Origin of the sequence: Pseudomonas peradeniyensis (genome assembly GCF_014268935.2) — a bacterium.
GTDB classification, from domain to species: domain Bacteria; phylum Pseudomonadota; class Gammaproteobacteria; order Pseudomonadales; family Pseudomonadaceae; genus Aquipseudomonas; species Aquipseudomonas peradeniyensis.
Genome location: NZ_JABWRJ020000002.1, coordinates 1 through 55,046 on the forward strand (window position 1 = coordinate 1; position 55,046 = coordinate 55,046).

Here is a 55,046-nt window from a genome sequence, read left to right on the forward strand (position 1 = left end):
GCGCAGCAGCCCCAGGATTCAGAAGCCTGCACCGGCCCGGGAGCGCTCCCGGGCTTAGTGCGTTCAACCAGGGACCTTTATGTCACGTCGCATTTCCCCCGTCATACCCGGCTTCGGGCTGACGCTGGGCTACACCTTGGTGTACCTCAGCCTGATCGTGCTGATACCACTGGCCGCCATGTTCGTGCATGCCGCGCAGCTCACCTGGGAGCAGTTCTGGAACATCATCAGCGCACCACGGGTGCTGGCCGCGCTGAAACTGAGTTTCGGCACCGCCCTGTTCGCCGCCATCATCAACGGTGTGATCGGCACCCTGCTGGCCTGGGTGCTGGTGCGCTACACCTTCCCCGGGCGCAAGGTCATCGACGCGATGATCGACCTGCCGTTCGCCCTGCCCACCGCCGTCGCCGGTATCGCCCTGACCGCCCTGTACGCCCCGGCGGGCTGGGTCGGCCAGTTCGCCACCGACCTCGGTTTCAAGATCGCCTACACCCCCCTGGGCATCACCCTGGCGCTGACCTTCGTCACCCTGCCGTTCGTGGTGCGCACGGTGCAGCCGGTGCTGGCCGACATCCCGCGTGAAGTCGAGGAGGCCGCCGCCTGCCTGGGTGCCAAACCGCTGCAGGTGTTCCGCCACGTGCTGGCGCCGGCGCTGCTGCCGGCGTGGCTGACCGGCTTCGCCCTGGCCTTCGCCCGGGGCGTGGGCGAGTACGGTTCGGTGATCTTCATCGCCGGCAACATGCCGATGAAGACCGAGATCCTGCCGCTGCTGATCATGGTCAAGCTCGACCAGTACGACTACACCGGCGCCACCGCCATCGGCGTGCTGATGCTGGTGGTTTCCTTCATCCTGCTGCTGCTGATCAACCTGCTGCAGCGGCGCATCGAAACCCCTTGAAGGAGGCCGGCAATGTCTAGTCAAACCATGAGCGCAACCGCCGCCAACGCCGCCCGACGCAGCAGCGCCACCTCGCGCCGGGTGCTGATCACCCTGGCCTGGATCGTCTTCGCGCTGTTCCTGGCGCTGCCGCTGGTGATCGTGGTGTCGCAGGCACTGAAGAACGGTTTCGGCACGTTCTTCGAAGCGATTTTCGAGCCCGACGCGCTGTCCGCGCTCAAGCTGACCCTGCTGGCGGTGGCCATCTCGGTGCCGCTGAACCTGGTGTTCGGGGTGTCCGCCGCCTGGTGCGTGAGCAAGTACAGCTTCCGCGGCAAGAGTATCCTGGTCACCCTGATCGACCTGCCGTTTTCGGTGTCGCCGGTAATCGCCGGTCTGGTCTACGTGCTGATGTTCGGTGCGCAGGGCCTGTTCGGGCCGTGGCTGCAGGACCACGATATCCAGATCGTCTTCGCCCTGCCGGGCATCGTCCTGGCGACCATCTTCGTCACCGTGCCGTTCGTCGCCCGTGAACTGATCCCGTTGATGCAGGAGCAGGGCACGCAAGAAGAGGAGGCTGCGCGCCTGCTCGGCGCCAACGGCTGGCAGATGTTCTGGCACGTGACCCTGCCGAACATCAAGTGGGGCCTGATCTACGGCGTGGTGCTGTGCACTGCCCGGGCCATGGGCGAGTTCGGCGCGGTGTCGGTGGTGTCCGGCCATATCCGCGGCGTCACCAACACCTTGCCGCTGCACGTGGAGATCCTCTACAACGAGTACAACCACGTCGCGGCCTTCAGCGTGGCCAGCCTGCTGCTGATCCTGGCGCTCTTCATCCTGCTGCTCAAGCAGTGGAGCGAGAACCGTATTAACCGCCTGCGCTACAGCGCCGCGGAGGAATGATTCATGTCGATCGAAGTTCGTAACGTCAGCAAGCGCTTCAACAGTTTCCAGGCCCTGGACAACATCAACCTGGATATCCACAGCGGCGAGCTGGTGGCCCTGCTCGGTCCTTCCGGCTGCGGCAAGACCACCCTGCTGCGCATCATCGCCGGCCTCGAGACCCCGGACAACGGCAGCATCGTGTTCCATGGCGAGGACGTGTCCGGCCACGACGTGCGCGATCGCAACGTTGGTTTCGTGTTCCAGCACTACGCGCTGTTCCGCCACATGAGCGTGTTCGACAACGTCGCCTTCGGCCTGCGCATGAAGCCCAAGGGGGAGCGCCCGAGCGAGAGCAAGATCGCCGAGAAGGTCCATGAATTGCTGAACATGGTGCAACTCGACTGGCTGTCCGACCGCTACCCCGAGCAGTTGTCCGGCGGCCAGCGCCAGCGTATCGCCCTGGCCCGTGCCCTGGCGGTTGAGCCCAAGGTGCTGCTGCTCGACGAGCCGTTCGGGGCGCTGGATGCCAAGGTACGCAAGGAACTGCGCCGTTGGCTGGCGCGCCTGCACGAGGACATCAACCTGACCTCGGTGTTCGTCACCCACGACCAGGAAGAGGCCATGGAAGTCGCCGACCGCATCGTGGTGATGAACAAGGGCGTGATCGAGCAGATCGGCTCGCCCGGCGAGGTGTACGAGAAGCCGGCCAACGACTTCGTCTACCACTTCCTTGGCGACTCCAACCGCCTGGCGCTGAGCGAAGGGCACCACGTGCTGTTCCGTCCGCACGAAGTGTCGCTGTCGCGCCACGAGACCGAGGGGCATCATGCCGCCGAAGTGCGCGACATCCGCCCGCTGGGTGCGACCACGCGAGTGACGCTGAAGGTGGAAGGGCAGAGCGAGCTGATCGAGGCCGAAGTGGTCAAGGATCACGACAGCCTCACCGGGCTGGCGCGTGGGGAGACGTTGTTCTTCCGGCCGAAGGTGTGGCAGAAGGTGGCGGATATCTGAGCCGGCGCTTGTGATGGAAAACCCGGGCATGGTCCCGGGTTTTTTATTGCCTGGACGGACGCAATCGCGGGGCAAGCCCGCTCCCACGTAGGGTCCAGCGTGGGAGCGGGCTTGCCCCGCGATTGCAGTGTCCGCCAGCATGCCATTCGAGCATTTTTCATATGCCCTCAAGGCATCCAAAAAGCACTGGTCGGCTGCAGGCCTTTGCTACCGGGCCCTGCAAGGAACTGGGCAAAACAGTTAGATTAAAAAGATCTAGCTTTAACTTTAAACATTACTTTATGAGCTAAGTATCTGGGCCCGATGATTCAGCCACACACCTGAATCAGAACCCCAGGAGTTTTAGCAATGGGCAATGTCCAGACGGCCGTCAGGGCCTACGACCAGCCATGGCGCCCGGCATCGGGTGACCTGGTCGAGCTCGGACGCACGCTGCGCCTGCCGCTGGGCCAGTTGCGCCTGCAACGCACGCCGGTCAGTGGCCTGAAGCGCCGCGACAAACTGGCGCTCGGCCTGCTGGTGCTGGTGCTGCACGGCGCGGCGGCGTACTGGGTCAGCCACCAGCCGACCCCCGAGCTGCCGGTCATCCCGCCGAAGATTCCGCCCATGACCATCGAGTTCGCCGCGCCCGCACCACCGGTGGTCGAGCCGCCGCCGCCGGCCCCTGTGGTCCAGCCGCCACCACCGCCACCGGTGGTCGACGAACTGGCCGCCAAGCCCGCGCCCAAGCCGGTCCCGAAACCCAAGCCAGTGCCCAAGCCCGTGGCCAAGCCGCAGCCCAAGCCAGTCGAGGCGCCACCGCCAACACCGGTCGCCGCGCCAGCCCCTCCGGCGCCGGCACCTGCGCCACCTGCGCCCGCGCCGGTCACCCCGGCCTCGGCCAACGCCGCGTACCTGAAGAACCCGGCGCCGGAGTATCCGCAGATGGCCCAGCGCCGCGGCTGGGAAGGCACCGTGCTGCTGCGCGTGGAGGTGCTGCCCAGTGGCAAGCCGGGGCAGATCCAGATCCAGAAGAGCAGTGGCCGCGACGCCCTGGACGCCGCCGCGCTGGCAGCTGTGAAGCGCTGGAGCTTCGTCCCGGCCAAGCAGGGCGACGTGGCCCAGGTGGGCTGGGTCAGCGTACCGATCGATTTCAAGCTTCGTTAACTTGCGACCGCATACAGGAAGGACTTCATCATGAGCTTGTTGGCATCTCCCCTCGAATCCGTTGAAAGCGCGGTCATCTGGCTGCTGGTCGGCTTCTCCGTCGCCACCTGGGCGCTGGCCCTGGTCAAGGTCGTGCAGTTCGTGCGCCTGAAGAACCAGGACAAGCGCTTCCACCAGCAGTTCTGGGCCGCGTCCAGCCTCGACTCTGCCGCCGAGCCCGCCCACGATCTGCCAGGCCCGGCCGCCCGTGTCGCCCAGGCGGGCTTTGCGGCGATCGCGGTCGGCGAGCCTGGCCAGGCCAGTGACCTCAGTCAGGCGATCAACCACCAGGACCGCCTGGAGCGCGCCCTGCGCCAGCAGATCGTCCGCGAGCGCCGTTCGCTGGAGACTGGCCTGGCGGTGGTTGCCAGTATCGGCAGCACCTCGCCGTTCATCGGCCTGTTCGGCACCGTGTGGGGCATCATGGAGGCGCTCAAGGGTATCAGCGCGGCGGGCTCGGCCAGCCTGGAAACCGTGGCCGGCCCGATCGGCGCGGCGCTGGTCGCCACCGGCGTGGGTATCGCCGTCGCGGTGCCGGCGGTGCTGGTCTACAACTACTTCCTCCGTCGTCTGAAGCTGACTGCGGCGGACCTCGACGACTTCGCCCACGACTTCTACAGCCTGGCGCAGAAGAGTGCCTTCCGCGTGCTGGTGCACCCGGCGGTGCAGCGCCAGCACACCGGCTTCACCCAACCTGTGAAGGAGGCCTCCTGACATGGCCTTCTCGACCCAGGACAGCGATGAAGTGTTGAGTGAAATCAACGTCACGCCATTGGTGGACGTCATGCTGGTGCTGTTGGTGGTGTTCATCGTCACCGCGCCGTTGCTGACCAATGCCATCCCCATCAACCTGCCCAAGACCGAGGCCGTGGCCCCGGTGGAGCAGAAGGACCCGCTGGTGGTGAGCATCGACGGCAGCGGCAAGCTGTTCATCAACAAGGACGAGATCCAGCCCGACCTGCTGGAGACCAACCTCAAGGCTGCCAAGGACAAGGACGCCGAGCTGCGTGTGCAGCTGCAGGCCGACGATGGTGTGAACTACGGCGAGGTCGCCCGCGCGATGGCGGCGATCGAGCGTGCCGGGATCAGCAAGCTGGCGGTGATCACCGCCCGCTGACCGGCGATACCCTCTTCAGGCAAGTGCTTAGGGGCCATTTTCCTTGGCAGGGGATGGCCCTTTTTTTATTGGAGACGCGGATGTGACGTCTTTCGCGATCCCTGTAGGAGCGGCCTTAGTACTGTGCAAGACAGTTGCTTTAAAAGAATTTTGGGTTATTAATAAATAGCTTATTATTCCTTTACGAATATAGCCCCCTCCCTATACTTGCACCCAAGCACGCAAAATTCCGGAGGCGTCCCCATGCGCAATGAGTCGATTCGTTACCTGATTGTGCCGGGCTGGCAAGGATCGCCAGACAACCATTGGCAGAGCCACTGGCAGCGCAGCCTGCCTAACAGCGCCCGGGTCGAGCAGCATGACTGGCTGACCCCGCAGCGGCGCGACTGGGTCCAGGCGCTGGAGCAGGCGATTGCCGCCGAACGCTCGCCGGTGATTCTCATCGCCCACAGCCTGGGCTGCATCACGGTCGCCCACTGGGTCGCCCAGGCCAGCCCCGAGCTGCTGCGCCGGGTACGTGGTGCATTGCTGGTGGCGCCGGCGGATGTCGAGCGTCCGACCTGCGTGCCAGCCTTGCGCAATTTCGCGCCGATTCCACTTCAGGCTTTGCCGTTCCCCAGCCAGGTGGTCAGCTCCGACAACGACCCGGCGGTGAGCGTGCCGCGCGCGCTGTACCTGGCCCAGGCCTGGGGCGCCGAGGCCGGGCTGCTGGCCGACGCCGGGCATATCAACGTCAAATCCGGCCATGAGCGTTGGGAACAGGGCTTCGCCTACCTCTACCGCCTGCAGGCCCGTGTCGATCAGCGCGCGCTGCGCCGCGCCTGATCCGCCGGTTTCATCGAACGAGTCGAATCCCCGGCCGCCTGCGGCCGGGGCGGGAGTATTCCATGACGTTTCACACTGCTTTCGGCCAGCCGTTGCTGACCTTCCCCGAACTGGACAAGAGCCCGCTGAGCATTCGCGCCAAGGCGCTGGTGTTCGTCGATCCGCGTTCCCAGGCGTTGCGCCAGGCCCTGGAGCGGTTGGCGCCACAACCGCTGCCGGTGCTGATCCGTGGCGAAACCGGCACCGGCAAGGAACTGCTGGCCCGGCAGATCCACCGCGCCAGTGATCGCGGCGGGTTGTTCGTATCGGTCAATTGCGCGGCCATCAGCCCGACCTACGCCGATGCCGAGCTGTTCGGCTACAGCGCCGGCACCCAGGGTGGCACCGCCAGCAGTCGAGCCGGCTGGTTCGGCTCGGCCAACGGCGGCACGCTGTACCTGGACGAGATCGCCGACCTGCCCCTGGCGATCCAGGGCAAGCTGCTGGCGGCCCTGGAAAACCGCGAGGTGACCCGGGTCGGCGCCGCCCAGCCGCAGGCGGTCGATGTGCGGCTGGTGGCCGCTTCCAGTATCGACCTGGCCCAGGCCGTGCGCGCCGGGCGCTTCAACGAGCGGCTCTACCATTACCTGCACGAGGGCGAGCTCGAGCTGCCGGCATTGCGTGATCGGGTCGGCGATATCCTGCCGCTGGCCGAGTACTTCGTCGGTATCTACAGCGTGCGCCTGGATCGGCCATTGCCGTTGATCAGCGAGGCGGCCCAGCAGGCGCTGGAGGCCCATGCCTGGCCGGGCAATACCCGTGAGCTGGAGAACGTCATTCACTTCGCCCTGCTGGTCAGTGATGGTGAGGAGATCCTTCCCGCGCATCTCGACCTTCCGGATACCACACCCTTGGCCAGCCTGGCCCGTCAGCTCGCGCAACTGGGTGCCAGTCGGGAGCCGCAAACCCTGGGCGACCTGCGCGGGCTGCTGGGCGCAGCCTTGGCGCAATTGGGCGAATCCGCGCCGTAGAGCTGTGCCTGGCCGCTCATAAGCAAAGGTTGTGATGGCGATTTGTTTTTGGAATAAGCAGCTAATCAAAAGATATTGTTACGGAATAAAAAATCTCGGTATTGTCCGTTTCACGCCCACCCGAACGGATGGGCACCCGACTCGCCATCTGCGATGGCCCAGCTTTAGAACAAGGATCACCATGAAAAAGACCCTGCTGACCACCGCCCTGGCCGCCGCCCTTTCGTTCGCTGGCCTGGCCAATGCCGCCGAGAAACTGGTGGTCGCCGCCACGCCCGTGCCGCATGCCGAAATCCTCGAACTGATCAAGCCGACCCTGGCCAAGGAAGGCGTGGACCTGCAGATCAAGGTCTTCACCGACTATGTCCAGCCCAACGTGCAGGTCGACCAGAAACGCCTGGATGCCAACTACTTCCAGACCCTGCCGTACCTGAAGAACTTCAACGAAGGCAAGGGCACCCACCTGGAAACCGTGATCGGCGTGCATGTCGAGCCGTTCGGTGGCTACTCGAAGAAGGTCAAGAGCCTGGCCGAGCTGAAGGATGGCGCCACCGTCGCCATCCCCAACGAAGGCAGCAACAGTGGCCGCGCCCTGCTTCTGCTGCAGAAGGCTGGCCTGATCACTCTGAAAGACCCGAAGAACGCCCTGGCCACGCCGAAAGACATCGCCGAGAACCCGAAGAAGCTCAAGTTCCGCGAGCTGGAATCGGCCATGCTGCCGCGTGTGCTGGATCAGGTCGACCTGGACATGATCAACACCAACTACGCCCTGGAAGCCGGCCTGAACCCGGCCAAGGACGCCCTGGTGATCGAAGGCAGCGACTCGCCGTACGTTAACTTCCTGGTCGCCCGTCCGGACAACAAGGACAGCGAGGCCATCCAGAAGCTGGCCAAGGCGCTGACCAGCCCGGAAGTGAAGGCGTTCATCGAGAAGAAATACAGCGGTGCGGTACTGCCGGCGTTCTGATACGCGGCCTGGTACGAAAAACGCCGACGCATTTTGCGTCGGCGTTTTTGTTTGGGCTGGCTTGAAGAGGGCTCGGCAGGTCCGGCCCTATCGCGGGGCAAGCCCGCTCCCACGCAGCCCGCTCCCGCAAAGTGGGGGACGCTTGTGGGAGCGGGCTTGCCCCGCGATGGCGTCTTCAGCGCTGACTGGCCAGCGCCCGGCGCAGGGCCAGGAGCCACAGCAGTTGTTCATTCGAAGCAGGCAAGCAGGGGCTGTTCATCGTTGTCTTCCTTGTTGAATGTGATGGGCCGTGCAAGTCACAGTTTGAGACCACTTGGAGGGGGAAAGTCTCGGAAAGATCCGCATGTCATGAAGGAAATTTCCGAGCGTCACGGGGTGGTGATATAGATATGCAATAAAGATATTTATAAAAATATTTTTATGCCTTTAGAGTCTAGGGATCGTGCTTACCGGCACAGCGCCACCATTCGTGAAACGACGCCGAGCCACCCTCGTGCCGACCCTGGACCTTCCCCATGCCGTACCTTCGTGACCCCGTGTCGAGGCCCCTTCCATGAGCTTCGACACCGCTTTCATGCTTAGCACACTGCCGGCCTTCTTCAAGGCCGTTGGCGTGACCCTGCAAGTCGGGGTGATCGCCATCGTCACTTCGTTGCTGGTGGCGTTGCTCAACGCGACGATCCTGGTGTTGCGCACGCCGTACCTGTGGCGCCTGGTCAAGGGCTACGTGGAGCTTGCCCGCAACACACCACTGCTGATCCAGCTGTTCTTCGTCTACTTCGCCTTGCCGAGCCTGGGGCTGAAGGTCTCCGGCTTCGCCGCCGCGATCATTACCCTGACGTTCATGGGCGGTGCCTACCTCACCGAGGTGCTGCGCGCCGGGGTCGAGGCCGTGCCGCGGGCGCAACTGGAGTCCGGGCGCTCCATCGGGCTCTCCGAAGGGCAGTTGCTGCGCCACGTGATCCTGCCCCAGGCCGGCATCCTCAGCCTGCCGGCGCTGTTCGCCAACTTCGTCTTCCTGCTCAAGGAGACCACCGTGGTGTCGGCGGTGGCGGTGCCGGAGATCCTCTACACCACCAAGAACTACATCGCCCTGTACTACAAGACCTACGAAATGCTCGCCGTGCTGACCCTGCTCTGCGTGCTGATCTTCCTGCCGCTGTCGCTGCTGCTGCGCTACCTGGAACGGAGGCTGCAACATGGCCAGTTCGGGCATTGAGCTGCTGCTGGTTTCGCTGCCGCAACTGGCCACGGGCGCCGGGCAGACCTTGGCGATCTCGGCCCTGGGCATCCTGTTCGCCACTTTGGGCGGCGTGCTCTACGGCGTGCTGGCGACCCTCGGCAGCCGTTGGCTGAACATCCTGCTGCAGGTGTACCTGGAGCTGTTCCGGGCAATTCCCGTGCTGGTCTGGCTGTACCTGGTGTTCTTCGGCTTGCCGATCTTCTTCGGCCTGAGCATCCCCAGCTTCTGGTGCGCGGTGCTGGTGCTGGGCCTGTGGGGCGCGAGCGAGGTCGGCGAGGTGGTGCGCGGCGCCTTGCAGTCGCTGCCACGCGGGCAGCGCGAGGCGGGGTTGTCGATCGGCCTGGGCGGCTGGCAGCTGTATGGCTACGTGCTGCTGCCCCAGGCGCTCAAGCGCATGACCCCGCCGACCATCAACATCTACACGCGGATCATCAAGACCAGCTCGCTGGCGGTGCTGATCGGCGTGGTCGAAGTGATCAAGGCGGGGCAGCAGATCATCGAGCGCACCTACGAGTCGGTGCTGATCTACGGCGCGCTGTTCCTGTTCTTCTTTCTTGTCTGCTATCCGCTGTCGGCCGCCTCCCGCGTGCTGGAGCGACGCTGGGCCCACGCATGAATCCATTGATCGAATTCCAAGGCTTCAACAAGTTCTTCGGCCAGCACCAGGTGCTGGCGGACATCGACCTCAAGGTCCAGGCCGGCGAGGTGGTGGTGATCCTCGGCCCCAGCGGCTGCGGCAAGAGTACCCTGCTGCGCTGCCTCAACGGCCTGGAGGAGGCCCAGGGCGGCAGCCTGCGCCTCGACGGCCAGGAGCTGCTCGGCCCCGACACCGACTGGCGTCAGGTGCGCCAGCGGGTCGGCATGGTGTTCCAGAGCTACCACCTGTTCGGCCATATGAGCGTGATCGACAACCTGCTGCTGGGCCCGCTGAAGGTGCAGAAGCGCGAACGGCGCGAAGCCCAGGCCCAGGCCGAGGCGCTGCTGGCCCGGGTCGGGCTGCTGGACAAGCGCGACGCCTTCCCCCGCCAGCTCTCCGGTGGCCAGCAGCAACGTATCGCCATCGTCCGTTCGCTGTGCATGAACCCTCAGGTGATGCTGTTCGACGAGGTCACCGCCGCCCTCGACCCGGAGATGGTCAAGGAGGTGTTGCAGGTGATCCAGGGCCTGGCCCGCGAAGGCATGACCCTGCTCATCGTCACCCACGAAATGGCCTTCGCCCGCGCGGTGGCCGACCGCATCGTGTTCATGGAGGCCGGCAGGATCCTTGAACAGAACCACCCCGAGCGCTTCTTCACTCAACCGCAGAGCGCACGCGCGCAGCAGTTCCTGGAGAAATTCTCGTTCGTCGAAAGCCTGCCCAAGACACTGCACAAGGAACTGTCATGAAGACTGCCCCGTTCGCCAAACTGCTCGCTCCACTGCTTGGCCTGGCCCTGCTGGCCGGCTGCAACAAGTCCGAAGACCCGGGCAAGCCCGCCGCGGCCTCGCCGGCCACCAGCTACCTGGAAACCATCAAGGCCCGCGACAAGCTGATCGTCGGCGTTTTCACCGACAAGCCACCGTTCGGCTTCGTCGATGAAGGCGGCCGCTACGTGGGCTTCGACACCGACATCGGCCGCCGCTTCGCCAAGGACCTGCTGGGCGATGAGAGCAAGGTCGAGTTCGTCGCCGTCGAGCCTGCCAGCCGCATTCCGTTCCTGCAGAGCGACAAGGTCGATCTGATCCTCGCCAACATGACCGTCACCCCCGAGCGCAAGGAAGCGGTGGACTTCACCAACCCCAACCTGCGCGTGGCGGTACAGGCCATCGTTGCTGATGGCAGCCCGGTGCAGAAGCTCGACGACCTGGCCGACAAGACCATTATCGTCACCACCGGCACCACCGCCGATATCTGGCTGACCAAGAATCACCCGGACTGGAAGCTGCTGAAATTCGAGAAGAATACCGAGTCGCTGGCCGCCCTGGCCAATGGCCGTGGCGATGCCTATGCCCAGGACAACCTGATCCTGTTCAGCTGGGCCAAGCAGAACCCGGGCTATCGCGTGCTGCCGCAGCTGCTGGGCGACGAGGCGCCGATCGCCCCGGCGGTGAAGAAGGGCAACACCGAGTTGCGCGACTGGGTGAACAGCGAGCTGGCCAAGCTGGGCGAGGAGAAGTTCCTGCTCAAGCTGTATGACCAGTACGTACGTAAGGAACTGAGCGACGACACCAAGCCTGAAAGCGTCATCGTCGAAGGCGGCAAGTGGCAAGGTTGATTGTCTGAACGGGGCCGCTGTGCGGCCCATCGCCGGCAAGCCGGCTCCCACATGGAGTATGCAGGTTCCTGTGGGAGCCGGCTTGCCGGCGATGGGCTGCAAAGCAGCCCCAGTTTCTATCTGGGCACCAGCCGCAGCGTGCTCTGCGCCGGAATCACCCCCATCCGCGCCTTGTGATAGCGCCCCTCGATATAGTCCTCGGCCTGATCGCCGTAATGCCGGTCGAACGGCACGCCACTCTGCCCGACCGGGTTGATGGTCAGCGCGGCGCCTGCGTCTGCAAAGTCGATCAACCGGCGCGTGGAAGGGCCGTAGGTGACCGGCCAGGGCGCCGGGCCGATCTTCGCCGACAGGTTGTTCGGCACCTCGTGGGTGCCGGGCGCGGCGAACGGGCCGACATTGAACAGCAGGTTGAGCGGCTTCTTCACCCCCAGCGGATGGTTGTGGGTGAGGGTGTGGGCCTTGCCCCATTGCCAGCTGGCCGAATCCTTGCCGAACGTCTCGCGCAGGTGCTTGAGGCTGCGTTGCCAGGCCAGGCGCACGATGGCGCCACGGTCGGTGCGTTCGCTGGCGCCGCGCTGGCTCCACCACGGCGATGTCGGGTCCGCGGCCAGGCGGGGCAGGGCGGCGTCGATGGCGCGGGTGCTGATCAACACCGGGAACCAGGTATCGCCCAGCTCGTCGTGCAGGGCGGCGAATGCCAGTTCGTAGAGGAACTGGTTGAACAGCGTGGCACTGGTGGAGTCCAGCGGATAATCGCCGCGCCAGGCGGCCAGTTGCTCGACCAGCTCCTTCTCCTCGTCGCCCTGGGCGATATTGCGCAAGGTGCCGAGCAGCGGCGCCAGGGTGCGCGGGCCGTAGTCGGTGCTGGTGTCCAATTGCAGGGCCTGGCTGTTCTGGGTGTCCCACTTGATGTCTGGGTCGCTCAGCTGGCGATCGAGCTGACGACCGCGATCGGCCAGGTTGTAGTAGCCGGGCACGGGGATTGCGCCGGGCGGCTGGTAGTTGGCCGAGACGATGTAGCCGCTGGCCGGGTTCTCCTGCTGCGGATTGGCGCTGAACGGGTAGAAGCCCGGCTTGGCGGCCTGGCCGCTGGCGCCATCGAGAATGAACGCCGGGTTGACGCCGTCCGGGCGGATCGGCAGGCGTGCCGCCGCCCACCAGCCGATATCGCCCCGGGCATTGGCCCATACCAGGTTCAGCCCCGGCGCCTGGACCTTGGCGGCTGCCTCGCGCATCTTGCCCAGGGTGTCGGCGCGGTTGATCTGGTAGAAGCCTTCGAGGATCGGGTTGTCGGTTTCCAGGAACGCCCACCACATGGCGATGGGCGTCGGGCCGGCGGTATCGCCGAGCACGCTGTTGACGATCGGGCCATGGGGCGAGCGGCGCAGGGTGATGCTGGCAGGTTCCGCGCCCTTGACCGCGATCTTCTGCTCGGTCTTTTCCAGTGGCTGCCATTTGCCGTCGACCATCACCTGCTCGGGGTCCTGCGGATTGGTCCGCTCCGCGACCAGGTCGACGTCGTCGTTCTGGAACATGGTCAGGCTCCAGCCGAAGTCGCGGTTGTGGCCGAGCAGGGCGAACGGGTTGAGCGCCTGGAAGTAGCCATACAGGTTGAAACTCGGCGCCGACAGTTCCGCCTCGTACCAGATCGCCGGCACGGCGAAGCTGATATGCGGGTCGCCCGCCAGCAGTGGCCGGCCACTGCGGGTGCGGCTGCCGGCCACGGCCCAGGCGTTGCTGCCCTCGAACTGCGGGATGCCGGCGTCGCCCAGGGCGTCGTGGCTCAGCCGTGCCAGCTGCTCCAGGCTGCGCCAGTCGGCGGCGGCCAGGGGCGTGGCCACGGCGCCGTCGGGATGCCAGTCAAGGTCGAAGATCGTCAGGTAGTCGGGGCCGAGCTGGTCGCGGATGTAGGTCAGCGCGGGGTCGGTACGAAACGCCGCGGCGAAGCTGTAGGCGAGGTAGCCGGCGATGCTCAGGGTGTCCTCGGCGGTGAAGGGGCGTGGCGGGATGCCGAGCAGGTCGAACTCCATCGGTTTGGGATGGCTGGCCTGCCACTGGTTGATGCCGTCCAGGTAAGCCTGCAGCGCCTGCCAGGCCGGCGATTGGCGGTCCTGGCGCTGCGCCATCAGGGCCGCCTGGTCGCGAATGCGCAGGCTGCGGAACAGGGTGTCGGTGGGCAGCAGCTTCTCGCCCAGCACCTCGGCCAGCTCGCCACGGGCCAGGCGGCGCATGATCTCCATCTGGAACAGGCGGTCCTGGGCGTGCACATAGCCCAGGGCGCGGTAGAGGTCCTGCTCGTTCTGCGCCTGCAGGTGCGGCACGCCGCGGGCGTCGAAACGCACGCTGACCGGCGCCTGCAATCCGCCGACGGCCACCTCGCCGTCACGTTGCGGCTGCTTGTCCCGCACGTACCAGTAACCGGCGCCTGCGGCGGCCACGGCGATCACCACCGCCAGCAAGGTCAGGCTGCGCTTCATCGAGACTCCTTGTACGTTCGAGCGAGAAATATGGTCCGATCATCGGCGTATGCGCGAACTGAGCATAGCCCTGGAAGGCACTTTCATGTCCCTCGGCGAAAAACAGCGCGCGGGCGTTTCATTCGGTCCAGGGGCAATAGCAGCCGACTGCCAAGGTGTTGGATGCCTGTACCCGGCGTCCTTCGTTCAGCGCCGTGAGGAGTGGCTCGATGAAGCTGTTGCTGGAGTTGCACACCGCGCCTTCGCTGTAGGGGCCGAAGTAGGCGAGGTTACCGTCGTGGTCCCAGATCGCCACGGCGGGGGTGGCCGGCAGCTGCTCGCTGCCGGGCAGGCTGGCCAGGGGCTTGAGCGCGGCGAGATTGGCCGGCAGCTGGCCGTGGCTGCCGGGGCGCTGCAGGACATGGAAGCTGACGCCCTGCGGCGCGAAGTGCTCGACCAGTTCACCCAGGTGCTGCTGGTTGCCGACGTTGCAGGGGCAGGCCGGGTCCCAGAAGTGCACCACGCGGATCGGGCCCGGGCCTGCCAGCTCGGGGGGCAGGCGCAGCTGGCGGCCGTCGAAGAAGGTGGTCTGGTTGTCGAAGGTGCGCAGGTAGCGGGACTGGAAGCTGTCGTAGGCCCACCAGAGGGCGGTGGCGCAGAGCAGCAGTGCAAGTAATGTGAGAAATCGCTTCGCCATGGGGGCCTTGGCACGAGGTCGCATTGTTGGTCGGAGGAGGGGCCAAGCTTGCCATGACGCGGCCCAGAGCTGAATATCGCAGATCAATACTTGCTTCACTGTGGATCTACTGATGCCCGCCAGCTTCAATCCCGACCAGCTGCGTACCAGCCTGTCGCCCCTCGTTGATCGTCAGCCGTTGTCCGCCCAGGGCCAGGCCTACCAGCGCTTCTATGGCCTGGATCTGCCCGCGCACAGTTGGCTGGGTGGCTTCCGGGTGGCGGGCTTCGATCTGGTCGGCCAGCTCTGGCTGCCGGAGCAACCGGTGGCGACAGTGTTCCTGCTGCACGGCTATTACGATCACATGGGCCTGTACCGGCATGTGATCGCGTGGGCATTGGGCCAGGGCTACGCGGTGATCGGCTGCGACCTGCCCGGGCATGGCCTGTCCAGCGGCGAGCGGGCCAGCATCGATGACTTCGGCATCTACCAGCAGGTGCTCGATGCGCTGTTCGAGCAGGCCCGCCTGCTGGAACTGCCGCGCCCCTGGCATCTATGTGGACAGAGCACCGGCGGGGCGATCGTGGTCGATCACCTGCTGCACCAGGGCGAACGCAGCCCGGCCGACGGCCAGGTGATCCTGCTCGCGCCCCTGGTGCGCCCGCGTGCCTGGCACTGGTCGAAACTGAGCTATCGGGTGCTGCGCCACTTCGTCAACGGCATCGAGCGGCGCTTCAGCGAGAACACCAACGACCCGGCCTTCCTGCCCTTCCTCGAGGCCGATCCGCTGCAGCCACGGCGCCTGCCGACCGCCTGGGTCGGGGCGCTGATGAAGTGGGTCCGGCGTATCGAAGCCGCGCCGCGCAGCACACGCCGGCCCCTGATCGTGCAGGGCGAGGCGGACGGCACGGTGGACTGGCCCTACAACCTCAAGGTGCTCAAGGCCAAGTTCGCCGAGCCGCAGATCCTCATGCTGCCCGAGGCGCGGCATCACCTGGCCAACGAGCTGCCCGGCATTCGCCAGCGCTACTTCGACTTCATTGGCCAGCGCCTGGGCTGATCACTTCAGCTCGGCGGCGTTCTGGCCCACGGCCAGGGCGGCGCGTACCGCGGCCACCGCCGCCTTGTAGTAGGCCTGACCGTCGGCGGATTCGGCGAAGGTGGCGAATTCCTCCAGCTCGGCGTCCGACAGGTCGCGATAGACGTACAGCAGGGTGTTGTTCAGGTCTTCGCCGACCTGGTTCATCAGGCGTTGGCGCTGGCCATCGAGCAGGTTCTGCGCCTGGCCGCCACCGAACAGGCCGGGCAGCATCGAACTCAGGCTATCGGCCGCCACGCCGGCGATCGCCAGGCTGACCTCGGCCCCGGCTTCGCGGGCCGGCAGGGATTGTGCCAGGTGGCCGACGATCAGCAGGCGGTTGTCGCTGGCCTGGACCTTCGGCAAGCCCTTGGCGTTCTTCGCCAGCTGGTCCTTGCGCGTGGCCAGCAGCTCGGCGGCCACCACCTTGCGCCCCAGTGGCGACTGGAAGAACGCCAGGGCCGGCGAGGGACTCGCCAGGTTGGCGCGCAACTGCGCCTGGGCCCGGCGGTCCATGGCCTGGGCCTGGAAGCGCTGGTTGCTGTTGTTGACCAGCGCCTGGTAGACGGCAGGCGGCAGGCTGTTGCGGTAGCGCTGCTGGGCGGCGCTCACGGCATCGATGAAATGGGCGCGCTGGTCGGGCCAGCCGGCGGCCTTGTACAGCTGATCGAGGCTGTCTGCCCAGACAGGCATGGTGCAGATCATCAGCAGAAGCAGGGAAAACAGACGGCGCATTCAGGACTCCTGTCGGCAGGCCGCTATTGTCCTAGGCGTGGCGGGGCTTTGTCGAGTCGCCAGCGGTGCTTCCTGACCAAGTGGCGCTGTGCGAGCGATTAGCGAATGGCTATGATGCGCCATGCACACTCCTTTCGAACATCCGCTGCTGTCGACGATCGTCGACGACCTGGCCACCCGTGGCTGGTCGCAGCAACCTCTCTTCCTGCCCGACGCGCTGTCGCGCGCGCTGGCGGCCGAATGCCGTCGCCGTCACGCCGAGGGCGAATTCAACCCGGCCAGCGTCGGTCGTGGCGCCGCGCAGGAGATCCGCGAGGCGATCCGTGGTGATCAGATCCAATGGCTCGACCCCGGCGAGTCGAAGGTCTGCGACCGCTACCTGGGCGCGATGGACAGCCTGCGCCAGGCCATCAACCAGGGCTTGTTCCTGGGGCTTGAGGACTTCGAGTGCCATTTTGCCCTGTATCCGCCGGGGGCTTTCTACAAGCGCCATCTCGACCGCTTCCGTGACGACGACCGGCGCATGGTGTCGGCCGTGCTCTACCTCAATGAAGGCTGGCAGCCGGAGGATGGCGGGCAACTGCGGATGTTCCTGCGAGACGGTGTCGAGCACGACGTGCAGCCGGTCGCGGGCAGCCTGGTGGTGTTCCTGTCGGGTGAAGTGCCGCACGAAGTGCTTCCGGCCGGGCGTGAGCGCCTGTCGTTGACCGGCTGGTTCCGGCGCCGTGGCAATGATCCGTTCTGAGCGGCCGAAGGTGCTGGTCAGCGCCTGCCTGCTGGGCCAGCCGGTGCGCTATGACGGGCGTGCCAGTGGCCACCCCGACGTGTTGCAGCGCTGGCAGGCCGAAGGCCGGGTGGTGCCGCTGTGCCCGGAGGTGGCCGGTGGCTTGCCGACGCCGCGCCCGCCTGCGGAAATTCCGGGCGGGCAGGGCGGCCAGGTCCTGGATGGGCAGGCGCGGGTAGTGACGGTGTCCGGCGACGATGTCAGCGAGGCGTTTCTGGCCGGGGCCCGACTGGCGCTGGAGCTGGTGCGCCGGCACGGCATCCGTGTGGCGGTGCTCAAGTCCGGCAGCCCGTCGTGTGGCAACCTGCAGACCTATGACGGCAGCTTCAGCGGTGTGAAGGTGGCGGGGGAAGGGGTGACCACAGCCTTGCTGCGTCGAGAAGGGGTGCAGGTGTTCAGCGAGCTGGAGTTGGACGACGCGCAGCGAGCGTTGGCCAAGATCTGATCGTAGGACAAGCCCGCTCCCACGCAATGGTGACCATGACGGCAGAGTGGGAGCGGGCTTGCCCCGCGATGCGGTGTTACTGTCCGGCGGTCGCCTGCTTGGTGCCCTTGAACCATTTGCTTTCCAGGTCGGCCAGACGGCCATCGTTCTCGATCCGTTGCAGGGCATTGTTCACAGCCGTCTCGAAGGCTGGATTGCCCTTCTGGTATGGGATCACCAGTTTCTGGCTGGCCAGGGTACGAATGGCGTCGAGCTTGTCGCTCAGTTCGATGTCCTGCTTGTTGAAGGTCATGTCGTACTTGCCGCTCTCCACCCCGGGCAGCACCTCTTCGGCGGCGGTCTCGACGAACTCGGCCCGCACATCCAGCTCCTTGGCCAGGGCCTGCCCCAACTCGATCTCGAAGCCAGTCAGGTGTTCGTTCTCCTTGAACGCATAGGGCGGCGCGTCGCCAAGCACGGCGATGCGCAGTTCGCCACGGTCATTGATTTCGTCGATCAGTTCGGCCTGGGCCAGTGGGCTGAACAGAACCGCCAGCAGAATGCCAATGGTCAAACGCATGAGTGCCCCTTTCTTGTTTGGCAGATGAAGTGCATTCGCCGTGGCTTTCTCGTCTGCCCCGGTCGAACGCAGCCTAAGACCTCCAGGTCGCGGCAAGGTTTTCTTCTGCCTTGAAATATTTCTGTCCCTGTTTTTTGAACCTCTGCCGGTCGCGTTGGACTATGGTGAAGTACCGCCGTACTTCGTTTAAGTGATAGCGGTCAATTGAAGTGAATCACAGGAGAAGTGAATGAAAAGCCTATTTTCGCGTGCTGCCGTCGCCGGTCTGCTGATGGGGGCGTCTATGTTCGCCAGCGCCGCGGATGCCCTGAAGAGCGAGCAGCCACCGGAAGGCGCCAAGGTCTTCATCGTTTCGCCCGCCGACGGGGCCACGGTCGACAAGACCTTCACCGTCAAGTTCGGCATCGAAGGCATGGACCTCAAACCCGCGGGTGACCAGACCCCGCACACCGGCCATCACCACCTGCTGGTGGACGTGGACAAGGCGCCCCTGGCCGACCAGCCGCTGCCCACCAGCCTGATGCCGGAAAACAACGCGCCGCTGCCGGCAGGGCCGCAGGTGTTGCACTTCGGCAAGGCGCAGACCGAGGCGACCATCACCCTCACGCCAGGCAAACACACCCTGCAGCTGGTGCTGGGCGACAAGTACCACGTGCCGTTCAAGCCAAGCGTCGAGTCGCAGAAGATCACCGTCAACGTGAAGTGATCCGCCACGCCATCGCCGGCCGGCTCGCTTGCCGGCGATGAGCTTATTGCAGGCTGGGCAACCGTTTCAGAACTGTGAGCCAACCACTTCCTGCGCCACGCCCAGAAAAGCTGCCGGCAGTCGCGCCTGGCGTCGTTCCTTCAGGCAGTACAGGTACTCGTGCATCACCGGCGCCTCCTCCAGCGCCAGCACCCGTAGCTCCGGGTTATGCGGCACCTCGTGGCGGGCAATGATGCTGCTGATGCCGATATTGCGCAGCACCGCCTCGCGGATCGACTCGCGGCTGCCGATCTCCAGCAAGGCCCCGGCCTTCACATTGGCTTCTTGCATCATTTGCTCGGTCAGCTTGCGCGTGGTCGAGCCCTGCTCGCGCATCAGCAGGCAATGCCCGGCCACCACGTCGATGGACACCACCTGACGCTGGGCCAGCGGATGATTGCGGTGCACCGCCACCACCAGCGGGTCGGTGCCCAGCACCCGGCGCACCAGGCGCGTATCCTCGAGCAGTTGCGAGGACGCGGCGATATCCACCCGGTAATCCTCGAGCATCTCCAGCACCTGCTGCGAGTTGCCGATTTCCACTGCCACTTCCACCTGGGGCAGGCGCTCGCGGAAGATCTTCACCAGGTCGAGGATGTAGTAGGGCGCCGTGGCGGCGATGCGCAGGCTGCCCTGGGCCTGGCCGCTGTTGCGCAGCTCGAACTCGATGTCGGCCTCCTGCTGCAACAGTGCCTTGACCATCGGCAGCAGGCGCACGCCTTCCTCGCTCAGCACCAGGCGCCGGCCACCGCGGTAGAACAGCTCGACGTTGTACTGGCCCTCGAGATTGCGGATCTGCGTGGTCACCGTCGGCTGGCTGAGCCCGAGCTTCTTCGCCGCCAGGGTGATGCTGCCCAGGCGGGCCACCATGTAGAAGGCTTTGAGCTCGGCGCTCAGCATTGTGGATAACCTCTGTTCTGCGCTGCGGGCGCCTATTTGCGCAGCAGGCGCAAGCCGTTGAACACCACCAGCAGGCTTACGCCCATGTCGGCGAACACCGCCATCCACATGGTGGCCATGCCGGCAAAGGTGATTGCCAGGAAGATCGCCTTGATCCCCAGGGCCAGCACGATGTTCTGGGTGAGGATCGCCGCGCTTTGGCGCGACAGCCTGACGAACGCCGGGATTTTGCGCAAGTCGTCGTCCATCAGCGCCACGTCGGCGGTCTCGATGGCCGTGTCGGTGCCGGCGGCGGCCATGGCGAAGCCGATCTCGGCACGGGCCAGGGCCGGTGCGTCATTGATGCCGTCACCGACCATGCCGACCCGATGGCCCTCGCCGTACAGGCGCTCGATGCTGGCCAGCTTGTCCGCCGGCAGCAGGTTGCCCTCGGCGCGATCGATCCCCACCTGGGCGGCGATGGCCTGGGCGGTGTGGGGATTGTCGCCGGTCAGCATGACAGTCTTGATGCCCAGCTCGTGCAGTTCGGCGATGGCTTGGCGGCTGCTGTCCTTGACCGTGTCGGCCACGGCGAACAGCGCCAGCGGTCCGGAGCGGTCGAGCAACAGCACCACGGTCTTGCCCTGGCGCTCCAGCACATCGAGCTGCGCTTCCAGCTCCGGGGAGCACAGGCCGAGTTCTTCCACCAGGCGATGGTTGCCCAGGTGGTAGGTCTGGCCCTCGATATCACCGCGCACACCGCGACCGGCCAGGGCGGCGAATTCGCTGACCTCGCTCAAGGCCAGGTCCTTTTCCCTGGCGAACAGGGCGATGGCACCGGACACCGGGTGGTCGGAGCGAGCGGCCAGACTGGCGGCCAGGGCCTGGGCCCGGCCTTCGAACAGCGGGTCGAGGACCTTGCTGTCGGTCTGCACCGGCTTGCCGTGGGTGATGGTGCCGGTCTTGTCCAGGGCGAGGAAGTCCAGCTTGCGCCCGCCTTCGAGGTACACGCCGCCCTTGATCAGGATGCCCTTGCGCGCCGCCGCGGCCAGGCCGCTGACGATGGTCACCGGGGTCGAGATCACCAGTGCGCACGGGCAGGCCACCACCAGCAGCACCAGGGCACGGTAGATCCAGTCGAACCAGGCGCCGGCCATGAACAGCGGCGGGATCACCGCCACGGCCAGGGCCACGGCGAACACGACTGGGGTGTAGATGCGCGAGAACTGGTCGACGAAGCGCTGGGTCGGCGCACGGGCGCCCTGGGCCTCCTCGACGGCCTTGATGATCCGCGCCAGGGTCGACTGGCCGGCGGCGGCGGTGACGCGGTACTCCAGGGCGCCGGCCTGGTTGATGGTGCCGGCGAACAGCTTGTCGCCCACGGCCTTCTCGACCGGCAGGCTCTCGCCGGTGATCGGCGCCTGGTCGACGCTGGACTGGCCACTGATCACCTCGCCATCCAGGCCGATGCGCTCGCCAGGGCGTACCCGCACCAGAGCACCAATCGACACCTCGCGCACATCAAGTTCGCGCCACTGGCCGTCAGCCTGTTGCACGGTGGCCAGGTCCGGCGCCAGTTGCATCAGGCCGCCGATGGCATTGCGCGCGCGATCCAGCGAGCGTGCCTCGATCAGCTCGGCGATGGTGAACAGCACCATGACCATGGCCGCCTCCGGCCATTGGCCGATCAGCACAGCGCCGGTCACGGCAATGCTCATCAGGGCATTGATGTTGAGGTTGCGGTTCTTCAGGGCGATCCAGCCCTTCTTGTAGGTGCCCAGGCCACAGCCGAGAATCGCCGCCAGGGCCAGCGCGGCGACCACCCACTCCGGCGCCTTGCCGGAGAAGTGCACGATTTCTGCGGCGATCGCGGCAATACCCGACAAGGCCAGCGGCCACCAGCGGGTCTTGCTCGGCTGGGACGCATTGGTGCTGCCGTCGTCCTCGGCGGCCAGCGGTTCGGCCTTCATCCCCAGGCTGTCGATGGCCCGCTCGATCTCGGCGGTGCCGGTCAGTGTATGGCGCACGCCAAGCACACGGTTGATCAGGTTGAATTCCAACTGCTCGATGCCGGCCAGCTTGCCCAGCTTGTCCTGGATCAGCGTCTGTTCGGTGGGGCAGTCCATGGCCTCGATGCGAAAGCGGCTGAGCTGCGCCTGGGCGCTGGCCTTCTCGGTCAGCTGCACCAGGGCCGGGGTAGCCTTGCTGGCACAGCAGCTGTGGGCGTGTGGCTCATGGCCATGCGCGTGGTCATGCTTGTGGTCGGGGCTGACAGGCTGGTTCATGGAATCATCCTTAACTGAGCACTGGCCTCTGCGGATATCCACAGAGTGGGTTGTTGCCAAGTGAACACCCTGTAGCCACTATAGGGTCAAGCCCTCTGCTGGAGATTTGCCATGAAGATCGGAGAACTGGCCAAGGCCACCGACTGCGCCGTGGAGACCATCCGCTACTACGAACGCGAGCAACTGCTGCCCGAGCCCGCCCGCAGCGACGGCAACTATCGGCTCTACACCCAGGCCCATGTCGAGCGGCTGACCTTCATCCGCAACTGCCGCACCCTGGACATGACCCTCGATGAAATCCGCAGCCTGTTGAGCCTGCGCGACAGCCCCGATGGCTCGTGCGGCAGCGTCAATGCGCTGATCGACGAGCATATCGAGCATGTGCAGGCGAGGATCGACGGGCTGGTGGCGCTACAGGCGCAACTGGTGGAGTTGCGCCAGCAATGCAATGCGCAGGGGGCGGAGTGCGCGATATTGCAGCAGTTGGAGACCAATGGGGCGGTGACGGTGCCGGAGACCGAGCATTCCCATGTGGGGCGCAGTCACGGGCATTGATGCCAAAAGCATCGCGGGGCAAGCCCGCTCCCACGTGACTCAATGCATACGTGGGAGCGGGCTTGCCCCGCGATTGCGTCAGCTCAGACAGATGAAGATCTGTCAGACCGCCATCGGCGCCGTCATCGGCGCATGGTGCTCATAGCCTTCCAGCCAGAAGTCGCTCGGCTCGATCTTCTCCAGCCACTCCGGCTCATACTTGCCGGTCTTGGCAAACTCCGGCACGCGGTCGCTGATCACCAGCTTCGGCGCTGCCAGCGGTTCGCGCTTCATCTGCTCGCCCAGCATGTCCAGGTGGTTCTCGTATACATGGGCATCGCCGATGAAGTAGGTGAACCAGCGCGGGGTGTAGCCGGTCAGGCGGCCGAACAGCGACAGCAGCGCCGCGCCCTCGGTGAGGTTGAACGGCGTGCCCAGGCCCAGGTCGTTGGAGCGGATGTAGAGGGTCAGGGAGATTTCCTTCGTCTCGACATTCGGGTGGAACTGGTACAGCAGGTGGCACGGCGGCAGGGCCATCTCATCCAGTTGGGCGCAGTTCCAGCCGTGGAACAGGATGCGCCGGCTGCCCGGGTCGTTGGCGATGGTGTCCAGGCACTGGCGCACCTGGTCGATGGCCTTGTACAGGATGACGAACGCCTGGCCGTCTTCCTCGTCCTGGGCGATACGGCGGAAACCGGCCTTTTCAGCCGTCTCGATGGCCGCCGGGTTGCTCAGCGGGATGCGCTTGTAGCCCGGCCACTGGCGCCATTGCACGCCGTAGATCTCGCCGAGGTCGTCATGACCCTGGCGGAACGGGTTGGCCAGCCACTGGGCGTTCTCGTTGGCGTTCTGGTCCCAGACCTTGCAGCCCAGCTCGCGGAACTCGCCGGCGTTCCTCACGCCGCGCAAAAAGCCCACCATCTCGCCGATCGCCGACTTGAACGCCAGCTTGCGCGTGGTGATGGCCGGGAAGCCTTTCTGCAGGTCGAACTTGAGCATGGCGCCCGGCAGGCTGATGGTGCGGATGCCGGTGCGGTTTTCCTGCAGCGTGCCGTTTTCGATGACGTCACGGACCAGATCTAGATACTGTTTCATGGCTTACCTGTAGCAAGAACGGCAGGGGGATCGCCCCTGCCGTGAAAATCAGACGGTGGCCTTGGCCGACGGTTTACGGTTGTAGGCCCACCAGATCAGGAAGATGCCGCCGACGACCATCGGCACGCAGAGCAACTGACCCATGGTCAACCAGCCGAAGGCGATGTAGCCCAGCTGGGCGTCGGGTACCCGCACGAATTCCACGATGAAGCGGAAGATGCCGTAGAACAGCGCGAACATGCCGGAAACGGCCATGGTCGGACGCGGTTTGCGCGAGTACAGCCAAAGGATGACGAATAATGCCACACCTTCGAGGGCGAACTGATACAGCTGCGACGGGTGACGCGGCAGCTGGGCCGGGTCGCTGAACGGCGGGAACACCATCGCCCACGGCACGTCGGTGGCCTTGCCCCACAGCTCGGCGTTGATGAAGTTGCCGATACGCCCGGCGCCCAGGCCGATCGGCACCAGCGGCGCGACGAAGTCCATCAGCTCGAAGAACGACTTGTTGTTGCGCTTGCCGAACCACAGCGCGGCCAGCATCACGCCGATGAAACCGCCGTGGAACGACATGCCGCCTTTCCACACCTCGAAGATCAAGGTCGGGTTGGCCAGGTACTGGTGCAGGTCGTAGAACAGCACATAGCCCAGGCGCCCGCCGACGATCACCCCCATCGACAGCCAGAACACCAGGTCGGAGAGTTTCTCGCGGCTCCAGGTCGGGTCAAAGCGGTTCAACCGGCGCGAGGCCAGCAGCCAGGCGCCGCCGATGCCGATCAGGTACATCAGGCCGTACCAGTGGATTTTCAGTGGACCGAGGGCCACGGCCACCGGGTCGATCTGCGGGTAAGGCAGCATTGTCTTTCCTCTAGGTTCAGATAAGGAAGCTGAGTCCGACGCAGAACAGCAGCGCGGCGAACAGACGCTTGAGCACGCGCGGCGACAGCTTGTGCGCCAGTCGCGCGCCGTAGCGGGCGAAGAACATGCTGGTGGCAGCGATGCCGACCAGCGCCGGAAGGTAGACGTAGCCCAGGCTGTGGGCCGGCAGGTGTTCCTCGTGCCAGCCCAGCCAGATGAAGCCCAGGGCACTGGCCAAGGCGATCGGCAGGCCGCAGGCCGACGAAGTCGCTACTGCCTGCTGCATGGGCAGGCTGCGCCAGGTGAGGAACGGCACGGTCAGCGAGCCGCCGCCGATGCCGAAGATGGCCGAGGCCCAGCCGATCACCCCGCCGGCGGCGGTCAATCCGGGCTTGCCGGGGATGCCGCGGCTGGCCTTGGGCTTGAGGTCCAGGGCCATCTGCGCGGCGATCACCAGGGCGAACACGCCGATGATCTTCTGCAGCATCGGGCCCTGGATCAGCGAGGCAGTCTTGGCCCCGACCAGCGCGCCGAGCAGGATGCCCACGGTCATCCAGGCGAAGATCGGCCACTGCACCGCGCCCTTGCGCTGGTGCTCGCGCACGGCATTGATCGAGGTGAAGACGATGGTCGCCAGCGACGTGCCGACCGCCAGGTGGGTCAGCACCGAAGGGTCGAAGCCCTGCAGGGTGAAGCTGAACACCAGCACCGGCACGATGATGATGCCGCCACCGACGCCGAACAGCCCGGCCAGCACGCCGGCGCAGGCGCCCAACAGCAGATAGAGAGCGAATTCCATTCGTGGCCCCAGTGGAAAACAATCCGGCATGGTAACGGAAGCCAAGCCCGGCGCTCTAGTGAACTCTGTGTCAGATGATGGCTAGCGGTCGGCGGCGCGGGTAGAGTGGCCGAAAACACAGGGGACAACCTATGTGCCTGATCGTATTCGCCTGGCGGCCGGGGACAGCCCGGCCGCTGATCGTCGCGGCCAACCGCGACGAGTTCTATGCCCGGCCGACCCAGGCCCTGGCCGCCTGGGAGGATGCCCCGGGGGTACATGCCGGGCGTGACCTGGAGGCAGGCGGAACCTGGCTGGGGGTAGGGCCGAACGGGCGCTTCGCGGCGCTGACCAATATTCGCGATCCGCGCCAGCCGCTCGGGCCGCGCTCACGGGGCGAGCTGGTGGCGGCGTACCTGCAGGGCGAGCTGGGGGTCGAGGCCTATCTGGACCAGGTGGCCAGCCGCAGCGGGCAGTACTCGGGGTTCAACCTGCTGGTGGGCGATGGCGGGGGACTGGGCTACCTGCATGCCCGCGAGGCCGCGCCGCGCTTGCTGGCGCCTGGGGTCTACGGGCTGTCGAATGCCGGGCTAAATACGCCGTGGCCGAAGTTGGTCAAGGCGCGCAGCGGGCTTGAGGCGTTGCTCGAGGCCGCCGATCCGCAACGGCTGTTGGCCCTGCTGGGCGATGCACAGCCCGCGCCGGACGGCGAGCTGCCGGAAACCGGCGTGGGGTTGGCCACCGAAAGATTGCTGTCGAGCGTGTTCATCGCCAGCCAGAACTATGGGACGCGGGCGAGCACGGTGCTGATCGTCGATGACCAGGGGCGGCGGCGGATGGTCGAGCGCAGTTTCGGGCCGTTTGGTGGGCACCTGGGCGAGGTCAGCCTGGAGGTGTGAGGCCGGTACCGACGATCAGAGGGTCTTGTTCGGCCCGATCATCCGCGCCAGGCCAAGGTTCTTCAGTGCCAGCTGCAACGAGCTGTGGATAACCTGCGGGTTGTCATGGCTCATGGCGTCGGCCAGCAGTTCCTTGGCTTTGCCCAGGTTGACCTGGCGCAGCATCCACTTCACCTTCGGCAGGTTAGTGGCGTTCATCGACAGGCTGTCGAAGCCCATGGCCATCAGCAGGATCGCCGCGGCCGGGTCACCGGCCATCTCGCCGCAGATGCTCACCGGCTTGCCTTCCTCATGGGCGACGCTGACCACGGTCTGCAACGCCTGCAGCACCGCCGGGTGCAGGTAGTCGTACAGGTCGGCGACCCGCGGGTTGTTGCGATCGACCGCCAGCAGGTATTGGGTCAGGTCGTTGGAACCGACCGAGAGGAAGTCGACCTGGCGCGCCAGTTCGCGGGTCTGGTACACGGCGGCGGGAATCTCCACCATCACCCCCACCGGTGGCATCGGCACGTCGGTGCCTTCGTCGCGCACCTCGCCCCAGGCACGGTGGATCAGGTGCTGGGCTTCTTCCAACTCGTGGATGCCGGAAATCATCGGCAGCAGGATGCGCAGGTTGTTCAGGCCCTCGCTGGCCTTGAGCATGGCGCGGGTCTGCACCAGGAAGATTTCCGGGTGATCGAGGGTGACGCGGATGCCACGCCAGCCGAGGAAGGGGTTTTCTTCCTTGATCGGGAAGTACGACAGCGACTTGTCGCCGCCGATGTCGAGGCTGCGCATGGTCACCGGCAGCGGGTGGAACGCCTGCAGCTGTTCGCGGTAGATCGCCAGCTGTTCCTTCTCGCTGGGGAAGCGCTGGTTGATCATGAATGGCACTTCGGTGCGGTACAGGCCGACGCCCTCGGCGCCGCGCTGCTGGGCGCGGGCCACGTCGGCGAGCAGGCCGGTGTTGACCCACAGCGGCATGCGATGGCCGTCCGGGGTGATGCACGGCAGCTCGCGCAGGGCGTCGAGGCCCTTGGCCAGCTCGCGCTCCTCCTCGACCACATCGCTGTATTGCTTGCGCAGCACTTCACCCGGGTTGGTGAAGACCTCGCCCTTGTAGCCGTCGACGATCATCTCGATGCCGTCGGCCTTCGAATACGGCAGGTCGACTACGCCCATGACGGTCGGAATGCCCATGGCACGGGCCAGAATCGCCACATGGGAGTTGCCCGAGCCCAGTACAGAGACCAGGCCTACCAGCTTGCCCTCCGGCACCTCGCCGAGCATGGCCGGGGTCAGCTCTTCGCTGACCAGGATGGTGTTGTCCTGGTAGACCAGCGACTGCGAACGGGCTTCCTGCAGGTAGGCCAGCAGGCGCCGGCCCAGGTCCTTGACGTCCGAGGCGCGCTCGCGCAGGTAGTCGTCGTCCATCAGCTCGAAGCGGTTGACGTGCTCGCCGACCACCTGGCGCAGGGCGCCCTGGGCCCACTGGCCGGTCTTGATGACCTCGACCACTTCGCCACCGAGGGCGGCGTCCTCGAGCATCATCAGGTACACGTCGAACAACGCGCGCTCTTCGGGGCGTAGTTGGGTGGCGAGCTTGGCCGACAGCTTGCGCATGTCCTCGCGCACGCCTTCGAGGGCGTTGTTGAACAGCTTGAGTTCGTTGTCGATGTCCTCGACGGTGCGGTCCGGCACCACCTCGAGGTCGGCGGGCGGCAGCATCACCACCGAGCGGCCGACGGCGGCGCCTGGAGAGCCTGGCACGCCGACGAAGCGGGCCTCCTGGATGCCCTTGCCCTGGCGGCCCAGGCCACGAATGGAGCCGGTCGCCTCGGCGTGGGCGATAACCCCGGCGAGCTGGGCGCTCATGGTGACCAGGAAGGCCTCTTCGCCCTCGTCGAACTGGCGGCGCTCCTTCTGCTGGATGACCAGTACCCCGACCACCCGACGGTGGTGGATGATCGGCGCGCCGAGGAAGGAGGCGAATTTCTCCTCGCCGGTCTCGGCGAAGTAGCGGTAGCGGGGGTGGTCGGCGGCGTTCTCGAGGTTCAGCGGCTCCTCGCGGGTGCCGACCAGGCCGACCAGGCCCTCGTTGGGGGCCATGCTGACCTTGCCGATGGAGCGCTTGTTCAGGCCCTCGGTGGCCATCAGCACGAAGCGGTTGCTGTCCGGGTCGAGCAGGTAGACGGAGCAGACCTGGCTGCCCATCGCCTCCTTGACGCGCAAGACAATGATACCCAACGCCGTCTTGAGATCTTTGGCGGAGTTCACTTCCTGGACGATCTTGCGCAGCGTATTGAGCATGGCTCGGGGTCGGACTCCGTCGTCAGTCGCGCGTCAGCAGGCGCGGGGCTAGCTCTTTCAGGGCGCGGCGGTATACCTCGCGCTTGAATGTCACCACCTGGCCCAGCGGATACCAGTAGCTGACCCAGCGCCAGCCATCGAATTCCGGTTTGCCGGTGAGGTCCATGCGCACCCGTTGCTCGTTGCTCACAAGGCGCAGCAGGAACCACTTCTGTTTCTGGCCGATGCACAGCGGCTGGCTATGGGTGCGCACCAGGCGCTGGGGTAAACGATAACGCAACCAGCCACGGGTGCAGGCAAGAATTTCCACGTCCTGGCGTTCCAGGCCCACTTCTTCGTTCAGCTCGCGGTACAGGGCATCTTCCGGCGTCTCGTCAGGGTTGATGCCACCCTGGGGAAACTGCCAGGCATCCTGGTTGATCCGCCGAGCCCATAGCACCTGCCCGGCATCATTCGTGAGAATGATCCCGACATTGGGGCGAAAACCATCCGGGTCGATCACGGCAGCAACCTCGCAAACGCATGTCAACGCATTGTTCCACAAAGCCCGAGCGCGCAGCAACGCGCCCGCCAAGCTTATGTGCAGCGAGGTGAAAACTCCGTATTCTGCGGGACCCTTCCGTGGCTGATGCGAGTGACCGCGATGCGCCTGGCTTTATTCGACCTGGACAATACCCTCCTCGGTGGCGACAGCGACCACGCCTGGGGTGACTACCTGTGCGAGCGGGGCATTCTCGACCCGGTCGCCTACAAGCAACGCAACGACGCCTTCTACCAGGACTACCTCAATGGCACCCTGGACATGCAGGCCTACCTGGCCTTTTCCATGGAAATCCTCGCGGCCAGCGAGCCTGCGCAACTGGAGCAGTGGCACCGCGAGTTCATGCGCGACTGCATCGAGCCGATCATCCTGCCCAGGGCCCTGGCGTTGCTGCAGCAGCACCGCGAGGCGGGCGACCAACTGGTGATCATCACCGCCACCAACCGCTTCGTCACCGCGCCGATCGCCCGCCGCCTGGGCGTGCGTACCTTGCTGGCGACCGAGTGCGAGGTGCGCGAGGGTCGCTACACCGGGCGTAGCACCGATATACCCTGTTTCCGTGAAGGCAAGGTGACGCGACTTGCGCGCTGGATGCTGGAGAACGGGTTCGACCTGGAGGACAGCTACTTCTACAGTGACTCGCTGAATGACGTGCCGTTGCTGGAGGTGGTGGCGAACCCGGTGGCGGTGGATCCGGATCCTAAGCTGCGGGCGGAGGCCGAGCGGCGGGGGTGGCCGGTGATTTCTCTTCGGGGTTGAGATTACCGGGGCCACTTTGCGGCCCTTTCGCCGGCAAGCCGGCTCCCACAAGGAGAGCGGTGATCGTCTGTGGGAGCCGGCTTGCCGGCGAAAGGGCTGCAAAGCGGCCCCCGGAGCCTAGATCGGTTTGGCGCCCATCAAGCCGGCAATGGACAGGAAGCAGACGCCACTGAATACCGCCAATGCCAAGGTGAACTTCAACCCCACGGTTTCAGCCTTGCGCATCCGGTTCAGACGCACCACCAGCCACCACACGGCAAACGCACCCAGCGTATAGATGACGCTGGACGCCAGCACCCAGGTCTGCCCCAGCGGCCAGCCGACCAGGTGCACCAGCCACCAGCCGGTGAACGGCATGCTCACCAGGCACAATCCCATCAGCAGCCAGACGAACACCAGTGGTCGGCGCAACAGCTTGCCGTAGGCCTCGGCATCGCCCTGGCGGCGGGCGCGGACAGTCCAGATCGCCAGGCCCAGACCGCCCAGCAGCAACAGGGCGGTGGCGAGGATATGCAGGGTCTTGAGGGTGGTCAGGTGTTCCATTTCGTGATCGTCCTTCTTGCTGGCGGCTTCAGCGCGGGGCAAACCCGCTGCCACGAGGTCCGTTTGGCGTGTTCAGCCCAAGAATAGCCGGTAAGCCGGGTTCTCGGTCTCGTCCCAGTACGGGTAGCCGATCTTGGCCAGCGCCGCTGGCACCAGGTGACGCTCGTCTTCCGGCACCTGCAGGCCCGCGACCACCCGGCCATCGGCAGCGCCGTGGTTACGGTAGTGGAACATCGAGATGTTCCAGCGCCCTCCCAGCTTGTTGAGGAAGTTGAATAGCGCACCCGGCCGCTCGGGGAACTCGAAGCGCAGCACCATCTCGTCACTGGCCCCGGCCGAATGGCCACCGACCATGTGGCGGATGTGCAGCTTGGCCAGCTCGTTGTCGGTCAGGTCGGTGACCGGGAAGCCTTGCTCGGTCAACTGCTGGACCAACGCCGCGCGCGGGTCGGTTTCCGGGTGGGTCTGCACACCGACGAAGATATGCGCTTCATCCGAGGTGTGCTTGCGGTAGTTGAATTCGGTGATCTGGCGCTTGCCGATGGCCTCGCAGAAGGCCTTGAAGCTGCCCGGGCGCTCCGGGATGGTCACGGCGATGATCGCCTCGCGCTTCTCGCCCAGCTCGGCGCGCTCGGCCACATGGCGCAAACGGTCGAAATTGACGTTGGCGCCCGAGTCGATGGCCACCAGGGTCTGCCCGGCAACGCCCTTGAGTTCGACGTACTTCTTGATGCCGGCCACGCCCAATGCGCCAGCAGGTTCGGTGATCGAGCGGGTATCGTCGTAGATATCCTTGATCGCCGCGCAGATCTCGTCGGTGCTGACGGTGATCACCTCGTCCACATGGTGACGGCAGATGTCGAAGGTGTGCTGGCCGATCTGCGCCACCGCCACGCCATCGGCGAACAGCCCGACCTGCGGCAGCACCACGCGCTCACCCGCGGCCATGGCAGCCTGCAGGCAGTTGGAGTCGTCCGGCTCGACGCCGATCACCTTGATCTCGGGGCGCAGGTACTTCACGTACGCCGCGATGCCGGCGATCAGCCCGCCGCCGCCGACCGGCACGAAGATCGCGTCCAGCTGGCCCGGGTGCTGGCGCAGGATCTCCATGGCCACGGTGCCTTGCCCGGCAATGGTGTGTGGATCGTCGTAGGGATGGATGTAGACGAAGCCCTTTTCCTCCACCAGCTTCAGCGAGTAGGCCAGCGCCTCGGGGAAGGTGTCACCGTGCAGAACCACCTTGCCGCCCCGGGAACGCACGCCTTCGATCTTGATCTCCGGGGTGGTCTTGGGCATGACGATGGTCGCCTTGATCCCCAGCTCCCGCGCCGCCAGGGCCAGGCCCTGGGCGTGGTTGCCGGCGGAGGCTGTGACCACGCCGCGGGCCAGTTCCTCGGCGCTCAGTTGCGCGAGTTTGTTGTAGGCCCCGCGGATCTTGAACGAGAACACTGGCTGCAGGTCCTCGCGCTTGAGCAGCACCGTGTTGCCCAGGCGCTTGCTCAGCTGCCCGGCGCTGTGCAACGGGGTTTCGACGGCAACGTCGTAGACGCGCGAGGTGAGGATCTTCTTGACGTACTGTTCGAGCATCGGAAAGCATCACTGGGCCGCGGGACAAGGGCTGGGAGTCTACCGCAGCGTCACGTCGGGCGACCACAGCAAAGCCGCCGGAGCCGTTATACTAGGCAACTTTGAAATCCGCCCAGCCCCTCCCGGAGCCCGCATGACCCAGGACCAACTCAAACAGGCCGTCGCCCAGGCCGCCGTCGATCTCATCCTGCCGAAACTGGATGAGAAAAGCGTCGTCGGCGTCGGTACCGGTTCGACCGCCAACTTCTTCATCGACGCCCTGGCCCAGCACAAGACCGCCTTCGACGGCGCCGTCGCCAGCTCCGAGGCCACCGCCCAGCGCCTGAAGGGCCATGGCATCCCGGTCTACGAGCTGAACAGCGTCAGCGAGCTGGAGTTCTATGTCGACGGCGCCGACGAAAGCGACGCTCACCTGAACCTGATCAAGGGCGGCGGCGCGGCCCTGACCCGCGAGAAGATCGTCGCGGCGGTGGCCAAGACCTTCATCTGCATCGCCGACGCCAGCAAGCTGGTGCCGGTGCTGGGCGCCTTCCCGCTGCCGGTGGAGGTGATTCCGATGGCCCGCAGCCATGTGGCGCGCCAGCTGGTCAAGCTGGGCGGCGACCCGGTCTACCGTGAAGGCGTGGTGACCGACAACGGCAACGTCATCCTGGATGTGCACAACCTGCAGATCACCAACCCGGTGGAGCTGGAAAGCCAGATCAACGCCATCGTCGGCGTGGTCACCAATGGCCTGTTCGCGGCGCGTCCGGCGGATGTGCTGCTGCTCGGGACCGCTGAAGGCGTGAAGACCCTCAAGGCCGAGTAAGCCTCATCGCGGGGCAAGCCAGCTCCCACGGTGGGAGCGGGCTTGCCCCGCGATAGCGCCAGCCCAGGCAATCAATCAGCCGGCTGCTTGAACACATAGAACAGGTTCGGCTCGCTGACCAGGTAGATGGTCCCGGCGTCGTCCATCGCAATTCCCTCCGCCTGCGGCACGGTCTGTTTCAACCCCTGGAACCCCTTGCGCAGTGACAGCGTGCTCAACGGCCTGCCCTTCACATCCAATTCCAGCACCAGCCGCGACTCGTCCGACAGCGCCAGCAGGTGCCCGCTGCGTTCGTCGAACTGCAGGCTCGACAGGTCCCTCACGAACAGCCGCCGGTCACGCTTGCGATCCTGCACCACATGCACGGCATAGGGTTTGTCGGGGTTGTCGTGGGGAAAGCCATGCACCTCGTAGATCATCATCGGGTCCCGCTCCTTGGCCACGAACAGGCGCTTGCCCGCCGAGTCGTAGGCCAGTCCCTCGAAACCCTTGTTGCCGTTGAGGCCAATGCCCAGGGACAACTGCTCGGCATCGTTGGCGTCGAGGAACAGGGTGTCGTCGTCCAGGCGCACGCGAATAAGCCGCTGCTGACGCTCGTCGGTGATCACGTAGCTGTTGGGCCCCACATACTCCACCGCCTCGGGGTCGCCGAAGCCGGTCAACGGCACGCGGCGCAGGATGCGGCCGTCCAGCGACAGCTCGATCAGCTCCGAGCGGGCATTGGTGACGGTGAACAGGCTCTTGCGGTCGGGGTCGTAGGTCAGCGCCGAAATGTCGTCGTCCAGCCCGACGATGGGCTGTGCTTCGATCGCCACCTGGTAGCGGTCCAGGCCGATGCTCTGCTCGGCCGGCTGCCACCAGGTCTTGAGGTTGAACCAGCCTCGCTCGAACAGGCGGAACTCATGCCCGGCGGCGCCCAGGACGACTAGGGCAACAAGCACGATGAAGGCGAAGATCAGGCGAAGGTGGCGGCGCATGCGGTCGGACTCGGCGAAAGGAGCACGTATCTAACCACTATCAACTGAAGCAAAGCTTAATGCCATCATCAGACCAATCTGAAAGATCAGGGCTTCCTGAAGCGATAGAACAGATTGGGCTCGCTGACGATGTACAGGTTGCCCTGGTCATCCATCGCCACGCCTTCGGCCCGGGGGATGGTGTCAGCCAAGCCATTGAAACCGCCCAACAAGGTCATGAAACTGACCTGCTCACCTTTCTCATCCAGCTCGAGCAGCATGTTGGAGTCCGCCGACAGTGCCAGCAGGTGCCCGGTGCGCGGGTCGATGCCCAGTGCAGAGAGGTTGCGCAGGTCCAGCTCGTCGCTGGGCAGCGGCTGCTTTTCGCCCTTGAGCGGGCCGTGGCCATCGGTGCTCCAGATGAACATCTTCGGTGGCCGCTCGGCGCCGATGATCAGGCGCTGGCGGATCAGGTCCCAGGCAATGGCTTCGAAGCCCTTGTTGCCGTCCTCGGTATTGCCCAGGTCATAGGGCTGGTAGTCGGTGCGGTTCAGCGATGTCGTGGCGGCATCCACCTTTACCAGCGTCAGGTCATGGTTGCGCTCGTCGACAATGGCGATCTGGCCGTCCTCAAGCACCGCCACGCCTTCCGGGTTGGACCAGCCAACCAGGGGAATCTTGCGCAACACATCGCCATCGAGGGTGAGTTCGACCAGGAACGGATGTTTGCCCATGACCGAGAACAACGTCCGGGTGTGCGGATTGAACGCCAGGTCAGAAGCCTCGTCGCGCTCCATGCCCGGCAAAGGCTTGGCATCGATGTCGGCCACGTAGTCTGGCAACCAGATACTTTCCTGGCGCTCGGCCTGGCTTTCGAAGCCTTCCTTTATCCACAACAGACCACGGTCATCCCAGTGCATGGCCACCACCAGGCCATAGGCGATGATCGCCAGCGCAAGTAGCCACAGCGACCAACGGGTGATCAGGCGTCGCTTGGGCGGAAGGGATGCGCTGGAAGGGTTGGTCATCGATCGGAGATCCTGAAAGTAGGCGGCAGCGTGGTCGCCACTGTCGGCAAATGAAGGTGAATAGACGAATTATCCGGATCAATTGTGAAAAAAACGACAAATCCTACTGGAACAGTCAGCGACGACGGCATTGCACCGTCGTCGCCCGGAGTCAAAGCACCCGGCCTTCGAACCGGCTTGCGCCGGGAAGTTCCAGCACCAGCTCATCGCCGACATTGAACGGCCCCACGCCCGCCGGGGTGCCGGTGAGGATGACATCGCCGGCCTGCAGGGAGAAGTGCTCGGCCATGTGCTGGATCATCGGTACGATCGGGTTGAGCATCAGCGCGCTGTTGCCGTCCTGGCGCACCTCGCCGTTGATGGTCAGGCGGATGCCGATATCGGTCAGGTCCTCGAAGGTGCCGGCCGACACGAACGGCGGCAGCACGCAGGCGCCGTCAAAGCTCTTGGCCAGTTCCCAGGGCAGGCCCTTTTCCTTCAGTTTCGCCTGCACATCGCGCAGGGTCAGGTCCAGCGCCGGGGCAAAGCCGGAGATGGCGTCGAGCACCTCTTCCTCGGAAGGGTGGGTGGACAGGGGTTTGCCCAGCAGCACGGCGATCTCTGCCTCGTAGTGCACCGAACCGCGCTCGGTCGGGATCTTGAAGCCGCCTTCCAGGGGCACCACGCAGCTGCCGGGCTTGATGAACAACAGCGGCTCGCTGGGGATGGGGTTGTCCAGTTCCTTGGCATGCTCGGCGTAGTTGCGGCCGATGCACACCACCTTGCCCAGCGGGAAGTGGATGCGTGTGCCGTCTACGTACTGGTGCTGGTAACTCATGGCCGACTCCTGTGAATACTGCTTTTTATTCGGGAGCGAAGATCTTACCCGGATTCATGATGCCGTTCGGGTCGAACACCGCCTTGATCGCCTTCATGCAGGCGATTTCCTCCGGTGAGCGGCTGTAGCCCAGGTAGTCGCGCTTGGTCATGCCCACGCCATGCTCGGCGGAGATCGAGCCGTTGTAGCGTTCGACGATCTCGAACACCCACTTGTTGACCTTGGCGCAGGAGGCGAAGAAGTCGTCCTTGGTCATGTGGTCGGGCTTGAGGATGTTCAGGTGCAGGTTGCCGTCGCCGATATGGCCGTACCAGACCACTTCGTAGTCCGGGTAGTGCTCGCCGACGATGGCGTCGATATCGCGCAGGAAGGCCGGTACCTTCGATACGGTGACCGAGATGTCGTTCTTGTACGGTGTCCAGTGGGAGATAGTTTCGGACAGGTACTCGCGCAGCTTCCACAGGTTCTTCAGCTGGGTCTCGCTCTGGCTCATCACGCCATCGAGCACCCAGCCCTGCTCGACGCAGTGCTCGAAGGTGGCCAGGGCTTCGTTGGCCACCTCCTCGGTGCTGGCTTCGAACTCCAGCAGGGCATAGAACGGGCAGTCGGTTTCGAACGGCGCGGGCACATCGCCCCGAGCGAGGATCCTGGCCAGGCCCTTGTCGGAAAAGAACTCGAAGGCCGTCAGGTCGAGCTTGCCCTGGAAGGCGTGCAGCACCGGCATGATCGCGTCGAAATCGGGCGTGCCCAGCACCATGGCGGTGAGGTTGCGCGGCGCGCGGTCCAGGCGCATGGTCGCCTCGACCACGAAGCCCAGTGTGCCTTCGGCGCCGATGAACAGCTGGCGCAGGTCGTAGCCGGTGGCGTTCTTGATCAGGTCCTTGTTCAGCTCGAGCAGCTCACCCTTGCCGGTGACCACCTTCAGCCCGGCTACCCAGTTGCGGGTCATGCCATAGCGAATCACCTTGATCCCGCCAGCGTTGGTACCGATATTGCCCCCGATCTGGCTGGACCCGCTCGAGGCGAAGTCCACTGGGTAGTAGAGGCCCTGGTCCTCGGCGAATTGCTGCAACTGGCGGGTGACGACCCCTGGCTGGCAGACCACGGTGCGGTCGAACTCGTTGAAGGCGAGGATCTGGTTCATGTAGTCGAAGGCCACCACCACCTCGCCATGGGCGGCCACGGCGGCGCCCGATAGCCCGGTACGCCCGCCCGACGGCACCAGGGCGACCTTGTGCCGGTTGGCCCAGCGCACGATGGCCTGCACCTGCTCGACGGACTTGGGGAAGACGATGGCGCTCGGCGCCGGCGGGTAGTGCTTGGTCCAGTCCTTGCCGTAGGCCTCGAGCGAGGCCGGGTCGGTAAGGACCTTGCCAGGGTCGACCAGGGTCATCAGCTCATCAATTACCACGGACTGGGTCATCGCTGGAACTCTCGACTTATTCATAGTCACCCTGAGCACGCTTCACCTGTCGGGATAAGCTCAGGTTGTGTCGCGTATGCTAGCATAGCCCTCCCGCTGTTCGTGCTAAGGCCGACGCCGCGCCGCTTTACCCTCCTCGCCATTTTTCTCCGGGATACAGGTTTACGCAGATGAGCAAGACTTCTCTCGACAAGAGCAAGATCAGGTTCCTTCTTCTTGAAGGTGTGCACCAGAACGCGGTCGATACCCTCAAGGCCGCCGGCTACACCAACATCGAATACCTCACTGGTTCGCTGCCGGAAGCCGAGCTGAAGGAAAAGATCGCCGATGCCCACTTCATCGGCATCCGTTCGCGCACCCAACTGACCGAAGAGATCTTCGACTGCGCGAAGAAACTGGTCGCGGTCGGCTGCTTCTGCATCGGTACCAACCAGGTCGACCTGGAAGCGGCCCGCGAGCGCGGTATCGCCGTGTTCAACGCCCCCTACTCGAACACCCGTTCGGTGGCCGAGCTGGTGCTGGCCGAAGCCATCCTGCTGCTGCGCGGCATCCCCGAGAAGAACGCTTCCTGCCACCGTGGCGGCTGGATCAAGAGCGCGGCCAACTCCTTCGAAATCCGCGGCAAGAAGCTGGGCATCGTCGGCTACGGCTCGATCGGCACCCAGCTGTCGGTCCTGGCCGAGAGCCTGGGCATGCAGGTGTACTTCTTCGACCCGCTGACCAAGCTGCCGCTGGGCAACGCGGTACAGGTCACCAGCCTGCACGAGCTGCTGGGCCTGGCCGACATCGTCTCGCTGCACGTGCCTGAGCTGCCATCCACCCAGTGGATGATCGGCGAGAAGGAAATCCGCGCGATGAAGAAGGGCTCGATCCTGATCAACGCCGCCCGTGGCACCGTGGTCGAGCTGGACCACCTGGCCGCCGCGATCAAGGACAAGCACCTGATCGGCGCCGCCATCGACGTGTTCCCGGTCGAGCCGCGCTCCAACGACGAAGAGTTCGAAAGCCCGCTGCGCGGCCTGGACAACGTGATCCTGACCCCGCACATCGGTGGTTCCACCGCCGAGGCCCAGGCCAACATCGGCCTGGAAGTGGCCGAGAAACTGGTCAAGTACAGCGACAACGGTACCTCCGTGTCGTCGGTCAACTTCCCGGAAGTGGCCCTGCCGGCCCACCCAGGCAAGCACCGCCTGCTGCACATCCACGAAAACATTCCGGGCGTGCTCAGCGAGATCAACAAGGTGTTCGCCGAAAACGCTATCAACATCTCCGGTCAGTTCCTGCAGACCAACGAGAAAGTGGGTTACGTGGTGATCGACGTCGACGCCGAGTACTCGGACCTGGCCCAGGAGAAACTGCAGCACGTGAAGGGCACCATCCGCTCGCGCGTGCTGTTCTGAGTTTCACTGCGTCATGAAAAGGGAGGCCCTGGTGGCCTCCCTTTTTTATTCGGCCAACGCCTGAAAATCGGATAGTCGCTACAAAAATCCACCAATACCACTATCACTCGTTTTTGCCCCCTCGCCACACAACCGTCTCACAGCCTTCCTAGCATGGCCCCATCTCTTCGATGAGGCCTTGCCATGAACAACGCCACTCCAGGCGCACAGATGAAAGTGCGCGGTATCCACAAGCGCTTCGGCGCCTTCACCGCACTCAACGACGTCTCCCTCGACATCGCCGCCGGCGAGCTGGTGTGCCTGCTCGGCCCGTCGGGCTGTGGCAAGACCACGCTGCTGCGCTGCATCGCCGGGCTCGAGCGCCAGGACCGCGGGACGCTGTACATTGGCGACCGCGACATCTCCGAGCTGCCACCTCAGGCCCGCGACTACGGCATCCTGTTCCAGTCCTACGCCCTGTTCCCCAACCTCACCGTCGAAGCCAACATCGCCTACGGCCTGACCGGCAGCAATCGCGAGGCCTCGCGCCAACGGGTCGGTGAAATGCTCGAACTGGTCGGCCTTGCCGGCAGCGAGAAGAAGTACCCCGGCCAGCTGTCCGGTGGCCAGCAACAACGCGTGGCCCTGGCCCGCGCCCTGGCGCCTTCGCCGTCGCTGCTGCTGCTCGACGAGCCGATGTCGGCGCTGGACGCCCGTGTGCGCGAGCACCTGTGTACCGAACTGCGCCAGTTGCAGCGCCAGCTGGGTATCACCACGCTGATGGTCACCCATAACCAGGACGAGGCCATGCTGATGGCCGACCGCATCGCCGTGATGAACAACGGTCAGGTCGAGCAGTACGCCACGCCCCAGGAAATCTACGACCAGCCGGCCACGCCGTTCGTCGCCGAGTTCGTCGGCCAGGGCAACTGGCTGCCGTTCCAGCGCAGCGGCGACAGCCATGCCCAGGTCGGCGGCCTGCACATGCGCCTGGCGGCCAATGCCGCCGGTGCCAGCAGCGGCCGGCTGTTCTGCCGGCCCGAGGCGATCACCGTCAACCCGGTGGTACACGAGGAAAACCTGTTCCCGGCGAAGGTCCGCGAGATCACCTTCCTCGGCAACCGCTGCCGCATGAGCTTTGAGTTCAAGGCCCTGCCGGGCCACGCGTTGCTCGCGGAGCTGGCGCCAGAGGCGATGCCGCGCCTGGGTTCGCAGGACATCTGGGTGGCGCTGCCGCCGCAGAGCCTGCAGGTGTTCGCCTGAGATGGCCGCGCCCATGACCCTGCCGCTCACCGCCGCCAAGGCCGCACCTCGCAGCGGTGTCGCCCTGGGGGACCGTCTGTTCGTGGTCGGTGGCAAGAGCCTGCTGCTGATCCTGCTGGTGCTGGCGGTGCTGATGCCGCTGCTGGCGATCTTCTGGCGCGGCTTCAGCGCTGAAGCCGGGCAGGGCGGCGGCCTGCCGGCTGCCCGTGAGTTGTTCGCCAGCGAGAACTTTCACTGGCTGCTCGGCAACAGCCTGTCGGTGGCGTTCACCGTCACCGCCATTGTCGTGCCACTGGCCTATCTGTTCGCCTATGCCCTGCAACGCACACTGATCCCGGCCAAGGGACTGTGGCGCGGCATCTCGCTGCTGCCGCTGCTGGCGCCGTCGATGCTGCCGGCCATCGCCCTGGTGTACCTGTTCGGCAACCAGGGCCTGCTGCGCGGGCTGCTCAGCGACAATATCTACGGCTTCTGGGGCATCGTGCTCGGCGAAGCCATCTACACCTTTCCCCACGCCCTGATGATCCTGCTCTCGGCGCTGTCGCTGGCTGACGCACGGCTGTTCGACGCCGCCTCGAGCATGGGGGCGGGGCCGGCGCGGGCATTCTTCAGCATCACCTGGCCGGCCACGCGCCAGGCGGTGTTCGCCGCGTTCTGCCTGGTGTTCACCCTGACCATCACCGACTTCGGCGTGCCGGTCGTGGTGGGTGGGGATTACCAGGTGCTGGCCCTGGAAGCCTACAAGGCCGTGGTCGGCCAGCAACAGTTCGGTCGTGGCGCGCTGATCGGCATGGTGCTGCTGGTGCCGGCCCTGCTCAGCTTCACCGTCGATGCCTGGTTGCGCCGTCGCCAGGGCGAGGCCATGAGCGGTCGTGCCCAGGTGTTCGAGCCCAAGCCGTCGCGGCTGCGCGATGGCTGCTTCCTGGCCATCGTGCTGCTGGTGTGCGCGGCACTGCTGGCAGTGGTCGGCATGGCGGTGTATTCGTCGCTGGTCAAGTTCTGGCCGTACAACCTGTCGCTGTCGCTCAAGCACTACATGTTCGAGGACACCGCCGGTGGCGGCTGGCTGGCCTACCGCAACAGCGTGACCATGGCCATCGGCAGCGCGCTGATCGGCAGCGTGGTGATCTTCACCGGCGCCTACCTGATGGAGAAGACCCAGGGGCAGCGCCTGCTCAACCAGCTGCTGCGCTTGCTGAGCTTCATCCCGATGGCGGTGCCTGGCCTGGTGCTGGGCCTGGGCTACGTGTTCTTCTTCAACCTCAACGGCAACCCGCTGCATGTGTTCTACGGCAGCATGGCGCTGCTGGTGGTGTGCACCATCGCCCACTACCTGACCACCGCGCAGATGACCGCCACCACCGCCCTGCGCCAGCTCGATGGCGAGTTCGAGGCCGCCGCGCTGTCGCTCAAGGCGCCGCTGTACAAGCATTTCATGCGGGTCACCGTGCCGATCTGCCTGCCGGCGCTTCTGGACATCATCCGCTACCTGTTCGTCTCGGCGATGACCACCGTGTCGGCGGCGATCTTCCTGTACAGCCCCGACACCATCCTCGCCGCCGTCGCCGTGCTGAACATGGACGACGCCGGCAACGTCGGCGGCGCCGCCGCCATGTCGACCCTGATCCTGCTTACCAGCGCTGCCGCATCCTTGCTGCTGGCCGGTGCTTCACGCGGCCTGCTGCGCCGCTCCCAGGCCTGGCGCCAGCGCGCGCCAGGCCATTGACCGACTGCCCACACTGATAGGAACCGCATCATGTTCAAGCCACTCGCACTTGCCGCTGCCGTATCCGCCGTCTTCAGCCTGCAGGCCTCGGCCGCAACCCAGCTGACCGTCTACACCGCCCTCGAGGCCGAGCAGCTCAAGAGCTACAAGCAGGCTTTCGAAAAGGCCAACCCCGACATCGAGATCAAGTGGGTGCGCGACTCCACCGGCATCATCACCGCCAAGCTGCTGGCCGAGAAGGACCGTCCGCAGGCCGACGCGGTGTGGGGCCTGGCCGCTTCCAGCCTGGCCATCCTCGACCAGAACGGCATGCTCGAAGCCTATGCGCCCAAGGACCTGGGCAAGATCTCGGCCAACTACCGCGACGCCGCCAATCCGCCGGCCTGGGTGGGCATGGACGTGTGGGCCGCGACCATCTGCTTCAATACCGTCGAGGCCGAGAAGCAGGGCCTGAGCAAGCCGCTGAGCTGGCAGGACCTGACCAAGCCTGAATACAAGGGCAAGATCGTCATGCCCAACCCGGCCTCGTCCGGCACCGGCTTCCTGGATGTGAGCGCCTGGCTGCAGACCTTCGGCGAGCCGCAGGGCTGGGCCTACATGGATGCGCTGCACCAGAATATCGGCCAGTACGTTCATTCCGGCTCCAAACCGTGCAAGCTGGCGGCCGCCGGTGAATTCCCGATCGGCATCTCGTTCGAATACCCGGCCGTGCAGCTCAAGCGCCAGGGCGCGCCACTGGATATCGTGCTGCCCAAGGAGGGCCTGGGCTGGGAGATCGAAGCCACCGCAGTGATCAAGGGTTCGCCAAAGGCCGATGCCGCCAGGCGCCTGGCCGACTTCTCCGCCAGCCCCGCGGCCATGGAACTGTACAAGGAGAACTTCGCCGTGCTCGCCGCGCCGGGCATCGCCAAGCCGCAGACCGAGTTGCCGGCGGACTACGAGCAGCGCCTGATCAAGAACGACTTCGCCTGGGCCTCGAAGAACCGCGACGAGATCCTCAGCGAGTGGCGCAAGCGCTATGACGGCAAGTCGGAAAAGGTCGCGCAACAGTAAGTCAGGCAAGGCCTGCGGCTTCGTTCACGGGTATAAAAAAACCGGCGCACCAGGCGCCGGTTTTTTTATGCCGTCAGAGCCTCACAGCCCTTCGAGCATTGCCTTGTTGCGCACTGCGCCCTTGTCGGCGCTGGTGGCCAGCAGGGCGTAGGCCTTGAGCGCGGTGGTCACCTTGCGTGGACGCACCTCGGCCGGCTTCCAGCCCTTCTTGTCCTGCTCGACGCGACGCTCGGCCAGCTCTTCGTCGCTGACCAGCAGGTTGATCGAACGGTTGGGGATGTCGATCAGCACCTTGTCGCCATCGCGCACCAGGCCGATGGCGCCGCCCGCTGCCGCTTCCGGCGAGGCGTGGCCGATCGACAGGCCCGAGGTGCCGCCGGAGAAACGGCCGTCGGTGAGCAGGGCGCAGGCCTTGCCCAGGCCCTTGGACTTCAGGTACGAGGTCGGGTACAGCATCTCTTGCATGCCCGGGCCGCCTTTCGGGCCTTCGTAGCGGATGATGACGATGTCGCCGGCCTGCACTTCGTCGGCGAGGATGCCGCGCACGGCGCTGTCCTGGCTCTCGAAGATCTTCGCGGTGCCTTCGAACACGTGGATCGACTCATCGACACCGGCGGTCTTCACCACGCAGCCGTCCAGGGCGATGTTGCCGTACAGCACGGCCAGGCCGCCTTCCTGCGAGTAGGCGTGCTCGAAGCTGCGGATGCAGCCGTTCTCGCGGTCGTCGTCCAGGGTTTCCCAACGGGTCGACTGGCTGAACGCGGTCTGCGTCGGGATACCGGCCGGGCCTGCCTTGAAGAAGGTGTGCACGGCTTCGTCATCGGTCTGGGTGATGTCCCACTTGGCGATGGCTTCTTCCATGCTTGGGCTGTGCACGGTGGGCAGGTCGGTGTGCAGCAGGCCGCCACGGGCCAGCGAGCCGAGGATGCTGAAGATGCCGCCGGCGCGGTGCACGTCTTCCATGTGGTACTTCTGGATGTTCGGCGCCACCTTGCACAGTTGCGGCACCTTGCGCGACAGGCGATCGATGTCGCGCAGGTCGAAGTCCACCTCGCCTTCCTGGGCTGCGGCCAGCAGGTGCAGGATGGTGTTGGTCGAACCGCCCATGGCGATGTCGAGCATCATGGCGTTCTCGAACGCCTTGAAGTTGGCGATGCTGCGCGGCAGTACCGACGTATCGTTCTCGCCGTAGTAGCGCTTGCACAGCTCGACGATGGTGCGACCGGCGGTGAGGAACAGCTGCTCGCGGTCCGAGTGGGTGGCCAGGGTCGAACCGTTGCCCGGCAGGGCAAGGCCCAGGGCCTCGGTCAGGCAGTTCATCGAGTTGGCGGTGAACATGCCGGAGCACGAACCGCAGGTCGGGCAAGCGCTGCGCTCGTACTCGGCGACTTTCTCGTCGCTTGCGGTGGAGTCGGCGGCAATGACCATGGCGTCGACCAGGTCCAGGCCGTGGCTGGCCAGTTTGGTCTTGCCGGCTTCCATCGGGCCGCCGGAGACGAAGATCACCGGGATGTTCAGGCGCAGGGCGGCCATCAGCATGCCGGGAGTGATCTTGTCGCAGTTGGAGATGCAGACGATGGCGTCGGCGCAGTGGGCGTTGACCATGTACTCGACGGCGTCGGCGATGATCTCGCGGCTGGGCAGCGAGTACAGCATGCCGTCATGGCCCATGGCGATGCCGTCGTCCACGGCGATGGTGTTGAACTCTTTCGCCACGCCACCGGCGCGTTCGATCTCGCGGGCGACCAGCTGGCCCAGGTCCTTCAGGTGCACATGCCCCGGGACGAACTGGGTGAACGAGTTGGCGATGGCGATGATCGGTTTCTTGAAGTCTTCGTCCTTCATCCCGGTGGCGCGCCACAGGGCACGGGCACCGGCCATGTTGCGGCCTTGGGTGGAGGTCTTGGAACGATAATCAGGCATGGAGCGCTCCTGGCGGCTAAATCAGGTCACTAAATAGGGAGTGAGCTTCTCTTGTCCTAAATACGCCGAAGGCCGGTTGCCACTGGCACGGATGGAGGTCGAAGGACCGCGCGGGATCGCCGCAGGCTCGACCAGAGCTCATAAACCCGCCGGGGATGTCTGGCGATGGATAGCCCGATTCTACACGGCTGGCGCGAGGAGGGAATGAAAACCGGCCGGCTGGGCGGCGCGCTAACTATCTAGCGCTTGTCCGGGCTTGCACAGCGTTAGCGTGAATGGAAATCCATTGCCACAACAGGGCATGACCATGCACGTTCTCCGTTACCTGCTTTACCTTGGCTGCCTGCTCTGCAGCCTGGCGGGCTTTGCCTCCCCTCACCTCGACGACGCCTATGCCCACGACGACAGCGATCCGTTTACCGACAGGAGCACCTGGATGAAATCGATCCGGGATGACGTACGCCTCAGCGAGATGGCGCTCCCCGGCACCCATGACTCGGCAACCTTCGACCTGAGCCTGTTCCCGGTCGTCAATGAGGTCGTCAGCACCCAGGCGTTGAGCTTCGACGAGCAGTTGAAGTACGGCATCCGGGTGCTGGATCTGCGGGTCCGCCGGACAGGCGATGCACTGGCCCTGCACCATGGGCCGATCTTTCTGGAGCGAATGCTGGGGGATGCGCTGCAGGCGATCCAGCGCTTTCTGCAGGCCAACCCCAGTGAGACGGTCCTGTTCAGGGTCCGGGAAGAGCACACGGCGGACACCAACGTGGGCCTGGACCTGGCGCAGGTCTTCGAGCGCTACATGCAGCAATACTCGGCCGTGTACCTGCAGGCGCCGCGCAGCAACGTCACGCTGGGCGAAGCCAGGGGCAAATTCGTCGTGCTGTCCAATATCGGCAACCTCAATCCGTATGGCTTGAGCTACAGCAACTTCGACATCCAGGATGACTGGAAGCTCGAAACCAACTGGGACCTGCACGAGAAGTACCTGAAGATCAGGCGGCAGTTGCACCGGGCCGCGGCGGGCAGCCCGGACACCTTCTATGTGAACTACCTGTCGGGCAGCGTGGGGGCGTTTCCGTACTTCGTCGCCAGTGGCCATGTCAGCGCCGGCACTGGTGCGCCCAGGCTGTCCACTGGCTTGCTGGCGCTGGACGATGTCGACTGGTACCCGTACTTTCCGCGGACCACCTGCCTGGGCAAGCTGTGCACGATCTCCTTCGAGGGTACCAACACCCTGGCCCGGGACGATATCGAGGACCTGAACGGCCCAGATCCGACCCGTCGAAGCGTCGGCATCATCATGGCCGACTTCCCGGGGGAGTCGCTGATTGCCAACATCATTGCCAACAATCACCACCCGACGCACGACCTCGGGCGGTGACTGTGGCTGATCGATCAGCTGTTGGGCAGCAACCGGCAGGTGATGCTCTTGATGTAGCGGGTCTCGGCGATCGCCGGGTGCACCGGGTGGTCCGGGCCCTGGCCGCCGCGCTCGAGCATTTGCAGGTTGCGGTCCAGGTGGCGGGCGCTGGTCAGCAGGATGTTGTTCAGGTCGTCCTCGGGCAGGTGCATCGAGCACGAGGCGCTGACCAGGATGCCGTCCTTGGTGAGCATGCGCATGGCCTGTTCGTTGAGGCGGCGGTAGGCGGCCTCGCCGTTCTTCAGGTCCTTCTTGCGCTTGATGAAGGCGGGCGGGTCGGCAATGATCACGTCGAAACGCTCTTCGGCGGCCTTCAGCTCGCGCAGGGCCTCGAACACGTCGCCTTCGATGCAGGTCAGCTTCTCGCTGATGCCGTTCAGCGCGGCGTTGCGCTCGACACCGTCGAGGGCGAAGCCCGAGGCATCCACGCAGAACACTTCGCTGGCGCCGAACGCGCCGGCCTGCACACCCCAGCCACCGATGTAGCTGAACAGGTCGAGCACGCGCTTGCCCTTGACGTAGGGGGCCAGGCGGGCGCGGTTCATGCGGTGGTCGTAGAACCAGCCGGTCTTCTGCCCTTCGCGCACCGGGGCCTCGAATTTCACGCCGTTCTCTTCCAGCGCGACCCAGTCCGGCACTTCGCCGTAGACGGTCTCGACATAGCGGCCGAGGCCTTCGGCGTCACGGGCGGCTGAGTCGTTCTTGAACAGGATGCCGCTTGGCTTGAGGACCTGGACCAGGGCGGCGATGACGTCGTCCTTGTGCGCTTCCATGGTGGCCGAGGCCAGCTGTACCACGAGGATGTCGAAGAAGCGGTCGACCACCAGGCCCGGCAGCAGGTCGGAGTCGCCATAGACCAGGCGGTAGCACGGCTTGTCGAACAGGCGCTCGCGCAGCGACAGGGCCACGTTCAGGCGGTGCACCAGCAGCGACTTGTCCAGCGGCAGCTTGACGTCGCGCGACAGCAGGCGGGCGCAGATCAGGTTGTTCGGGCTCATGGCCACCACGCCCAGGGGCTTGCCGTTGGCGGCTTCGAGGATGGCCTGCTGGCCGGCCTTCAGGCCCTGCAGCGGGGTCGCGGCGACGTCGACTTCATTGCTGTAGACCCACAGGTGGCCGGCGCGCAGGCGGCGGTCGGCATTGGCTTTGAGGCGAAGGCTGGGCAGGGACATGACGTCGCTCCGGGAAAAAAGAGCGGGAGTATACCGTGTTGGCCTCGGCTGCGCTGGTGGGCGCGACCAAGCGCGAGCCTCGTCTTGGGGCTGGCCTGTTACAGCAGGCTAAAGAAATTCTTGGATCCAACGATCCACTGATAGTTACCCTGCCGGTGTACAGGGTTAGAATCCCCCGTCCCCAGCGAGAATGCACGAATGTCCCAGGAACTTACCGCCGAACAGATCCAGCAAGCCCTGCAGGGCATCACCATCCCGCCGCAGCCGCAGATCATGGTCGACCTGCAGTTCGAGCAGTACATGCCCGACCCGGACCTTGAGACCATCGCCAAGCTGATCAGCCAGGACCCGGGTCTGTCCGGCGCCCTGCTGAAACTGGTCAACTCGGCGCAGTTCGGCCTGGCGAACAAGATCGGTTCGATCCAGCGCGCCGTGAACCTGTTGGGTAGCCGTTCGATCATCAACCTGATCAACGCTCAGTCGATCAGGGGTGAAATGACCGACGAGACCATCGTCACCCTCAACCCGTTCTGGGACACCGCCCAGGACGTGGCCATGACCTGCCTGACCCTGGCCAAGCGCACCGGCATCCAGGCGGTGGACGAGGCCTACACCCTGGGCCTGTTCCACGACTGCGGCGTGCCGCTGATGCACAAGCGCTTCCCCAACTACATGGAAGTGCTGGAGGAGTCCTACGCCAAGGCCAATGACGAGGTCCGCGTGGTGGACACCGAGAACCGCGTGTTCAACACTAACCACTCGGTGGTCGGCTATTTCACCGCCAAGTCCTGGCGCCTGCCGGAGCACATCAGCGCCGCCATCGCCAACCACCACAACGCCCTGGCGGTGTTCCGCGACGAGTCCTCGCGCAATACCCAGACCCAGCTGAAGAACCTGCTGGCGGTGTTGAAGATGTCCGAGCACATCTGCGCCTCCTACCGCGTGCTGGGCAACCAGAGTGTCGACCATGAGTGGAACATGGTTGGCCCGCTGGTGCTGGACTACATCGGCCTGACCGAATACGACTTCGAGCAGCTCAAGCAGAACATCCGCGAATTGGGCGGGCACTGAGCCATGCCGGAACTGCCAGAGGTCGAGACGACGCGGCGCGGCATCGCACCGCACCTGGAAGGGCAGCGGGTCAGCCGCGTGGTGGTGCGCGACCGGCGCCTGCGCTGGCCGATCCCGGAAGACCTCGACGTGCGCCTGTCGGGGCAGCGCATCGTCAGCGTCGAGCGCCGCGCCAAGTACCTGCTGATCAACGCCGAGGTCGGCACCTTGATCAGCCACCTGGGCATGTCGGGCAACCTGCGCCTGGTCGAACTGGGCTTGCCGGCGGCCAAGCACGAGCATGTGGATATCGAGCTCGAGTCGGGGATGATGCTGCGCTACACCGACCCGCGCCGCTTCGGGGCCATGCTCTGGAGCCTCGATCCGCTCAACCACGAACTGCTGATTCGCCTGGGGCCGGAGCCGCTGACCGACCTGTTCGACGGCGAGCGGCTGTTCCAGCTGTCCCGTGGGCGGTCGATGGCGGTCAAACCGTTCATCATGGATAACGCCGTGGTGGTGGGGGTGGGCAACATCTACGCCACCGAGGCGCTGTTCGCCGCCGGGATCGACCCGCGCCGCGAGGCGGGCGGGATCTCCCGGGCGCGTTACCTGAAGCTGGCGATCGAGATCAAGCGGGTGCTGGCGGCGGCCATCGAGCAGGGTGGGACCACCTTGCGCGACTTCATCGGTGGCGATGGCCAGCCGGGCTACTTCCAGCAGGAACTGTTCGTCTATGGACGCGGTGGTCAGCCGTGCAAGGTGTGTGGCACCGAGTTGCGTGAAGTGAAGCTGGGACAGCGGGCGAGCGTGTTCTGCCCAAAATGCCAGCGCTGATGCCTCATGCCCTATCGCGGGGCAAGCCCGCTCCCACGAAAGCGAGCCAAGCCAGTCGTAGGGGCGGGCTTGCCCCGCGATAGGGCCGGATCAGTCGACTACCGCCGCCTGCCCTACACCCCTGGGATCACTGGCCGCCTCCACGGTCCCGGCAGCCTTGTCCCAATAGAGCACCTGCTGATTCCCGTATTGGCGCCCGACATCCTTCAGTCGATACCCACGCCCTTCAAGCTCGACTTTCTGCCCGGCACTGAACGTCCCCGGCTCATGCTCCACCACATCCGGCAGGTACTGATGGTGATAGCGCGGCGTCGCCGGCCACTCGGCCACCGGCCGCCCTTCGAGGAAGCCCAGCACCGACAGCAGCACCATGCTCGGAATCCGGCTGCCGCCCGGCGTGCCGAAGCTGGCGAACTGGCTTGGGCTTTCGATGAAGGTCGGACTCATGCTCGACAAGGGCCGCTTGCCCGCCGCCACCGCGTTGGCCTGGCTGCCGGCCAGGCCATAGCTGTTGCTGCCGCTGGGATCGGCGGCAAAGTCGTCCATCTCGTTGTTCAGCACAACGCCGGTGCCGGGCACGCTGAACGCCGCGCCGAACGGCAGGTTGACCGACAGCGTGGCGGACACGGCATTGCCGTCGGCGTCGATCACCGTGAAGTGGGTGGTGTGGTCGCCCTCGCGCCAGGCCGGTGAGGGGGGCAGGGCGCTGCTGGGGGTGGCCTGGCGCACGTCGATGCTGTCGGCCAGGCCGGTCAGGTACTGGCGCGCCAGCAGGCGGTTGATGGGGTTGGCCACGTAGTCCGGGTCGCCCAGCAGCCCGCGGTCGCGGTAGGCCCGGCGCAGCACTTCGATCACATAATGGCTGCGCTGCACGGGCTCGGCGCTCTGCCAGGGCAGGCGCTGGAGCATGGCCAGGCTCTGGGCCAGGGCCACGCCACCGGCCGAGGGCGGTGGACTGCTGATCAGCTCGCGCTGGTCGGCCAGTGGATAACGCAGCGGCTCGCGCCAGGCGGTGTGGTAGCCGGCGAGGTCATCGAGGGTCCAGACACCGCCGGCCTGACGCACGCCATCGACCAGCCGGTGGGCCGTCGGGCCACGGTAGAAACCGTCGCGCCCATGCTCGGCCAACGCCAGCAGGGTCGCGGCCAGTTCCGGCTGGCGAATCACTGTGCCGAGCGCCGGTATGTCGTTGTCGGCGAGGAACAGCCGGGCGCTTTCGGCATTGTCGCGCAGGGCGCTCAGGCGCATGGTCGCGCGGTCACGGTAGATGCGGTCGACGACAAAGCCCTGGTTGGCCAGGCGAATGGCCGGGGCCAGGCTGTCCTTGAGCGGCAGCCTGCCGTGGGTCGCGGCCAGGTCGGCCAGCGCCTGGGGCAGGCCGGGGATGGCCGCGGCCAGTGGGCCATTGACCGACAGGCCCGGCTGCACCTGGCCGTCCTTGAGGTACATGTCGGCCCGGGCGGCGGCCGGGGCGCGTTCGCGGGCGTCGAGGAAGGCGTAGCGTGGGCTGTCAGCACTCTCGCGCAGCAGGAAGAACCCGCCACCGCCAAGGCCGGAGCCATAGGGCTCGACAACGGCCAGCGTGGCGCCAATGGCCACGGCGGCATCGAAAGCGTTGCCGCCCTGCTGCAGGATCTGCCTTGCCGCCGCGGTGGCTTCGCCGTGCGGGCTGGCGATCGCCGCCTGACCTGGCCCGGCGGCCAGGGCGCCATGGGCCAGCAGCGCCAGGAGGGCGCCGAGGGCTGCGTGGCGAAGCGCGGCGACGAACGGCATCAGGCCTTGCCGGTGATCCGGCGGTACTTGGCCATCAGCTCGTCTTCGGTCTCCGGGTGGGCTTCATCCAGGGGGATGCAGTCCACCGGGCAGACCTGCTGGCACTGGGGCTCGTCGTAGTGGCCGACGCACTGGGTGCACAGGTTAGGGTCGATCACGTAGATCTCTTCGCCTTGCGAGATGGCGGCGTTCGGGCACTCGGGTTCGCAGACGTCGCAGTTGATGCAATCGTCGGTGATGATCAGGGACATGGGGACTCCGGCCGGGGCGTTGGGCCCGGGCATGTTTCAAAGCGATGGGCACAATTGTGCCGGATTCGCGCCCGCAGTGCACGCGGGCGCGACATCGTGACCGCGAGGCTTACTTGCGGAAGCGCTCGGTCAGCGCGTCGGCCACGGCAGGGTGGACGAACTTGCTGATATCACCGCCCAACGCGGCGATTTCCCGGACCAACGTCGAGGAAATGAACGAATAGCGCTCGGATGGCGTGAGGAACAGGCTCTCGACGTCCGGCGCCAGCTGGCGGTTCATGTTGGCCAGCTGGAACTCGTATTCGAAGTCGGACACCGCGCGCAGGCCGCGCAGGAACACATTGGCGTTCTGTTCCTTGGCGAAATGCGCCAGCAACGAGGAGAAGCCGATGACTTCGACATTGGGCAGGTGCTTGGTGACCTCGCGGGCCAGCGCCACCCGTTGCTCCAGGGGGAACAGGGGGTTTTTCTTGGGGCTGGCCGCCACGGCGATGATCACATGGTCGAACAGGCGCGAGGCGCGCTCGACCAGGTCGCCATGGCCTTTGGTAATGGGGTCGAAAGTACCCGGGTACAACACTCGGTTCATCGCGTCATCCTGGCTGGAGTGCGTTGGGGAGTCGGATGGTAGCGCAGCGATTGCGCCCGGCCAAGTCGCGTGGCTGGTCGATGGCACTATAGACAGCATGGCTATTGGCTGTCATGCGCCGGATGCCAGGCGGCCGACCAGCGCCTCGCTGAGCAGGGCGGTCAGGGCATAGACCGACAGCTGAGGGTTGGCGCCGATGCTGGTGGGGAACAGCGAACCGTCGTGGACCGACAGGTTTTCCAGCTGGTGATGCCGGCCCAGGCTGTCGCACACCGCCTGGCGCGGATCCTCGCCCAGGGCGCAGCCGCCCATGACGTGGGCGCTGCCCAGGCGCATGCGAAACAGTTCCAGGGGCAGGTTGTCGATCAATGCCTTGGCGTGTTCCGGGTTGTCGGCATACCGGGCATCGCCATGCACCGGCAGCACCCGGCGGGCACCGGCGGCGAACTGGATCTGCGCCATACTGTGCCAGGCCCGGCGCAGCCCGTCGCGCAGGTAGTCGGTGACCGGGTAGTCGAGCACCGGCGAGCCATCGCCACGCAACTCCACCTGGCCGCCCGGGCTGTCCGGGTGGAAACCATCGCGCAGCAGCGCCAGCATCACGTGGGTATGGGGCAGCTCGGCCATGCGCAGGGCATTGTCCTGGCCATGGCCGCCGAGCAGGGTGCTGGCCAGGGCCGGGTGCAGCGGCGGGACTTCGAGCTTGTAGCCGACCGGGCCGGCGACGCCGTCCTGCCACTGGAACTGGTCGCTGTAGATTGACTGCGGCGCGCCATAGTACGGGTCGATCTTCGTCTCGAACTGCGCGGCGCTGAAGTTGACCAGGTGCAGGAAGGTGCGCTTGCCCAGGCGCTGGTGAGGATCGGGCGCATCGGAGCGCAGCAGCAGGGCCGGGCTGTTGATGCCGCCGCCGGCCAGTACGTAATGCCGGGCACGCACGAGCACCTGTCGGCCGGTGGGCTGGATCCCCTGAGCGTCCAGGGCCTGGCATTGCAGGTGGTCGATACGTTGGCCGTCGTGGCTGAAGCGCTCGGCACGGGCCAGGTAAAGCAATTCGCCGCCTTGCTCAAGGGTGGCCGGAATGCTGGTGACCAGCATCGACTGTTTGGCGTTGACCGGGCAGCCCATGCCGCAGTAGCCCAGGTTCCAGCAGCCGCGCACGTTGCGCGGGATCACCGCCCAGCGCAGGCCGAGCGCCTCGCAGCCGCGACGCAACACGTCGTTGTTGGCATTGGGCGGCATCATCCAGGGGCTGATGCCCAGGTGCTGCTCCATGCGTTCGAACCAGGGCTTCAGGCTGTCGCTGTCCAGGCCCTTGACCCCATGTTCGCGGGCCCAGTGCTCCAGGGTCTGTGGCGGCGTGCGGAAACTCGAGGTCCAGTTGACCAGGGTGGTGCCGCCTACCGCCCGGCCCTGCAGGATGGTGATGGCGCCATCCTTGCTCAGGCGGCCCAGGCCCTCCTGGTAGAGGTCGGCATAGGCCTCGTGCTCCAGCAGGTGGAAGTCGCTGCTGGTCTTCAGCGGGCCTTCCTCGATCAGCAGCACCTTCAGGCCGGCCGCGCTCAGCCGTTCGGCGGTTGTGGCGCCGCCCGCGCCGCTGCCGATCACGGCGACGTCGGCTTCGAGGCTCAGGTCCTGCTCCAGGCGCGAGCCATCGTGGGTGATCCAGCCTCGAGCGAGGCCTTGGCGAAACGGGTCGGGGACGGGCATTTGGCGATGCTCTTGTCAGTGGGTCAGATCTTCGGCGGCCCTGGATAGCCGCAGGCCGCCCAGGCCTCGGGGCGTTCGTACCAGGCCATGAGCAGCAGTTGCAGCAGCGAGGCATGGCCCTGGCGCAGCAGGTTCAGCGAACTGTCCCGCCAGCGTTCGAGAAAGCGCTCCAGCTCGCTATCCGTGGCGCTGGCCCAGCCGCCCCAGATACCGGTCAGCGGCCCTCGGGTCAGGGGCAGGGTGAGCACGTCGAACAGTTGCCGGGTCAGCTTGAGCATGGCGGGCGACAGCGCTGCCAGCTTGTGGTCGAGGCTGTGCAGCACCCATTCGGTGGAAGCCTGGGTACCCGCCAGCACGACGGGTATCAGGGCCTGCAGCAGAGGCAGGTCATCATCGCGCAGGACCTGATAACCGGGCGAGGCCGCCTGCGGCGAGCAACCGACCAGGCCGGTGGCTCCCAGAAACAGGCTGGCCCCAAAGCTGAACCTGAGCAGGTCGCGACGATGCATACGCGCCGGCGCTCAGCGGATGAACAGCTTGTAGACCAGGCGCTGCAAGGCTTTGCCATAGGGCGGGTAGATCGTCTTGGCGGCATTGATGCGCTGCTTGGCCAGCACGGCCTTGGCCTTGCTGAAGGTCAGGAAACCGTCGTGGCCATGGTAGTGGCCCATGCCGGACGGGCCGACGCCGCCGAACGGCAGGTCGTCCTGGGCCACGTGCAGCAGGGTGTCGTTGAGGCAGACGCCGCCGGAGTGGGTGTCGCGCAGTACCCGTGCCTGCTCGCCCTTGTCATAGCCGAAGTAATAGAGCGCCAGGGGCCGGGGACGCTGGTTGATGTAGGCCAGTGCGTCGTCCAGGCGGTCGTAGGGCACCAGCGGCAGCAACGGGCCGAAGATCTCGTCCTGCATCACCTGCATGCCGTCGTGCACCTGCAGCAGCAGGTGTGGCGGCAGTTGGCGGCCCTGGCGGGGTTCGTCGGGGTAGAGGTCGACCACCTGGGCGCCTTGCTCGCGGGCATCGTCCAGCAGGCGGTTGAGGCGACCGAGCTGACGCTCGTTGATGATCGCGCTGTAGTCGGGGTTGTCGGTCAGGCGTGGGTAGAAGCGCTGCACGGCACGCCGGTAGGCGTCGGCGAAGGCGTCCAGGCGCTCGCGGGGCACCAGCACGTAGTCGGGGGCGACGCAGGTCTGCCCGGCATTGAGGGTCTTGCCGAAGGCGATGCGTTCGGCGGCGGTGTCCAGCGGCACATCGGTCGAGACGATGGCCGGCGACTTGCCGCCCAGCTCCAGGGTCACCGGGGTGAGGTTCTGCGCGGCGGCCAGCATTACGTGGCGGCCGACGCTGGTGGCCCCGGTGAACAGCAGATGGTCGAATGGCAGGCGGGCGAAGGCCTGGCCGACCTCCACCTCGCCCAGTACTACACTGACCAGGTCGCTGGGGAATACACGTCCAAGCAGGTCCTTGATGGCCTGCCCGCTGGCGGGCGTGGACTCGCTGAGCTTGAGCATCACCCGGTTGCCGGCGGCCAGGGCACCGGTCAGCGGGCCGATGGCGAGGAACAGCGGGTAGTTCCACGGCACGATGATCCCCACCACCCCCAGTGGTTGGTACTCGATCCGCGCGCTGGCGGGCTGGAAGGCCAGGCCGACCTTGCGCCGCGAGGCGCGCATCCAGCGCCCCAGCTGTTTTTCCGCGTCGCGCAGGCCGAGGACCGACGGCATCAGCTCGGCGATCAGGGTCTCGTCGCGGCTGCGGCCGCTGAAGTCGGCGTCGATGGTCGCGATCAGCGTCTCCTGCTCGGCCAGCAGCGCCTCGCGCAGGCTTTTCAGCCACTGCCGACGTTGCGCGGCCGGGGGCATCGGGTTGGCGGCGAAGGCCCGACGCAGGGCGTCGAACGTCGCTTGCAGGTCGAGGTCGGATTGCACAGGGGGGAGGACGGCAGGCGAGGTCATGGCGGCTCCG

General features: G+C 65.5%; 53 protein-coding genes. 28 read left to right on the forward strand and 25 right to left on the reverse strand.

What is annotated here, in order from left to right:
• The first annotated feature begins 79 nt into the window (after positions 1–79).
• The 13 genes from cysT to HU751_RS09550 all read left to right on the forward strand — a co-directional run bounded on the left by cysT (position 80) and on the right by HU751_RS09550 (position 11,375).
• On the forward strand, positions 80–898 hold the full coding sequence (cysT, locus tag HU751_RS09490) for a sulfate ABC transporter permease subunit CysT (protein ID WP_028688531.1): 819 nt from the start codon (positions 80–82) through the stop codon (positions 896–898).
• 12 nt (positions 899–910) lie between these two features.
• Positions 911–1,780 (forward strand): sulfate ABC transporter permease subunit CysW, encoded by an 870-nt coding sequence (gene cysW / locus HU751_RS09495; protein ID WP_186732400.1) that lies wholly within the window; start codon positions 911–913, stop codon positions 1,778–1,780.
• Between the two features lie 3 nt (positions 1,781–1,783).
• Complete coding sequence (locus HU751_RS09500; protein WP_011536261.1) at positions 1,784–2,773, forward strand: sulfate/molybdate ABC transporter ATP-binding protein; 990 nt, start codon at positions 1,784–1,786, stop codon at positions 2,771–2,773.
• Positions 2,774–3,121: 348 nt separating this feature from the next.
• A complete protein-coding gene (locus HU751_RS09505) occupies positions 3,122–3,919 on the forward strand; it encodes an energy transducer TonB (protein ID WP_186732401.1) in 798 nt (265 codons plus the stop codon).
• A gap of 30 nt (positions 3,920–3,949) precedes the next feature.
• The gene (locus HU751_RS09510) at positions 3,950–4,672 is read left to right on the forward strand and encodes a MotA/TolQ/ExbB proton channel family protein (protein ID WP_028688527.1); all 723 of its coding nucleotides are present in this window, start codon (positions 3,950–3,952) and stop codon (positions 4,670–4,672) included.
• 1 nt (position 4,673) lies between these two features.
• On the forward strand, positions 4,674–5,075 hold the full coding sequence (locus tag HU751_RS09515; protein WP_028688526.1) for an ExbD/TolR family protein: 402 nt from the start codon (positions 4,674–4,676) through the stop codon (positions 5,073–5,075).
• 243 nt (positions 5,076–5,318) lie between these two features.
• Positions 5,319–5,900: an alpha/beta hydrolase gene (locus HU751_RS09520; protein WP_186732402.1), complete on the forward strand. Its 582-nt coding sequence runs from the start codon at positions 5,319–5,321 to the stop codon at positions 5,898–5,900.
• Positions 5,901–5,962: 62 nt separating this feature from the next.
• Positions 5,963–6,910 (forward strand): sigma 54-interacting transcriptional regulator, encoded by a 948-nt coding sequence (locus HU751_RS09525; protein WP_186732403.1) that lies wholly within the window; start codon positions 5,963–5,965, stop codon positions 6,908–6,910.
• A 181-nt stretch (positions 6,911–7,091) separates the two neighbouring features.
• A complete protein-coding gene (locus tag HU751_RS09530) occupies positions 7,092–7,877 on the forward strand; it encodes a MetQ/NlpA family ABC transporter substrate-binding protein (RefSeq protein WP_050707418.1) in 786 nt (261 codons plus the stop codon).
• Between the two features lie 553 nt (positions 7,878–8,430).
• The gene (locus tag HU751_RS09535; RefSeq protein WP_186732404.1) at positions 8,431–9,096 is read left to right on the forward strand and encodes an amino acid ABC transporter permease; all 666 of its coding nucleotides are present in this window, start codon (positions 8,431–8,433) and stop codon (positions 9,094–9,096) included.
• The gene (locus HU751_RS09540; RefSeq protein WP_186712581.1) at positions 9,077–9,736 is read left to right on the forward strand and encodes an amino acid ABC transporter permease; all 660 of its coding nucleotides are present in this window, start codon (positions 9,077–9,079) and stop codon (positions 9,734–9,736) included. Before HU751_RS09535 ends, HU751_RS09540 begins: the two co-directional genes overlap by 20 nt.
• Entirely contained in the window at positions 9,733–10,506 is a 774-nt protein-coding gene (locus tag HU751_RS09545; RefSeq protein ID WP_186732405.1) for an amino acid ABC transporter ATP-binding protein, read from the forward strand. The genes HU751_RS09540 and HU751_RS09545 overlap by 4 nt, the downstream gene beginning before the upstream one ends.
• Positions 10,503–11,375, forward strand: a complete 873-nt coding sequence (locus HU751_RS09550) for a transporter substrate-binding domain-containing protein (protein ID WP_186732406.1) — start codon at positions 10,503–10,505, stop codon at positions 11,373–11,375. Before HU751_RS09545 ends, HU751_RS09550 begins: the two co-directional genes overlap by 4 nt.
• A gap of 116 nt (positions 11,376–11,491) precedes the next feature.
• Here HU751_RS09550 and HU751_RS09555 read toward each other — a convergent pair whose 3' ends face one another.
• Entirely contained in the window at positions 11,492–13,855 is a 2,364-nt protein-coding gene (locus tag HU751_RS09555; protein WP_186732407.1) for a penicillin acylase family protein, read from the reverse strand.
• Between the two features lie 118 nt (positions 13,856–13,973).
• Entirely contained in the window at positions 13,974–14,555 is a 582-nt protein-coding gene (locus HU751_RS09560; protein WP_186732408.1) for a DUF6436 domain-containing protein, read from the reverse strand.
• Positions 14,556–14,643: 88 nt separating this feature from the next.
• On the opposite strand from HU751_RS09560, the gene bipL reads away from it, so the two are divergent.
• On the forward strand, positions 14,644–15,570 hold the full coding sequence (bipL, locus tag HU751_RS09565; protein WP_186732409.1) for a phospholipase BipL: 927 nt from the start codon (positions 14,644–14,646) through the stop codon (positions 15,568–15,570).
• On the opposite strand, the gene HU751_RS09570 is transcribed toward bipL, so the two are convergent.
• Entirely contained in the window at positions 15,571–16,323 is a 753-nt protein-coding gene (locus HU751_RS09570) for a DUF2059 domain-containing protein (protein WP_186732410.1), read from the reverse strand.
• A 121-nt stretch (positions 16,324–16,444) separates the two neighbouring features.
• On the opposite strand from HU751_RS09570, the gene HU751_RS09575 reads away from it, so the two are divergent.
• Both HU751_RS09575 and HU751_RS09580 read left to right on the forward strand, forming a co-directional pair.
• Positions 16,445–17,068: a 2OG-Fe(II) oxygenase gene (locus HU751_RS09575; RefSeq protein ID WP_186732411.1), complete on the forward strand. Its 624-nt coding sequence runs from the start codon at positions 16,445–16,447 to the stop codon at positions 17,066–17,068.
• Complete coding sequence (locus HU751_RS09580) at positions 17,055–17,552, forward strand: 2-thiouracil desulfurase family protein (protein WP_186732412.1); 498 nt, start codon at positions 17,055–17,057, stop codon at positions 17,550–17,552. The genes HU751_RS09575 and HU751_RS09580 overlap by 14 nt, the downstream gene beginning before the upstream one ends.
• A gap of 76 nt (positions 17,553–17,628) precedes the next feature.
• On the opposite strand, the gene HU751_RS09585 is transcribed toward HU751_RS09580, so the two are convergent.
• Complete coding sequence (locus HU751_RS09585) at positions 17,629–18,111, reverse strand: transporter substrate-binding domain-containing protein (protein WP_186732413.1); 483 nt, start codon at positions 18,109–18,111, stop codon at positions 17,629–17,631.
• A gap of 229 nt (positions 18,112–18,340) precedes the next feature.
• On the opposite strand from HU751_RS09585, the gene HU751_RS09590 reads away from it, so the two are divergent.
• The gene (locus HU751_RS09590; RefSeq protein ID WP_186732414.1) at positions 18,341–18,817 is read left to right on the forward strand and encodes a DUF4399 domain-containing protein; all 477 of its coding nucleotides are present in this window, start codon (positions 18,341–18,343) and stop codon (positions 18,815–18,817) included.
• A gap of 66 nt (positions 18,818–18,883) precedes the next feature.
• Here HU751_RS09590 and HU751_RS09595 read toward each other — a convergent pair whose 3' ends face one another.
• Both HU751_RS09595 and HU751_RS09600 read right to left on the reverse strand, forming a co-directional pair.
• Entirely contained in the window at positions 18,884–19,756 is an 873-nt protein-coding gene (locus HU751_RS09595; protein WP_186732415.1) for a LysR substrate-binding domain-containing protein, read from the reverse strand.
• Between the two features lie 32 nt (positions 19,757–19,788).
• Entirely contained in the window at positions 19,789–22,020 is a 2,232-nt protein-coding gene (locus tag HU751_RS09600) for a heavy metal translocating P-type ATPase (protein WP_186732416.1), read from the reverse strand.
• A gap of 111 nt (positions 22,021–22,131) precedes the next feature.
• Between HU751_RS09600 and cadR the strand changes: the two genes are divergently transcribed.
• Positions 22,132–22,575, forward strand: a complete 444-nt coding sequence (cadR, locus tag HU751_RS09605; protein ID WP_050707402.1) for a cadmium resistance transcriptional regulator CadR — start codon at positions 22,132–22,134, stop codon at positions 22,573–22,575.
• A 102-nt stretch (positions 22,576–22,677) separates the two neighbouring features.
• Here the strand turns inward: cadR and HU751_RS09610 are convergent, their stop codons facing one another.
• Genes HU751_RS09610 through HU751_RS09620 form a run of 3 tightly spaced genes read right to left on the reverse strand, consistent with a single transcriptional unit; the run spans position 22,678 to position 25,306 of the window.
• Positions 22,678–23,649, reverse strand: coding sequence for a thymidylate synthase (locus HU751_RS09610; protein ID WP_186732417.1), 972 nt, complete (start codon positions 23,647–23,649; stop codon positions 22,678–22,680).
• Positions 23,650–23,697: 48 nt separating this feature from the next.
• On the reverse strand, positions 23,698–24,507 hold the full coding sequence (gene lgt, locus HU751_RS09615) for a prolipoprotein diacylglyceryl transferase (RefSeq protein WP_186732418.1): 810 nt from the start codon (positions 24,505–24,507) through the stop codon (positions 23,698–23,700).
• Positions 24,508–24,523: 16 nt separating this feature from the next.
• On the reverse strand, positions 24,524–25,306 hold the full coding sequence (locus HU751_RS09620; protein WP_050707397.1) for a sulfite exporter TauE/SafE family protein: 783 nt from the start codon (positions 25,304–25,306) through the stop codon (positions 24,524–24,526).
• Between the two features lie 131 nt (positions 25,307–25,437).
• On the opposite strand from HU751_RS09620, the gene HU751_RS09625 reads away from it, so the two are divergent.
• Complete coding sequence (locus HU751_RS09625; RefSeq protein WP_186732419.1) at positions 25,438–26,184, forward strand: NRDE family protein; 747 nt, start codon at positions 25,438–25,440, stop codon at positions 26,182–26,184.
• A 15-nt stretch (positions 26,185–26,199) separates the two neighbouring features.
• Here the strand turns inward: HU751_RS09625 and ptsP are convergent, their stop codons facing one another.
• Both ptsP and HU751_RS09635 read right to left on the reverse strand, forming a co-directional pair.
• Positions 26,200–28,473 carry a phosphoenolpyruvate--protein phosphotransferase gene (gene ptsP / locus HU751_RS09630; RefSeq protein ID WP_186732420.1) on the reverse strand — a complete coding sequence of 758 codons (2,274 nt, stop codon included), beginning with the start codon at positions 28,471–28,473 and terminating at the stop codon, positions 26,200–26,202.
• 22 nt (positions 28,474–28,495) lie between these two features.
• A complete protein-coding gene (locus tag HU751_RS09635; protein ID WP_028688498.1) occupies positions 28,496–28,975 on the reverse strand; it encodes an RNA pyrophosphohydrolase in 480 nt (159 codons plus the stop codon).
• A gap of 141 nt (positions 28,976–29,116) precedes the next feature.
• On the opposite strand from HU751_RS09635, the gene HU751_RS09640 reads away from it, so the two are divergent.
• Positions 29,117–29,773 carry a histidinol-phosphatase gene (locus HU751_RS09640; protein WP_186732421.1) on the forward strand — a complete coding sequence of 219 codons (657 nt, stop codon included), beginning with the start codon at positions 29,117–29,119 and terminating at the stop codon, positions 29,771–29,773.
• 117 nt (positions 29,774–29,890) lie between these two features.
• Here the strand turns inward: HU751_RS09640 and HU751_RS09645 are convergent, their stop codons facing one another.
• The gene (locus HU751_RS09645; protein WP_186732422.1) at positions 29,891–30,316 is read right to left on the reverse strand and encodes a DUF2269 domain-containing protein; all 426 of its coding nucleotides are present in this window, start codon (positions 30,314–30,316) and stop codon (positions 29,891–29,893) included.
• Between the two features lie 72 nt (positions 30,317–30,388).
• Complete coding sequence (ilvA, locus tag HU751_RS09650) at positions 30,389–31,903, reverse strand: threonine ammonia-lyase, biosynthetic (protein WP_186732423.1); 1,515 nt, start codon at positions 31,901–31,903, stop codon at positions 30,389–30,391.
• 133 nt (positions 31,904–32,036) lie between these two features.
• Here ilvA and rpiA point away from each other — a divergent pair, with 133 nt between their 5' ends.
• Positions 32,037–32,711 carry a ribose-5-phosphate isomerase RpiA gene (gene rpiA / locus HU751_RS09655; protein ID WP_011536226.1) on the forward strand — a complete coding sequence of 225 codons (675 nt, stop codon included), beginning with the start codon at positions 32,037–32,039 and terminating at the stop codon, positions 32,709–32,711.
• Positions 32,712–32,782: 71 nt separating this feature from the next.
• On the opposite strand, the gene HU751_RS09660 is transcribed toward rpiA, so the two are convergent.
• The 4 genes from HU751_RS09660 to HU751_RS09675 all read right to left on the reverse strand — a co-directional run bounded on the left by HU751_RS09660 (position 32,783) and on the right by HU751_RS09675 (position 36,935).
• Entirely contained in the window at positions 32,783–33,688 is a 906-nt protein-coding gene (locus tag HU751_RS09660; protein ID WP_186732424.1) for an SdiA-regulated domain-containing protein, read from the reverse strand.
• 86 nt (positions 33,689–33,774) lie between these two features.
• Positions 33,775–34,695: an SdiA-regulated domain-containing protein gene (locus HU751_RS09665; RefSeq protein ID WP_186732425.1), complete on the reverse strand. Its 921-nt coding sequence runs from the start codon at positions 34,693–34,695 to the stop codon at positions 33,775–33,777.
• 151 nt (positions 34,696–34,846) lie between these two features.
• Positions 34,847–35,512, reverse strand: coding sequence for a fumarylacetoacetate hydrolase family protein (locus HU751_RS09670; RefSeq protein ID WP_186732426.1), 666 nt, complete (start codon positions 35,510–35,512; stop codon positions 34,847–34,849).
• A gap of 25 nt (positions 35,513–35,537) precedes the next feature.
• A complete protein-coding gene (locus HU751_RS09675) occupies positions 35,538–36,935 on the reverse strand; it encodes a D-2-hydroxyglutarate dehydrogenase (protein WP_186732427.1) in 1,398 nt (465 codons plus the stop codon).
• 170 nt (positions 36,936–37,105) lie between these two features.
• Here HU751_RS09675 and serA point away from each other — a divergent pair, with 170 nt between their 5' ends.
• From serA to HU751_RS09695, 4 genes are all read left to right on the forward strand, one after another.
• Entirely contained in the window at positions 37,106–38,335 is a 1,230-nt protein-coding gene (gene serA / locus HU751_RS09680; protein WP_050707386.1) for a phosphoglycerate dehydrogenase, read from the forward strand.
• A gap of 183 nt (positions 38,336–38,518) precedes the next feature.
• Entirely contained in the window at positions 38,519–39,577 is a 1,059-nt protein-coding gene (locus HU751_RS09685; protein WP_186732428.1) for a putative 2-aminoethylphosphonate ABC transporter ATP-binding protein, read from the forward strand.
• A 1-nt stretch (position 39,578) separates the two neighbouring features.
• Entirely contained in the window at positions 39,579–41,303 is a 1,725-nt protein-coding gene (locus tag HU751_RS09690; RefSeq protein WP_186732429.1) for a putative 2-aminoethylphosphonate ABC transporter permease subunit, read from the forward strand.
• A 30-nt stretch (positions 41,304–41,333) separates the two neighbouring features.
• The gene (locus HU751_RS09695) at positions 41,334–42,356 is read left to right on the forward strand and encodes a putative 2-aminoethylphosphonate ABC transporter substrate-binding protein (protein ID WP_186732430.1); all 1,023 of its coding nucleotides are present in this window, start codon (positions 41,334–41,336) and stop codon (positions 42,354–42,356) included.
• 81 nt (positions 42,357–42,437) lie between these two features.
• On the opposite strand, the gene ilvD is transcribed toward HU751_RS09695, so the two are convergent.
• Complete coding sequence (gene ilvD / locus HU751_RS09700; protein WP_186732431.1) at positions 42,438–44,279, reverse strand: dihydroxy-acid dehydratase; 1,842 nt, start codon at positions 44,277–44,279, stop codon at positions 42,438–42,440.
• Between the two features lie 307 nt (positions 44,280–44,586).
• Between ilvD and HU751_RS09705 the strand changes: the two genes are divergently transcribed.
• Positions 44,587–45,663 carry a phosphatidylinositol-specific phospholipase C gene (locus tag HU751_RS09705; protein ID WP_186732432.1) on the forward strand — a complete coding sequence of 359 codons (1,077 nt, stop codon included), beginning with the start codon at positions 44,587–44,589 and terminating at the stop codon, positions 45,661–45,663.
• 14 nt (positions 45,664–45,677) lie between these two features.
• Here HU751_RS09705 and HU751_RS09710 read toward each other — a convergent pair whose 3' ends face one another.
• Positions 45,678–46,874, reverse strand: coding sequence for a class I SAM-dependent rRNA methyltransferase (locus HU751_RS09710; protein WP_050707380.1), 1,197 nt, complete (start codon positions 46,872–46,874; stop codon positions 45,678–45,680).
• Positions 46,875–47,126: 252 nt separating this feature from the next.
• On the opposite strand from HU751_RS09710, the gene HU751_RS09715 reads away from it, so the two are divergent.
• Positions 47,127–47,945 carry an HDOD domain-containing protein gene (locus HU751_RS09715; RefSeq protein WP_186712322.1) on the forward strand — a complete coding sequence of 273 codons (819 nt, stop codon included), beginning with the start codon at positions 47,127–47,129 and terminating at the stop codon, positions 47,943–47,945.
• A gap of 3 nt (positions 47,946–47,948) precedes the next feature.
• Positions 47,949–48,761 (forward strand): bifunctional DNA-formamidopyrimidine glycosylase/DNA-(apurinic or apyrimidinic site) lyase, encoded by an 813-nt coding sequence (gene mutM, locus HU751_RS09720; protein ID WP_186732433.1) that lies wholly within the window; start codon positions 47,949–47,951, stop codon positions 48,759–48,761.
• 90 nt (positions 48,762–48,851) lie between these two features.
• On the opposite strand, the gene ggt is transcribed toward mutM, so the two are convergent.
• The 6 genes from ggt to HU751_RS09750 all read right to left on the reverse strand — a co-directional run bounded on the left by ggt (position 48,852) and on the right by HU751_RS09750 (position 55,036).
• Entirely contained in the window at positions 48,852–50,534 is a 1,683-nt protein-coding gene (ggt, locus tag HU751_RS09725; protein ID WP_186732434.1) for a gamma-glutamyltransferase, read from the reverse strand.
• Positions 50,534–50,785 (reverse strand): YfhL family 4Fe-4S dicluster ferredoxin, encoded by a 252-nt coding sequence (locus HU751_RS09730; RefSeq protein ID WP_011531711.1) that lies wholly within the window; start codon positions 50,783–50,785, stop codon positions 50,534–50,536. Before HU751_RS09730 ends, ggt begins: the two co-directional genes overlap by 1 nt.
• Before the next feature lie 109 nt (positions 50,786–50,894).
• A complete protein-coding gene (gene coaD / locus HU751_RS09735) occupies positions 50,895–51,374 on the reverse strand; it encodes a pantetheine-phosphate adenylyltransferase (protein WP_028689146.1) in 480 nt (159 codons plus the stop codon).
• A gap of 111 nt (positions 51,375–51,485) precedes the next feature.
• The gene (locus tag HU751_RS09740; protein WP_186732435.1) at positions 51,486–53,084 is read right to left on the reverse strand and encodes a GMC family oxidoreductase; all 1,599 of its coding nucleotides are present in this window, start codon (positions 53,082–53,084) and stop codon (positions 51,486–51,488) included.
• A gap of 23 nt (positions 53,085–53,107) precedes the next feature.
• Positions 53,108–53,593 carry a twin-arginine translocation pathway signal protein gene (locus tag HU751_RS09745; protein ID WP_186732436.1) on the reverse strand — a complete coding sequence of 162 codons (486 nt, stop codon included), beginning with the start codon at positions 53,591–53,593 and terminating at the stop codon, positions 53,108–53,110.
• Positions 53,594–53,605: 12 nt separating this feature from the next.
• Positions 53,606–55,036, reverse strand: a complete 1,431-nt coding sequence (locus HU751_RS09750; protein WP_186732437.1) for a coniferyl aldehyde dehydrogenase — start codon at positions 55,034–55,036, stop codon at positions 53,606–53,608.
• Positions 55,037–55,046: the final 10 nt, after the last annotated feature.

What these genes read in the sequence shown, in the direction of transcription:
- HU751_RS09530 (WP_050707418.1), top strand. Translation starts at nt 7,092, where the DNA reads ATGAAAAAGACCCTGCTGACCACCGCCCTGGCCGCCGCCCTTTCGTTC.
- ggt (WP_186732434.1), bottom strand. Translation starts at nt 50,534, where the DNA reads ATGCCGTTCGTCGCCGCGCTTCGCCACGCAGCCCTCGGCGCCCTCCTG.
- HU751_RS09710 (WP_050707380.1), bottom strand. Translation starts at nt 46,874, where the DNA reads ATGTCCCTGCCCAGCCTTCGCCTCAAAGCCAATGCCGACCGCCGCCTG.
- HU751_RS09600 (WP_186732416.1), bottom strand. Translation starts at nt 22,020, where the DNA reads ATGAACCAGCCTGTCAGCCCCGACCACAAGCATGACCACGCGCATGGC.
- mutM (WP_186732433.1), top strand. Translation starts at nt 47,949, where the DNA reads ATGCCGGAACTGCCAGAGGTCGAGACGACGCGGCGCGGCATCGCACCG.
- HU751_RS09670 (WP_186732426.1), bottom strand. Translation starts at nt 35,512, where the DNA reads ATGAGTTACCAGCACCAGTACGTAGACGGCACACGCATCCACTTCCCG.
- HU751_RS09590 (WP_186732414.1), top strand. Translation starts at nt 18,341, where the DNA reads ATGAAAAGCCTATTTTCGCGTGCTGCCGTCGCCGGTCTGCTGATGGGG.
- HU751_RS09685 (WP_186732428.1), top strand. Translation starts at nt 38,519, where the DNA reads ATGAACAACGCCACTCCAGGCGCACAGATGAAAGTGCGCGGTATCCAC.
- HU751_RS09585 (WP_186732413.1), bottom strand. Translation starts at nt 18,111, where the DNA reads ATGCGTTTGACCATTGGCATTCTGCTGGCGGTTCTGTTCAGCCCACTG.
- serA (WP_050707386.1), top strand. Translation starts at nt 37,106, where the DNA reads ATGAGCAAGACTTCTCTCGACAAGAGCAAGATCAGGTTCCTTCTTCTT.
- HU751_RS09520 (WP_186732402.1), top strand. Translation starts at nt 5,319, where the DNA reads ATGCGCAATGAGTCGATTCGTTACCTGATTGTGCCGGGCTGGCAAGGA.
- bipL (WP_186732409.1), top strand. Translation starts at nt 14,644, where the DNA reads ATGCCCGCCAGCTTCAATCCCGACCAGCTGCGTACCAGCCTGTCGCCC.
- HU751_RS09545 (WP_186732405.1), top strand. Translation starts at nt 9,733, where the DNA reads ATGAATCCATTGATCGAATTCCAAGGCTTCAACAAGTTCTTCGGCCAG.
- HU751_RS09515 (WP_028688526.1), top strand. Translation starts at nt 4,674, where the DNA reads ATGGCCTTCTCGACCCAGGACAGCGATGAAGTGTTGAGTGAAATCAAC.
- ilvD (WP_186732431.1), bottom strand. Translation starts at nt 44,279, where the DNA reads ATGCCTGATTATCGTTCCAAGACCTCCACCCAAGGCCGCAACATGGCC.
- lgt (WP_186732418.1), bottom strand. Translation starts at nt 24,507, where the DNA reads ATGCTGCCTTACCCGCAGATCGACCCGGTGGCCGTGGCCCTCGGTCCA.
- HU751_RS09505 (WP_186732401.1), top strand. Translation starts at nt 3,122, where the DNA reads ATGGGCAATGTCCAGACGGCCGTCAGGGCCTACGACCAGCCATGGCGC.
- cysW (WP_186732400.1), top strand. Translation starts at nt 911, where the DNA reads ATGTCTAGTCAAACCATGAGCGCAACCGCCGCCAACGCCGCCCGACGC.
- ilvA (WP_186732423.1), bottom strand. Translation starts at nt 31,903, where the DNA reads ATGCTCGAACAGTACGTCAAGAAGATCCTCACCTCGCGCGTCTACGAC.
- HU751_RS09620 (WP_050707397.1), bottom strand. Translation starts at nt 25,306, where the DNA reads ATGGAATTCGCTCTCTATCTGCTGTTGGGCGCCTGCGCCGGCGTGCTG.
- cysT (WP_028688531.1), top strand. Translation starts at nt 80, where the DNA reads ATGTCACGTCGCATTTCCCCCGTCATACCCGGCTTCGGGCTGACGCTG.
- HU751_RS09705 (WP_186732432.1), top strand. Translation starts at nt 44,587, where the DNA reads ATGCACGTTCTCCGTTACCTGCTTTACCTTGGCTGCCTGCTCTGCAGC.
- HU751_RS09695 (WP_186732430.1), top strand. Translation starts at nt 41,334, where the DNA reads ATGTTCAAGCCACTCGCACTTGCCGCTGCCGTATCCGCCGTCTTCAGC.
- HU751_RS09510 (WP_028688527.1), top strand. Translation starts at nt 3,950, where the DNA reads ATGAGCTTGTTGGCATCTCCCCTCGAATCCGTTGAAAGCGCGGTCATC.
- HU751_RS09740 (WP_186732435.1), bottom strand. Translation starts at nt 53,084, where the DNA reads ATGCCCGTCCCCGACCCGTTTCGCCAAGGCCTCGCTCGAGGCTGGATC.
- HU751_RS09750 (WP_186732437.1), bottom strand. Translation starts at nt 55,036, where the DNA reads ATGACCTCGCCTGCCGTCCTCCCCCCTGTGCAATCCGACCTCGACCTG.
- HU751_RS09555 (WP_186732407.1), bottom strand. Translation starts at nt 13,855, where the DNA reads ATGAAGCGCAGCCTGACCTTGCTGGCGGTGGTGATCGCCGTGGCCGCC.
- HU751_RS09660 (WP_186732424.1), bottom strand. Translation starts at nt 33,688, where the DNA reads ATGCGCCGCCACCTTCGCCTGATCTTCGCCTTCATCGTGCTTGTTGCC.
- HU751_RS09640 (WP_186732421.1), top strand. Translation starts at nt 29,117, where the DNA reads ATGCGCCTGGCTTTATTCGACCTGGACAATACCCTCCTCGGTGGCGAC.
- cadR (WP_050707402.1), top strand. Translation starts at nt 22,132, where the DNA reads ATGAAGATCGGAGAACTGGCCAAGGCCACCGACTGCGCCGTGGAGACC.
- HU751_RS09645 (WP_186732422.1), bottom strand. Translation starts at nt 30,316, where the DNA reads ATGGAACACCTGACCACCCTCAAGACCCTGCATATCCTCGCCACCGCC.
- HU751_RS09745 (WP_186732436.1), bottom strand. Translation starts at nt 53,593, where the DNA reads ATGCATCGTCGCGACCTGCTCAGGTTCAGCTTTGGGGCCAGCCTGTTT.
- coaD (WP_028689146.1), bottom strand. Translation starts at nt 51,374, where the DNA reads ATGAACCGAGTGTTGTACCCGGGTACTTTCGACCCCATTACCAAAGGC.
- HU751_RS09540 (WP_186712581.1), top strand. Translation starts at nt 9,077, where the DNA reads ATGGCCAGTTCGGGCATTGAGCTGCTGCTGGTTTCGCTGCCGCAACTG.
- HU751_RS09560 (WP_186732408.1), bottom strand. Translation starts at nt 14,555, where the DNA reads ATGCGACCTCGTGCCAAGGCCCCCATGGCGAAGCGATTTCTCACATTA.
- HU751_RS09595 (WP_186732415.1), bottom strand. Translation starts at nt 19,756, where the DNA reads ATGCTGAGCGCCGAGCTCAAAGCCTTCTACATGGTGGCCCGCCTGGGC.
- HU751_RS09730 (WP_011531711.1), bottom strand. Translation starts at nt 50,785, where the DNA reads ATGTCCCTGATCATCACCGACGATTGCATCAACTGCGACGTCTGCGAA.
- HU751_RS09500 (WP_011536261.1), top strand. Translation starts at nt 1,784, where the DNA reads ATGTCGATCGAAGTTCGTAACGTCAGCAAGCGCTTCAACAGTTTCCAG.
- HU751_RS09690 (WP_186732429.1), top strand. Translation starts at nt 39,579, where the DNA reads ATGGCCGCGCCCATGACCCTGCCGCTCACCGCCGCCAAGGCCGCACCT.
- HU751_RS09570 (WP_186732410.1), bottom strand. Translation starts at nt 16,323, where the DNA reads ATGCGCCGTCTGTTTTCCCTGCTTCTGCTGATGATCTGCACCATGCCT.
- HU751_RS09625 (WP_186732419.1), top strand. Translation starts at nt 25,438, where the DNA reads ATGTGCCTGATCGTATTCGCCTGGCGGCCGGGGACAGCCCGGCCGCTG.
- HU751_RS09610 (WP_186732417.1), bottom strand. Translation starts at nt 23,649, where the DNA reads ATGAAACAGTATCTAGATCTGGTCCGTGACGTCATCGAAAACGGCACG.
- HU751_RS09580 (WP_186732412.1), top strand. Translation starts at nt 17,055, where the DNA reads ATGATCCGTTCTGAGCGGCCGAAGGTGCTGGTCAGCGCCTGCCTGCTG.
- HU751_RS09535 (WP_186732404.1), top strand. Translation starts at nt 8,431, where the DNA reads ATGAGCTTCGACACCGCTTTCATGCTTAGCACACTGCCGGCCTTCTTC.
- HU751_RS09675 (WP_186732427.1), bottom strand. Translation starts at nt 36,935, where the DNA reads ATGACCCAGTCCGTGGTAATTGATGAGCTGATGACCCTGGTCGACCCT.
- HU751_RS09575 (WP_186732411.1), top strand. Translation starts at nt 16,445, where the DNA reads ATGCACACTCCTTTCGAACATCCGCTGCTGTCGACGATCGTCGACGAC.
- ptsP (WP_186732420.1), bottom strand. Translation starts at nt 28,473, where the DNA reads ATGCTCAATACGCTGCGCAAGATCGTCCAGGAAGTGAACTCCGCCAAA.
- HU751_RS09525 (WP_186732403.1), top strand. Translation starts at nt 5,963, where the DNA reads ATGACGTTTCACACTGCTTTCGGCCAGCCGTTGCTGACCTTCCCCGAA.
- HU751_RS09550 (WP_186732406.1), top strand. Translation starts at nt 10,503, where the DNA reads ATGAAGACTGCCCCGTTCGCCAAACTGCTCGCTCCACTGCTTGGCCTG.
- rpiA (WP_011536226.1), top strand. Translation starts at nt 32,037, where the DNA reads ATGACCCAGGACCAACTCAAACAGGCCGTCGCCCAGGCCGCCGTCGAT.
- HU751_RS09665 (WP_186732425.1), bottom strand. Translation starts at nt 34,695, where the DNA reads ATGACCAACCCTTCCAGCGCATCCCTTCCGCCCAAGCGACGCCTGATC.